Annotated in this window: 34 protein-coding genes and 1 pseudogene; 10 read left to right on the top strand and 25 right to left on the bottom strand. The window is 59.6% G+C overall.

Annotated elements, in window-relative coordinates:
• Together J7359_RS17100 and J7359_RS17095 are read right to left on the bottom strand one after the other, a co-directional pair.
• Positions 1–2,025: SMC family ATPase (locus J7359_RS17100; protein ID WP_209058344.1), on the bottom strand; the 2,025-nt coding region annotated here is incomplete at its 3' end.
• Positions 2,022–3,113: an exonuclease SbcCD subunit D gene (locus J7359_RS17095; protein ID WP_247740487.1), complete on the bottom strand. Its 1,092-nt coding sequence runs from the start codon at positions 3,111–3,113 to the stop codon at positions 2,022–2,024. The genes J7359_RS17100 and J7359_RS17095, both read right to left, overlap by 4 nt.
• On the opposite strand from J7359_RS17095, the gene J7359_RS17090 reads away from it, so the two are divergent.
• From J7359_RS17090 to J7359_RS17075, 4 genes are all read left to right on the top strand, one after another.
• Entirely contained in the window at positions 3,087–4,022 is a 936-nt protein-coding gene (locus J7359_RS17090) for a WYL domain-containing protein (RefSeq protein WP_162619162.1), read from the top strand. The genes J7359_RS17095 and J7359_RS17090 overlap by 27 nt on opposite strands.
• Before the next feature lie 329 nt (positions 4,023–4,351).
• Positions 4,352–5,596: an SIR2 family protein gene (locus J7359_RS17085; RefSeq protein WP_065331066.1), complete on the top strand. Its 1,245-nt coding sequence runs from the start codon at positions 4,352–4,354 to the stop codon at positions 5,594–5,596.
• The gene (locus J7359_RS17080) at positions 5,593–7,410 is read left to right on the top strand and encodes an ATP-binding protein (RefSeq protein ID WP_081285330.1); all 1,818 of its coding nucleotides are present in this window, start codon (positions 5,593–5,595) and stop codon (positions 7,408–7,410) included. Before J7359_RS17085 ends, J7359_RS17080 begins: the two co-directional genes overlap by 4 nt.
• The gene (locus J7359_RS17075) at positions 7,410–7,619 is read left to right on the top strand and encodes a KTSC domain-containing protein (RefSeq protein WP_065331067.1); all 210 of its coding nucleotides are present in this window, start codon (positions 7,410–7,412) and stop codon (positions 7,617–7,619) included. The genes J7359_RS17080 and J7359_RS17075 overlap by 1 nt, the downstream gene beginning before the upstream one ends.
• Positions 7,620–7,729: 110 nt before the next feature.
• On the opposite strand, the gene J7359_RS17070 is transcribed toward J7359_RS17075, so the two are convergent.
• The 11 genes from J7359_RS17070 to J7359_RS17020 form a co-directional block, all read right to left on the bottom strand.
• Entirely contained in the window at positions 7,730–9,643 is a 1,914-nt protein-coding gene (locus J7359_RS17070) for a type IV secretory system conjugative DNA transfer family protein (protein ID WP_120352558.1), read from the bottom strand.
• 16 nt (positions 9,644–9,659) lie between these two features.
• Entirely contained in the window at positions 9,660–11,588 is a 1,929-nt protein-coding gene (locus J7359_RS17065) for a relaxase/mobilization nuclease domain-containing protein (RefSeq protein ID WP_065331069.1), read from the bottom strand.
• On the bottom strand, positions 11,581–12,201 hold the full coding sequence (locus J7359_RS17060) for a helix-turn-helix domain-containing protein (protein WP_065331070.1): 621 nt from the start codon (positions 12,199–12,201) through the stop codon (positions 11,581–11,583). The genes J7359_RS17065 and J7359_RS17060 overlap by 8 nt, the downstream gene beginning before the upstream one ends.
• Before the next feature lie 413 nt (positions 12,202–12,614).
• Entirely contained in the window at positions 12,615–12,791 is a 177-nt protein-coding gene (locus J7359_RS17055; RefSeq protein WP_162931915.1) for a hypothetical protein, read from the bottom strand.
• A 637-nt stretch (positions 12,792–13,428) separates the two neighbouring features.
• Complete coding sequence (locus J7359_RS17050; RefSeq protein ID WP_017470241.1) at positions 13,429–13,767, bottom strand: DUF736 family protein; 339 nt, start codon at positions 13,765–13,767, stop codon at positions 13,429–13,431.
• 997 nt (positions 13,768–14,764) lie between these two features.
• Positions 14,765–18,103 carry a DEAD/DEAH box helicase family protein gene (locus J7359_RS17045; protein WP_120352554.1) on the bottom strand — a complete coding sequence of 1,113 codons (3,339 nt, stop codon included), beginning with the start codon at positions 18,101–18,103 and terminating at the stop codon, positions 14,765–14,767.
• 14 nt (positions 18,104–18,117) lie between these two features.
• Positions 18,118–21,510 (bottom strand): UvrD-helicase domain-containing protein, encoded by a 3,393-nt coding sequence (locus J7359_RS17040; protein WP_209058342.1) that lies wholly within the window; start codon positions 21,508–21,510, stop codon positions 18,118–18,120.
• Complete coding sequence (locus tag J7359_RS17035) at positions 21,510–24,062, bottom strand: PD-(D/E)XK nuclease family protein (protein WP_227511478.1); 2,553 nt, start codon at positions 24,060–24,062, stop codon at positions 21,510–21,512. Before J7359_RS17035 ends, J7359_RS17040 begins: the two co-directional genes overlap by 1 nt.
• 104 nt (positions 24,063–24,166) lie before the next feature.
• Positions 24,167–26,344 carry a DEAD/DEAH box helicase gene (locus J7359_RS17030; RefSeq protein ID WP_065331075.1) on the bottom strand — a complete coding sequence of 726 codons (2,178 nt, stop codon included), beginning with the start codon at positions 26,342–26,344 and terminating at the stop codon, positions 24,167–24,169.
• 5 nt (positions 26,345–26,349) lie between these two features.
• Positions 26,350–27,657, bottom strand: a complete 1,308-nt coding sequence (locus J7359_RS17025; protein WP_065331076.1) for an ATP-binding protein — start codon at positions 27,655–27,657, stop codon at positions 26,350–26,352.
• Entirely contained in the window at positions 27,635–30,178 is a 2,544-nt protein-coding gene (locus J7359_RS17020) for a TerB N-terminal domain-containing protein (RefSeq protein ID WP_081285331.1), read from the bottom strand. Before J7359_RS17020 ends, J7359_RS17025 begins: the two co-directional genes overlap by 23 nt.
• Positions 30,179–30,594: 416 nt before the next feature.
• On the opposite strand from J7359_RS17020, the gene J7359_RS17015 reads away from it, so the two are divergent.
• The 3 genes from J7359_RS17015 (at position 30,595) to J7359_RS17005 (ending at position 33,049) form a co-directional block, all read left to right on the top strand.
• Positions 30,595–31,176 carry a plasmid pRiA4b ORF-3 family protein gene (locus J7359_RS17015; RefSeq protein ID WP_227511479.1) on the top strand — a complete coding sequence of 194 codons (582 nt, stop codon included), beginning with the start codon at positions 30,595–30,597 and terminating at the stop codon, positions 31,174–31,176.
• Between the two features lie 246 nt (positions 31,177–31,422).
• Positions 31,423–32,253, top strand: a complete 831-nt coding sequence (locus J7359_RS17010) for a type IV toxin-antitoxin system AbiEi family antitoxin domain-containing protein (RefSeq protein ID WP_065331078.1) — start codon at positions 31,423–31,425, stop codon at positions 32,251–32,253.
• Positions 32,243–33,049 carry a nucleotidyl transferase AbiEii/AbiGii toxin family protein gene (locus J7359_RS17005; protein ID WP_227511480.1) on the top strand — a complete coding sequence of 269 codons (807 nt, stop codon included), beginning with the start codon at positions 32,243–32,245 and terminating at the stop codon, positions 33,047–33,049. The genes J7359_RS17010 and J7359_RS17005 overlap by 11 nt, the downstream gene beginning before the upstream one ends.
• 13 nt (positions 33,050–33,062) lie before the next feature.
• On the opposite strand, the gene J7359_RS17000 is transcribed toward J7359_RS17005, so the two are convergent.
• The 6 genes from J7359_RS17000 to J7359_RS16975 form a co-directional block, all read right to left on the bottom strand.
• Complete coding sequence (locus J7359_RS17000; protein ID WP_227511481.1) at positions 33,063–33,461, bottom strand: hypothetical protein; 399 nt, start codon at positions 33,459–33,461, stop codon at positions 33,063–33,065.
• On the bottom strand, positions 33,458–34,192 hold the full coding sequence (locus tag J7359_RS16995; RefSeq protein ID WP_007120582.1) for an ABC transporter ATP-binding protein: 735 nt from the start codon (positions 34,190–34,192) through the stop codon (positions 33,458–33,460). The genes J7359_RS17000 and J7359_RS16995 overlap by 4 nt, the downstream gene beginning before the upstream one ends.
• Complete coding sequence (locus J7359_RS16990; RefSeq protein ID WP_232272177.1) at positions 34,192–34,926, bottom strand: ABC transporter ATP-binding protein; 735 nt, start codon at positions 34,924–34,926, stop codon at positions 34,192–34,194. The genes J7359_RS16995 and J7359_RS16990 overlap by 1 nt, the downstream gene beginning before the upstream one ends.
• Before the next feature lie 89 nt (positions 34,927–35,015).
• Positions 35,016–36,971: a hydantoinase B/oxoprolinase family protein gene (locus J7359_RS16985; RefSeq protein ID WP_209058340.1), complete on the bottom strand. Its 1,956-nt coding sequence runs from the start codon at positions 36,969–36,971 to the stop codon at positions 35,016–35,018.
• A gap of 4 nt (positions 36,972–36,975) precedes the next feature.
• Positions 36,976–39,003, bottom strand: a complete 2,028-nt coding sequence (locus J7359_RS16980; protein WP_007120579.1) for a hydantoinase/oxoprolinase family protein — start codon at positions 39,001–39,003, stop codon at positions 36,976–36,978.
• 87 nt (positions 39,004–39,090) lie between these two features.
• The gene (locus J7359_RS16975; protein ID WP_065331080.1) at positions 39,091–40,053 is read right to left on the bottom strand and encodes a helix-turn-helix domain-containing protein; all 963 of its coding nucleotides are present in this window, start codon (positions 40,051–40,053) and stop codon (positions 39,091–39,093) included.
• 551 nt (positions 40,054–40,604) lie between these two features.
• Here J7359_RS16975 and J7359_RS16970 point away from each other — a divergent pair.
• Together J7359_RS16970 and J7359_RS16965 are read left to right on the top strand one after the other, a co-directional pair.
• Complete coding sequence (locus J7359_RS16970) at positions 40,605–41,978, top strand: aspartate aminotransferase family protein (protein ID WP_040701702.1); 1,374 nt, start codon at positions 40,605–40,607, stop codon at positions 41,976–41,978.
• Between the two features lie 402 nt (positions 41,979–42,380).
• A complete protein-coding gene (locus tag J7359_RS16965) occupies positions 42,381–42,722 on the top strand; it encodes a hypothetical protein (protein ID WP_065331081.1) in 342 nt (113 codons plus the stop codon).
• Between the two features lie 59 nt (positions 42,723–42,781).
• Here J7359_RS16965 and sugE read toward each other — a convergent pair whose 3' ends face one another.
• From sugE to J7359_RS16945, 4 genes are all read right to left on the bottom strand, one after another.
• Positions 42,782–43,111: a quaternary ammonium compound efflux SMR transporter SugE gene (gene sugE / locus J7359_RS16960; RefSeq protein ID WP_017467358.1), complete on the bottom strand. Its 330-nt coding sequence runs from the start codon at positions 43,109–43,111 to the stop codon at positions 42,782–42,784.
• Between the two features lie 32 nt (positions 43,112–43,143).
• The gene (locus tag J7359_RS16955; RefSeq protein WP_065331082.1) at positions 43,144–44,847 is read right to left on the bottom strand and encodes an IS66 family transposase; all 1,704 of its coding nucleotides are present in this window, start codon (positions 44,845–44,847) and stop codon (positions 43,144–43,146) included.
• 69 nt (positions 44,848–44,916) lie between these two features.
• Positions 44,917–45,264: an IS66 family insertion sequence element accessory protein TnpB gene (tnpB, locus tag J7359_RS16950; RefSeq protein ID WP_017467473.1), complete on the bottom strand. Its 348-nt coding sequence runs from the start codon at positions 45,262–45,264 to the stop codon at positions 44,917–44,919.
• On the bottom strand, positions 45,261–45,626 hold the full coding sequence (locus tag J7359_RS16945) for a transposase (protein ID WP_065331083.1): 366 nt from the start codon (positions 45,624–45,626) through the stop codon (positions 45,261–45,263). Before J7359_RS16945 ends, tnpB begins: the two co-directional genes overlap by 4 nt.
• Positions 45,627–45,723: 97 nt before the next feature.
• Between J7359_RS16945 and J7359_RS20050 the strand changes: the two are divergent.
• A pseudogene (locus tag J7359_RS20050) lies at positions 45,724–45,879 on the top strand (nucleotidyl transferase AbiEii/AbiGii toxin family protein); the annotation flags it as partial.
• 119 nt (positions 45,880–45,998) lie between these two features.
• Here the strand turns inward: J7359_RS20050 and J7359_RS16940 are convergent.
• Positions 45,999–46,574: a PIN domain-containing protein gene (locus J7359_RS16940; RefSeq protein WP_065331084.1), complete on the bottom strand. Its 576-nt coding sequence runs from the start codon at positions 46,572–46,574 to the stop codon at positions 45,999–46,001.
• Positions 46,571–47,035: a helix-turn-helix domain-containing protein gene (locus J7359_RS16935; RefSeq protein WP_065331085.1), complete on the bottom strand. Its 465-nt coding sequence runs from the start codon at positions 47,033–47,035 to the stop codon at positions 46,571–46,573. Before J7359_RS16935 ends, J7359_RS16940 begins: the two co-directional genes overlap by 4 nt.
• Between the last annotated feature and the right edge of the window lie 276 nt (positions 47,036–47,311).

The following is a 47,311-nucleotide window of genomic DNA, read 5'->3' as shown; positions in this document are numbered from 1 at the left end:
AGCCTCCCGTCGAGCGACAACCGCCTCGGGCGTGCGCAGACCTTTCGGCAGGGCCTCAATCACTGTGTCCAGCTTGGCGCGCGCGCCGGCAAGAGCGGTCTCGGCTTTCCCCGCAGCGGTGCGCGCCGAAGCCTCGCCGGTTTCTGCCTCAGTCACCTTGCGCTTGAGCTCGGCCAACTGCTCCGCCATCGCGTCCAGATCAACCGCCTCTCCAAGCGTGGCGACGGTGCCTTCAATCCGCGCGATTTCGGCTTCGAGTTGCGCCAACGTGCGCTCAGGGCGCTCCTGTTCCTCCAGCGCCCGCTTCTTTTCGTCGAGCCGCATTCGGAAATTGCCGAGGTCGCTTTCGGCCCGAACTCTGGCTTCGGAGGCGATTCTAGCCTGAACCTGAGCGCTCCGAAACGCTTCTGTCAAACCAGATTGTTCAGGCGCACCATGGGCAGGCGCAGGATGATCATGGGAACCACAGACAGGGCAGGGCGCCCCTTCGGTCAACTTTTCCGCGAGAATGATCGCTTGCGTGCGCGAAAGCCGTGCCTCGGCATCTACCAAGGTCGCATCAGCGGCTTGCGCCGCGTCGGTTCTTGTCGCCAGTTCACTCGATGCCGCTTCAACATTTCGTTGAGCATCCGCGACAGCTTCTTGCGCCCTAGCATACGCCGCTGCCTTGACCCTTTCTCGGTTGAACTCGGCCAGCTCACCGGTCAGCTGGCCTCGCTCCGTTTCGGTCTTTCGCGCTTGATCAAGCGCCAGATCGGTCGCATCGCGCTGAGACTTGAGCTTCTCTCGGGCATCAATGGCCTCGGTCAGAGCCTTCTTCGCTGAAGCTTCGTCCTTCACAGCGTCGTCAAACGCGCTTCTAAGATCCGCTGCCTGCCCGACCTGCTTCTCGATCGCCTCCAACCTTGTCAGGTCAGCCTGAACTTGTTGCCGTCGGTCCTCGCCAGACTGTGCCTCAGCAAGTTTCTTTTCCGCCAACTCCTTCGCGCCAGTGGCGATGTTGAGTTCCGCCTCGGCCTTCGTGACAGCCTCCACCGCTTTCAGGCTATCCTGCTCCGCATCGCACCAAGCCGTCTCAAGATCACGGGCCTGCAAGGCATTCCGGACAGCCTCAATGCGCTTGGCCAGCTCTTCGACCTCGATCGTTCTCTTTTCTAGATCATCGACAGCCTGCTGTGCCGTGTCGGCAGAAGAAAATGCCTTTTCGATTTGCTCGCCTTCGGTCAGAGCTTTGCGCGCAGCTTCGTTTGCCATCTCCGCACCACGCTGAACGCCCTGCTTTTCTTCGACTTCGGCTGCGGCTGCAGCAATCCCAAGTTCAAGCGCTTCGGCGCTCTCGAACCCGCGTTCCTCGAGGCGAGCCAGGTAGAGCGCGCGCTGGTCGCGCAACGCTCGTTCTGCCGCTGAGGCTTCTTCCTTCAGCCTTGCGGCGAGATCGCGATAGACCTTCACGTCGAAAAGATCCCGCAATATCTCGACCCGCTCATCCGTTTTTGCGGCCAGGAACGTCTCGAACTTGCCTTGCGGTAAGAGCACGATCTGTCGAAACTGATCTGCCCCGTAGCCAAGCAGCGCCTCGACCTGCTGCCCTACTAGCGAGACCTTCTTTTCCGCAATGACACGGCCGGACTGACTCGGACCAAGAGTGTCCACCGGAATCCCGGTGACGTCGAATAAAGAAGCTTCCGCCGCGTCCTCAGTGGTCCCTTCACCGCGTGCCTTCGGACGTTCCTGCGCCGGACGACGACGGATCAGGTAGGCCTTGGTGCCCAGCTCAAAGACAAATTCGACTTCGGTAGGTAGATCCGAAGCGGCGTGATCCGAGCGTAGTGAACGTGGTTCCTGATCAGTCCTAGTCGGCGCCCCGAATAGCGCGAAGGACATCGCCGAAAACAGCGTCGACTTTCCCGCGCCGGTCTGACCATAAATTCCAAACAGACCCGTCTCCAGCGCGGACCGGAAATCGACTACCTCGGTTGTGGCAAATGGCCCGAAGGCTTGAAGCGATAGGCGAATGGGTCTCATGTCTGCTCCTCCCCGGAGGCTACTGCGTGGAGCTTTTCCGCGACGATCGCGACTTCGGTGGCGTTTGGTTCCCGGCCGCGCACAACCTTCACGAAGTCGCCAATCATCTCGATCGGCGTCACAGTGGCCCGCCCGCTGCCGAGCGCCTCGGTCTCCGCCGCGCGCTCCTGCCGGGCATAGGCCAGATGGCAAGCATTGGGATAGGTCGCGCGCAACCGCTTCATCGGATCGATCAGAGGGTTCTCATCCGTCAGGATGGCCTGGATGAAATCATCAGACGGCGTTCCCTCCAGAAGTTCCGAGAATTCCCCGGTAAGCGAGCGCACTTGCCGGATCGGTCGGAACGGCACGGTGCGGATCTCGGCCCCTTCAGCCTGCAGATCGACGACAGTCATTGATTTTTCGTTTCCTGCCTCGTCGAACCCGAAAGCGAGCGGTGCGCCGGAGTAACGAATATGGCTCGCGCCCACTTCCTGCGGCTTGTGCAAATGTCCTAGTGCAACATAGTCCGCCCCGTCGAAGACATCGGAGGGAACAGTTTCGATACCCCCGACTCGCGTCAAGGCCCGCTCGGTCTCGCCAACCGCACCCCCCGCGACGAAAGCATGGGCCACGACGACCCAACGCGCCCCATCAGGCACCTGCCTCCTCGCCGCAGCGATCTGAGCGGCAACGACTTCCGCTGGCGCATTAATGCTTTCATCCCCGAACACCTCGCGTGCGGCGTATTCATAGGAAAAGGGCAGTGCGGAAAAGGCGATCTCGCCTTGCGCGTCACGCAGCACCAGTGGCGCCTCTACCGCGTCGGCAATCCCGCGCACCAGCACACGAGACGCGGTGGAAAAGACAGACATTGCCTCGATCCGGTCGCCAGAATCGTGATTTCCAGAGATCATCACCACAGCGGCTTCGGTCTCCTCCGCCACGCGCTTGAGAAAACGATTGAACTGCCGGATCGACGAATTGGGCGGCGAGGCACGGTCAAAAACGTCCCCCGCAATGACAAGAACATCGGCCCGTTCGGCCACAAGCGCTTCAAGGATCTGACCCAGGATAACCTCATGATCATCCTCGAGGCTCAACCCCATGAACTGCCGCCCCAGGTGCAGATCTGCTGTATGAAGTATTCGCATCCGATCAATCCATTTTCTATACGTATAGTAAATGTATGGACCTTGCGCGCCGAGTCAAGTACTGCTTCGTGCATGAGCCTAGAAGACCTCAAACACGCGCAACGCGAGCGAATTTTGTTCCTCGATCAATGCCTGACCTGGAGAGGTCAGGCGAACCGTCGTGACTTGATGGAACGATTCAATATCTCGATGGCACAGGCTGCCGTTGACTTTCGAACCTATCTCTCTCTGACGAACACGCCGCCAGTCTATGACGCCGGGGAGAAGGCCTACTTCTCGACCGGCGACCACTGCGCATTGACTGAGGCTGGCCCGGAACAAGTTTTCGAATTGCTCGATGGCAAGGCGGCATCGCTTGGCGCGAGCATCCCGCTTCCCACTCGCGTGATGGATTCCACCGTCGTCGCACAGCTCTACCGCGCGATGAAGGGCGAACGAGACATCCAGATCACCTACACCTCGATGTCAAGCGGCCTCTCCGACCCTCAGTGGATCAGTCCAGTTCAGTTTCATTTTGACGGAGAGGCAATCTATCTCCGCGCATGGAGCTATAAGCACAGTGCGTACCGCGATTACCTCCCAATACGAATAGCGAAACAAACTGAGATGAAAACGCGGGAGCGGCCTGCTCCCCTGCCTTTTGACACGGACTGGAATAGCTTAGTGCGCTTGTGGATACGCCCGCGTTCAGATCTATCCGATGCGCAAGCTCGAGCCGTCCGGCTAGAGTATGGCTTTGACGACAAAACGCATTTGCTGATCGAAACGCGTAAGGCGCTCGCATTTTATGTCGTAAGACGATGGCGCCTCGATGACGAAAAAGCTCGGCTAGAATTAGATAGGATGGAAGAATTGGGTGCGTAAAGTACGCCCTGCGCGAAAAAACTGCAAATTCAATGCCGAACAGGATGATATAAAACAGTGGCCCTGTCTGCATCTGTACGCCAACATGAGCCTAATGAAACTGACATAGTAAGCTGACATCTTAATTTCCGCATGACGGAGGCAAGGCATTTCGGCCAAGTGGGATACAGAACGCACGACAGACACGCCCCCTGCGCACACTATCCAAACTGCGCTGCTAACAAGCGCAACAAGCTTCAATGCGGTTGGAAAGCCGGAGCCTTTTCAGACGGCCGCCGTAGACGGGCGAGATCGAGCGTGGAATATTGAACCAAGTGCTAGATGCGAGGATGCAGAAGCAAGTGTTGAGGGAGCGTAAGTTGACTGTCAGTGTTCATAATCCCGATCAGTATATGGCGGCGCTTAGGACGATCGTCGCGCAGGGCCGGAAGCGGATCGGGCTGTTGGTTGGCGCTGGAGCTTCTGCCGGAATGGCAAAACCCGATGGCACCTATCCGCTCATCCCGGCAGTTGCGGGGCTCACGGACCAAGTTCTCACGACACTTGCCCCAACCTATCAAAAACAGATTGATGGCCTGAAAGCCGAACTCGCGCAGCATGACATCGAGACGATCCTTTCGAGGATTCGCTCTCTGAGCCAAGTGATTGGTTCGTCGAAAGTCCACGATCTCGACGGCCCAGGCTTTGCGACCTTCGGAGAAGCGATCTGCTCCGAGATAGGCAAGATCGTGGACGTCCGATTGCCCGAGACTGGATCAGCATATGCAGATCTCGTGAATTGGATCACGGGCACAACGCGTGACTATCCCGTTGAAATTTTCACCACGAACTACGACTTGTTGTTCGAAGAAGCGTTCGAATCCGTACGAGCGCCGTACTTCGATGGCTTCACGGGTGGTCGCGAACCATTCTTCGACCCCGTCTCAGTGTCGCGCAGTGATCTTCCCGCGCGCTGGACGCGGCTATGGAAGCTCCATGGATCGCTCGGCTGGCGCGCTAGCTCTAAGGGCGAAGTAATTCGCACGGGCCAAAGCTCAGCAAGTCACCTCGTCTTCCCCGAACACCTGAAATACGATCAAACACAGAAAGCGCCCTACGCAGCGTTGCTCGATCGCCTTCGTACGTTCCTGCTCACCCCCGACACGCTACTCATTTCTATCGGATTTTCTTTTGCCGATGCACACATCGCGGCCCGGATAGATGAAGCGCTCGCAGCCAATCCATCCTCCAGCGTATTCGCATTCCAGTACAAGATTCTAGATGAAGAGGGTCCGGCGTGCGACCTCGCGCGCCGTCTGCCTAACTTTAGCGTCTATGCACGTGACCAGGCCAAGGTGAACGGCACGCGCGGCGCATGGAAAGCTCCGGCCGAACTTCCGAGCAAGGATTGGGGGCCGATAAGGTCAACCTACATGGACGACAAAGGAAACTTCACGCTCGGTGCAATAGAACCCTTTGCTCGCTTCTTCGCGGCATCACGATCGGTTCAAGCATTTCCGACACAACCGGATCTTGCAGCATTGGCAGCGGAGGCGCCACCACCGACAGCCGCCACCGCGTCGGAGGCCAAATGAACGCCCCTACTCTTCTCGGCCATGTCGGCTCTGTCGCCGGTTCGACCGTAAGTGTGCGTCAATTCGAGGGCGTTGCTTCGGGCATTGCGATCATCGGAGGACGAAGCTACCGGGTAGGTCAGGTCGGCAGCTTTGTGCGGATACCACAGGGGTATCATGATCTTTATGCTATCATATCAGAGGTCGGGGCAAGTGCGACACCGGTGACGCTAGTCGATGCGCTAGACCGCGGCGAACGATGGCTAACCGTTCAGCTCATTGGCGAGATTGTCGAGGCCTCGTTTGAGCGAGGCATCAGCCAGTATCCGAACCTGAACGATGAAGTGCATCTGGTCACAGAAGAGGATCTGGCCAAAATCTACGGTGCAGAGTTTTCCGGACAAGTGATAGTCGGGCGACTTGCTAACGCCGAGAGCATTCCGGTCCGCCTGGACCTCGACAAGCTAGTCACGCGCCATAGCGCAGTGCTCGGCTCTACCGGGTCGGGCAAGTCCACGACTGTCTCTAGCTTGTTGCGGTCAATCTCGGCGCCTGACGGAGCAGGCTTTCCGAGCGCGCGGATCCTCCTACTCGATATCCACGGCGAATATGCCAGCGCGCTCGCCGACAACGCTGAGATTTTTCGGATTACACCCGGAGTCGGCGAGAAGCAGCTGGTCATTCCGTACTGGGCACTACGGCCGGCCGAAATACTCAACTTTCTGTGCGGGAAGTTGGATGATCGCGCAACGACCGCAATACTCGACAAGATCTTCGCAGCCAAAAGCGCGATTGCTCAAGCAGACAATTTGCCTGGTGTCGATCTGAATTCAATGACCGTCGACAGCCCTATTCCGTACAGCTTGCGAAACCTGTGGCTCGAGCTGATCGAACCAGAAGTCAAAACCTGGCTCGATCAGGCCAAGACACAACCGGCGATCATTCAGCCCGGCGACGCGACCACGCTTCGTCAACCAGCCTACCAGCCGCACACAACAACGAATTCAGCACCTTACCAGAACAACGTCGGTGTGCTCGGAATCCGCAAGCAGCTCGACCGAATGCGATCACGTATGCTCGATCGTCAGTTCGAGTTCCTGCTCAAGCCCGGTGAATGGGAGCCTGACCTGACGGGCCACGTAACGAACGACCTTCCATCCCTCCTCGAAAGCTGGATTGGCCACGAGAAAGCGATAACGGTGCTTGATCTGTCGGGTATTCCTAGCGCGGTTCTTCTAGATTTGATCGGGGCGATTCTGTCGATTATCTATGAAGCGCTCTTCTGGGGTCGCGAGCGCGATGAGGGCGGCCGAAAGCGGCCTCAACTCGTCGTTATGGAGGAAGCTCACCGGTATCTTGGTCGAGAATCCGACAACCCTGCGCGCGAAATGGTTCAGAGAATCGCGAAAGAGGGACGCAAGTTCGGTATTGGTGCAATGATCGTCAGCCAGCGTCCTTCGGAAATTGACGACACCATTCTCTCCCAGTGTGGGACTTTTGTCGCGTTGCGCCTCACCAATTCCACTGACCGCAGCAAGGTACAAGCCGCTTTGCCCGATAACCTGAGCGGTATCGCCGATAGCCTCTCGGTTCTAAGGACCGGCGAAGCAATAATAACCGGCGAGGCTGCACGGCTTCCAGTGCGCTGCCGCGTCACTCTCCCACCCAAAGACCGTCGTCCAAACAGCGAAGATCCGCTTGTAGCGGACAGCTGGAAGCGCCCCAGGGGCCCTGAAAACTATGATGAGCTTGTCGCGGTATGGCGTGCGCAGGATCCAAAGTGGAAGCCACCAGAAGTGGGCGAGAACGAAGACGAGAACGAGGGAGAAATTTGATGGAACGACAGCCAGTAACTTCCAGCAACTTGGCTGAGGTCGGGTATGACCCGGAATTAGAAACGCTCGAGGTCCAATTCAGGCATGGCGGCGTTTATCAGTATTTCAACGTGCCTGCCTTCATGTACGAGCGTCTCATGTCCGCTGACTCACTAGGTCGTTTTTTCAACGCGGAAATAAAGGGGCACTACCCCGAGGCGAAGATCTAGCGCGCTGCGTTGAAATGACTTTGAAGTTTTCAAGCCGCATTGAGATGCATCTCAAGCGCGCTTGTCTCCAATCAGTCCCAAGGGCAAAGCTGCCTACAAGATTGTCGCGCTCACCCACCCAACAATTCCTCGATGAAATCCTCCTGCCGGTCGAGTGCCGCCTCCCATTCCTTCGGCACGGCGGCTTCCCGATCGAGCGTCCCGGGCTCAGGCTGCCCGCGCCCAGCCTCCATCGTCCTCACGCTCATAGCGCGCGCTTCGCGACGCTGCGAGCGATCCCGGACAGGCGCGCGTTCGGCTGGTTTCGCCTGCTCGTCTGCGCCGGCCTCGTCTTCACCGTCGCTGCCCCATGGCCCCACGCCCTGCACATTCGGCGGATAGGGGAAGGGCTTGCCCTCCTGCCGGGCCAACATCTCTTTGAAGAAGGGATCGTCGTAATACTTGATCCGGCTCGCCTTGATCGGATGCTGGGGCGAGGCGAGGATGATGACCTCGTCGGGATCCATCAGGCGCGCTTCGGTCTCGGAAAGCAGCGGCCGCTCTTCCAGCCGCGCCGAGGTCGAGGTCGCGCCAAGGAACCCCTTGTTGCGACCATACATCCGGGTCACGGCCTCGCGGGTGGTACTGCCGACGGCGGCCGAAACCTCCTTTACAGTGCGCTGGTCACGCGGGGTGATGTAGAGCTTAAGCCCGGCCCCGTTCTCGAGGCTTTCGCGGCCCTCGGGCCCGTAGATCCTGTCAAGCGAAGCCAGTGACTGCGCAATCATCGCAACCCGGCCGCCGTAGCTCGCCAGCGAATGGATCGCGCGCTCGAGATAGGGCATCGCCCCCATCTGCTGGAATTCGTCGATCATCATCATGACCGGCCAGGGCTCATCCGGGCCCGGCTCGTTCAGGCGGATCGACGCGATGAGATCGGCGAACATCAGGCGCAGGAGCGGCGCCAGGGTCGCGATGTGATCCTCGGACACCGCGATGTAGAGCGACTGCGGGGTCTTCCGAAAGGTCGAGAAATCGAAGTCACTCGCCTCGGTCGCGGAGCGGACCGCCGGGTTGTCCCATTGCTTGAGACCGGCGGTCATCAGCGCCTGGATGTTCGAGGTTAGCAGCCGCGACGAGGCCGAGGCCGCATTGGTCCAGAGCTCGCGCAGGATGTCTTCCTCGGCCTCGTCTGCATAGGTCTTGTACTGGGCGTTCTTGTATTCGCCCCCGGCGACGATCTTGTTTACCTCGCCGAGGTTCGGCGTGCCACGCTGGATCGCCAGCAGGCAGGCCGCGACAAAGATCGACTTGCCAGCCTCGGAGAAGGTGTCGAGCGTCTTGTTGTCCTTGTCGAGGAAGAGGTCGGCGAGGATCGAGACCTCGGTGAAGCGCTGTGCGAAGCTCGGGGCCTTTGCGATCCGCGCGAGCGGGTTGTAGCGATGCGTGGCATTGGCCCAATCAAACGGGCTGAAGCGATAGACCTCGTCACCGTTCAGCGCCCTGAGCCGCGCGGTCTTCTCAAAGTTCTCGCCCTTCACGTCGAGCACTACGACCGAACCCGCGAAGCTCAGAAGGTTCGGGATCACGAAACCCACACCCTTACCGGCACGGGTCGGCGCCACCATCATCACATGCGGGATTATCGTCGAGGAAATGAACTCCGCCTTCGAGGTCGGCGCGCCAAGCTTGCCGCAGACAAAGCCCTTGCCGGGGGCCTGGAGCATGTCGTTCTTCTTCAGCTCCGCCTTGGTCTGCCAGTGAGCCGAGCCGTAGTCGTCGCGCTCCTTCTTCCAGGTCCAGGCCAGCGCCAAGACGCCGAGACCAATTGCGCCAAAGCCGACGGCGCCGAAGCCAACCTTGAAGGCTTCGGGATGTGCCGCGCGGGTGCCGGCGCTCGCCTTCCAGAGCGCCAACATGTCGAAGCTCTGAAACCCGGTTTTCAGGGCCAGGGTCAGGTAGAAGGCGGCAACGATGGTGCCGATGACGGCGCCGCAGATCACACCAAAGAGGAGCGCGGCCCAGAGGGGGAGTGTCTTGGTCATGGTGGTCATCTCCCCCTTAGAATTCCATATCGTCATCGAGACCGCGGTCCCGACCGAGATTACGTCCCAGCTCCTGGGCCTCCTGCTGGCCGCGCAGCCGCGCCACTTCGGTCGCCTTGTCCTGCTGCAACCCGGCGGCACGGTCGGTGAAGACCTGGTCGCCCGTTTCCTCAAACGTCATTTCGAGGAATTCCTGCGTGACGGTGATCTGGTCAAGCTTGCTCGGCAGGGCCGCATCCAGCACCTCGTAGTTGCCACGGCGTAGCTCGGCCAAGCCTTCTTCTCCCAACTCCTTGAAGAGTTCGGATTGCAGGGTCCGCTCGACGGTCTCTTCCTGTTCCTCGGTGAGCTTGCCGTCCCGCAGCATGTCGGCGAGGTCCTGCAGGTAGGGATTGGGCGTCCGGTCATCCTCGTCGATGAGGGGCAACGTCGCCTCCTCCTCGTCCGCGAGGGTTCGGCCGATCTCGACGCCCATCTCCTTCGCCCGCTCCATCAGCGCATCCATTACGCCGTCGACCTTTTCCAGCGCGACGTCGAGCTGGTCGTCACTCGCGGTCTCCACGCTGAGGCCATCCTTCGCGAGCACCGCGTTCATGTCCCGCTCAACCCAGTCCTGCGCCATGCCGTAGTTGCGCGTGCCACCCGCCGCGATCCGGGCCAACAATTCCTCGCTGTCCATGCCCACCTCCTCGGCGCGCTCGAGTACCTCGCGCAGCCCGTCGTCATTGCCGGACCGCAGCGCGGCGATCAGCACCTCGCTGCCCGCCCCCGGCGGATAGGGTTCTTCGAGCTGCTTGCCAAAGCGCGCGCGCAGGTCCGGGTCCGGCACCATCTGCGAGAGGTCCGCGATGATCGGCGCGGCCTTGGCTTCAAAAGCGGCCCGCTCGGCCGGGTCCAGTTCCTCGGCCTTGAGCCTCAACGCCTCGATCGTGCGCTCGGAATAGTCGATCGCGTCACCGACGGTCTTGATGTCCTTCATGTCTATCTCTCCTTCGGTGAAGTTCCACGGCGTGCCGGAGCCAAGCCCGTCCGCCATGCCGCGGACCGCACGTGCCATGTGGCGCTGGTCCATCCGGTCCAGCAGGTCGGCGAGGTTCTTGTAGTCCTTGGCGAAGCCCACCACCTGCGCCTGCGCGATGGCGGATTCCTGGGCCGTCATGACGATCTCGCGCGGCAGCCTTGCCTCTTCCTTCGCGCGGTAGATCTCCTCGATGCCGGCGGGCTTCTCGAAGATGCCACGCTCGAGCCGGGTGGTGGCGTCGAGCATGACACCATAGCGCTCCGCGATCTCAGCCTGCTTCTCGCGCATGAGCTGCGGCGACATCACGCCCTCCGCCCAGCAGGAGAACCAGGTGCCCTTCTCGACGCCGCGGTTGTTCAGGATGATATGGGCGTGCTTGTGCGCCCGGTCGTCATGGACCGCGAGAACATAGTCCCACTGATCGCCATATTCGCCGCTCTCAAAGAAATGCTCCGTCCAGTCCATCGCGATGTCGCGCACCTGGTCGATGGATACGTCGGTCGGGAAGGACAAAAGCATGTGTGAGGTGAACCCGAGCTTTGTCGAGCCGCGCCAGGTCCCGGCCCAGTCCTCGATGATGTCCTCTTTCTGCTCGTCGGAAAGCACCGCCGCATCGGTCAGCGCATTGGTCATCGTCGAGTAGGTATAGACCGCCTTGTCGTTGATGTAGGAAATCTGCGCCCCGAGCGAAGCACGCGTCTTGCAGCCTCCGGCTCGGATCCGTTTGAAGACCGCCGCCCGGCTCTGACCCGACGCTGCCTTCAGCGCGTTGCGCGCCGACATGGATCCGACGCGCGCGAAACTCCGTCCCTGGCGTCGTCCCGCCAGCCGGGCGTCGATCCGCGCCGCGGCCTGACCTCGGATGCGCTCATCCTCCCAGAGCCGCCCCATGACCGAGGTGTAGAGGGCGAGGGGATCAGCCATTTCTGACGAGCCTCAATCCGCGTTCGATCGCGCGCGGGCCATCCTCCAGAACCGCGCTCTCCGTCCCCTGCCCTTCTTCCTTTAGCGGCCACTCCTGATGACGCAGCACCTGCGCCGCATCCTTCATCCGACCCATCTCACGGCTCATCGACTGCGCCAGATCAAGCAACTCGATCAGCATCGCGCGGTCGGCGTCCGAGACCTCCAGCCGACCGCGATGGACCACCTTGGCAAGCACCAATCCGGCGTCGCTCACATCCTTCGCTTGACGCCATGCGGCGCAGAACTCCGCAATCAGGTCACGGGGCACATCGAGAAATCCGCACCGTCCGCGCAGCACCGCATTCAGCGCCTGGGATCGGTTGGCAAAGCCCCGTTCGCGCCAGTCCGCGTCGAAGGCATCGAGCTCGGATCGACTGGCCCGGAAGGCCACCGTCTCGCTCGGATCGCGCACCGCGAGCCCCTCGCCCGCCTCCTCTTTCGCGAGCCGGTTCACGTGGCGCGGAGAGATGCCGAACGCCGCCGCCAGATCCTTGGCACTCTCGCCCGCCGCGAAGCGCCGCGCGACTTCGATGCGCTCTTCAAGCTTCAGGTTTTTCGCTGGCCTCGGCACGGGTCAGACCCCCTCGGACAAAATGTGCAAACATTGGCCATATCCTGCCAACGTCTTCCTTCTCTCCTTCGCTTATACTTCAATACATCACATTGCGCAATATTACGTTTTGCATGTTGTGTCTTTTTGCGGGCATTGGACGCCGTCAAGACCCCGCGTCGCGGCGCGACCTGGAACGGGTCCCGCCCTCATCGATGCAGGACAACCAGGTCGAAAAAGCTTCCGAAACTTGTGTTCAAGACGCACGCGACGACAGACAAACCGAACGCTCGAGCCGGTCACGGATCGGGCGCCAGAAACACGAAAATGGCCCGCGCTGGATGGCGCGGGTCGCACCCTCTGAGGGCGTCGCGAAGCTTCTTAGAGACGGCGTCAGAGCCCTGTGGATCCGAAGACCCGCAGGGGTGTCTGGGTCAGTGACCCAGTCCCTGATTGCGTAGGTCGTCGTAGCGGCTGCGGGCGATCAGAGCCTCGGTCTCGAGGCTGTCGAGTAACTCGGGATGGGCGTCTTCATCAAAGGCGGCGAGGTAGGCATCGAAGGCAATGTCGGCTTGCAGTTCGGCGAGGTCGATGGATTGTTCGAGTGTCATGGTGTGATCCTTTCCGTTGATCGTCGTTGGACGGATCGTGGAAAAGACCGGGGGCATGAGAGCGGGCTGCACCCGGCACGGGGCGGAATGAAATGGAGCACGCCGAGGGCAGGTTTGTTGTGAGCGGTGCCTCGCAGCGCTCAAGGCGCAGCCGTCCAGAAACCTGTCCCCGGCGTTGCCGACCGCTCGACCCCGGGCTAGCGATCTGAAAGGCCAACAGGTCGACGGAAAGGCGCGCGGCGGTGGCCCTGAAGTGAGACGCTGCCCCCCGGGATGCACGACGATGATTTGCGATTTCGTTGCCTGCGGCAAAGGGTGAGTTTGCCGCCCCTTGGCGCTTCGCCTAGACGACCGTGGCGCGGGTTGCTCAACTGAGAGAAGGGGTGCGCTTGGCCTCTCTCAGCGGGCTGCCAGCTCTCCCTGCGGACATTCGGTTCCGACTTGGGTTCGCGCGATGCACGTTGTAGCTGAACAAAAGGATCGGAGCCGCGTCAGCGACCTATCCAATCTGACTATCCGCCTCGGCGTCCGCGTCCGAAATATGCGGCGTCTTTCGGACACCAATCTTGCGCCCGCCCGGGACAAGTTCCCCCGGAACGAGAAAGTGCCAGACCGCCGAGGCGGTCTGGCCCCTGGCTCAGGCTGCGTCTTTCGGACCCCAGGGGATGACGGCCTGCAGGGACAGATCGTCCTGGTTCGCGGCCTTGCCGAGGTTGGCGTTGAAGCCGTGGTCGCGGATGGTCAGCGTGTAGTAGTCGGCGCCGGTCTCCTTGTTTTGCTTCTTCCAGATGCCGCCGCACTCGACCAGCTTGCCGCGCGGGGAGCGGCCGAGGACGCGGTGCGTGGGGGCCATCGGGTTCGTGCTTGCGACGGGCTCGACCGTGATGTCGAGGTCGAAGGTCAGGGTCGAGATGGAGCCGACGCCCTTGGCGGTTTCGATGTCGGCGCTGGTGAATTTGATGCAGTTCGTGGTCATTGCTCTTCTCCTTGTTTGCGTTGCAATGATGGTCACCTTGCAGCTGGCCAAGGCCCGGCCACACCGAAGGCGAAGCACAGCGGAGAGGGGCAGGCGCCGATCTTTTTGCTCCGCGCGGAATGGCCCGCAGGGGCAGGGGAAAAAGATCGGCGACAACCTTTGTGGACGGGACGACAGCTGCGACCAGCATGTCATGCAACTCAGACAAAGGGAGAAGTGCGGGGCCGCGAAGGAAACTGGGTGAACAGCCGAGGGAGAGAAATGCCTGTGGTGGCGATATTTCTGTCCTCTCGCTCCGAGCCGCATCCCGACCAGTCGGAGCTTTGCTGACCCTGCCTCACGTGCCGCGACGGCTGGTTTCCGTGGCAACGCGATGTGTTTTCTGGACGAACAGCATGGAGACCGTCGAAGCTTCGACAACGTGTCCGGATCACTCGAATTTCGAACGGACCCTCTACGGCAGCCCGATAGCCTGCGATCCGCGCATCACGACCATCACCGACCTTCTGCCAGCTGCGGCCAATGCAATCCGGCGGTCGCCGGAAATCGTTTGCGACCCATGATGACAGGGCGGCACAGCATGTCCGGCAAAGCACGGAACAACAGCGGCCGAGACGCGACGTACGAGATCACTGATGTCACGCGCCCGCCCCAGCGACCGTAACCGAATGGCCGAGATGAAGCGTTGCCACGACCATGCGACGGCTGGTCGAGCTGGCTCCGGAGGAGACGGCACGGCCAGCGGCACGTCGCAGGGAGAGGCGGCGTTTCAGCTCGGGGAGGGCGGCTGCGTGCAGCCGACCGAGTAGGGCGCGGTCCTGACCAAAGGGCAGGAGGGGCCAAGATCATCAAATCCGGACGACTGTTGCACACAAAGTATCCGGAGCCTCTCCGCACCAAAAGATGGAAAGCTAGGACAACTCTCAACGAGAAAGACGCCGAACATTTCGTTCGCTCCACTGCAATTGGGTTGGGCCATTATCTGGAGGTTGGCTTTCTAGCTGCTTGCGATAACCTTCAGCCGCATGGCGCGCGTTTCAAGGAGATAAGTCTCCACGCTGGCCAGTAGATGCAGTCCCTCCTCTGTGACAGCCGATCGCGACAGGCCAGGCTGAACGATGCGCACATCGAATTCGTAGCGATAGTCCTGCCAATTCGCTTTCAGCTTTTTGAGGAATGCGGCTGTTCCCTGTTCGAAGCGGGAAGTCTGGCCCTTCTCCAGCCGTATCTTCTCCCGCTTCAACATATGTATGAGCATTCTGTTGGGCCGATCACGCCAGCGTGCGGATTTCTGCGCTTGCCCGCAAACTTCATAGAGATCCTTCACTCGCGCGCCGGGCGTGTCGGAACTGGAGTATTTGCAATGGTGAAGCGTCACTTGGACGAGACCTTCAGTCACTCGAAGGGTGACGACGTCCGCGATCTCTCCAGCCCCATCATCGTCGAAGATGATGTCAAAGGCGTCGCCTTCTGCGAGCAATGTCTCGATTACGCGCCGTTGCACTGAGTCAGTCCGCTTTTCAGGACCCTGCGCCTCGGCACGTATATTGGTCTCCGACCAATCCCAAACCTCGATCCGATCAGCGGAATACGGTTCCACCAAGACGCCTTCAGGCAGAGCATAAAGGTGACTGTAGATCAGCAGTGAACCATCCCCAAAGTCGATCTGTGGGGAATCCTCGCCGAAGGATTCCGAGAGCGACTTCGTCTTGCCGCTGACCTTGACGGTTGTTTTCGGCCCATAGCGCTGCGGATAGCTGGCACCCCCTTCAGCAAAAACGATTTCGAATTCGGCGATGTGGTTATCGCTGCGCACCGTGAAGCGCAATGGACCCGTGCGTTCATGATCCAGAAGCTCGATGTCGCATTCAGCGAAGGCTACGGGTTTGTCGCCGAAACTGATTTCGATCCGGTCCTCGATTTGCGTCAACAGCGATTCCGGCCAGTGGATCGCGACCGGAGGCACCTGCGGGCGTTCGCTGATCTGGCGAGGTCGCATCGCACTCTTGAAGACGCCATCGGTGGTGATCCCTGGATCTTTGACGGCTTTGCCGATATCCGCGCACCAATCGACCCAATCAGTCAGATCGCGAACCCGCGAAATCGACCAGAACTTGCCTTTGGCCGAACAGCCACGAGAGGCGGGAACACCGTCGAGGAAACCGGTTGCGAACACGTTGTTCTTGATGCGCGACTGGGACTTCGCAGTGTCGAGTCCGTCGGCGACATCGACACCCATATACATGGAATAGCGGACACCGCGTCCCTGATGGTGCGTCAGGCCAAGATTGCGCAGGATCAGGCGATTGAACCCATGCAGGCTGCGGAAGACCTCCTCGCCCTCGACCCGGCGCGCTGCCTCACCGCAGACCGCCTTGGCCAATCGGTCATACGGTCCCTTGATCGAGCTGCTGATATATAGGAGCTGACTATCGGGATCCCAATGCATCATGTGCAGGTCCCAGGTGACATTGGTCGCGTGCTGGGCCGTGGTCCAGCCGGCCTGCTCTTCGGAGCGGGTGACGAAGATGGCGACACGCTGGTGTGGGTTGACCTTCATGCCGAGATATACGCCGGGACTATATAAGTCCTCGGCCCGCAAAGGCTCCCAACCGTCGCAGTTGGTGCGATAGACGACGGCGTTCATCTTCGGTTCGAGCGTCTGCAGGGGAATGTCGCTCAAGTCGCCGACAAAGCCCTTGAACATCTCGGCACGGCGGACTTGCCGGTCGATCTTCGCGGTGCTGAGTGCCTCGACCAGCGCATTCCAGTCGGCATCCTCCGCATAGAGCTTGGCCAGCGAACGATCAATGTCGTCAATGCCGGTGTTGGCGATGACCGTGGCGTCGCCGAGGCGTGGATCCTGGCGGGTGAAGCGGCCGACAAACTGGATGGTAACGGCGATGCTCTTGTGCGGGTCGTGCAGGGCGGCGATCTTCAGTTCCGGCAGATCGAAACCTTCGCCGAGCATGTCCACGCAGACAATGATCCGGCTCTCGAAGCGCCGCAGAGCGGCAAGGTTTGCACGGCGTTCACGGATCGACTGCTGGCTATGGACGATGACCGGACGAAGTTCTGGGTACATCTCGCTGTAAAGCTGGTGGAGGGCTCTGGCGCGGTCGATAGTTTGGCAACGCGCCATGGCGAGATGGTTGAGGCTGACGTCCAGATCACCCTGGAGGACTTCGCCGAGCTTTCCCGCGATCGCGAGATCGGCGTCTGCCTGATCGAGCCCGAAGACCGCCTCGAAGCGAATCGGCTTGAAATAGCCTTCGGCCTGCGCCTTCTTGAGCGGATAGGTGTAGATGAACTCGCCGTCGACGCGCCGGCCGTCCTCACGGAATGGTGTGGCGGTGAACTGGACGATCGGGAGCGGTGGCTCACGGTCCGCGAATAGGCCCCGAAAGCGCGCCCATGTCGGGGCGCCGATGTGATGAGCCTCGTCGATAAACAGCGCCGAGGCGCGTGCCGCCATCCGCTCCTGGACCGCCGCTTCGGCGCGACCGGCGATCTGCATCGTTGTGACGATGACATTGGCACTGTCGAAGATCTCATCCACGTCGGCTAGCCTCGTCGGAATGTGCGAAAGGCGCATCACCACTGGAAATGCTGCCTTGTCTTCCAGGCATTGCTGTTGCCTCAGCACGCCGAAGGTCTCGAACTTGCCCGCGATCTGCTCTCGAAGGGCGTCCGTCGGCACTACGACCAGTAGCCTCTCGAAGCGCTGGTGGACGTTGAGCGCGAGCATGGTTTCCGTCTTGCCGGTGCCCGTCGGCATGACGATGGTGGCCGGATCGATCGATCGCGTCGCATGGGCCAAAGCCGCGTGCAGTGCGCCGATTTGAGGACGTCGCAGACCGAGCTGGGCTGGCCGCTCGTTTTCGGCTGCTCGTCCCTCGCGGAGATGAAAGGCGCCCGACCAAGATGCCGAAACCGCGGCCAGCCGTTCGACCCGCGCTTGGCGACTCAACGTGTCGATGCGGATGGGCAACGGGGCCATCCACCGGCCTTCGCCGGCGTCGAGTGCTTCTACGATCTGCGCCGGCTCACTCGCGCCGGGGACCAGAAGAATGAGCTCCGCCTCCAGCGACGTAGCGGTCTTCGCGTTGATGATCTTCAGTATCTCGCCAGACGGCAGCGTGGTTTCATGACCAGTCACACGGCGGATTGAAAAGGGACGCAGACGGCACCGTACGCGCTGCGGCGGAGCCGCCAATTGGCGTATAGGGCTTCCCAGGGCCTTGCCCTCTATCGCAAGCCGAGCAGGCAGCAGCAGTTCGACTTCGGGATTGAAGAGATCATCTTGGACGGGCTCGGTGCGCTTGCGGGAGGCCATGGTCGCGTCCTCGGCTATGCCGCAATCGTCTGGGGAGAAGGCGGGACGGTGATCACCGTCCCGTTCGTCATCAGAACGATCAGGCCCCGTTCGGCTCCGGTCATATCGAGATAGGCACGCACCTGAGCCCGATAGTGATCAAGCGTCTCCTGGGCGGGATTCACGTCGCTCTTCCAGTCGATCACGACGGCTGGCCGACCTTCCGGATTAACCGAAATCGCGTCCGCGATGCCCGCCGTCGCAACCAGTTCGGCCTCCTCTTGCTGAAAGGCATAGACCGGAAACTCAGCGAGCAATGAGGGACGCAATGCCGCCACCTCCGACAAGGCCAGCGTTCGCGTCACGCAACCGGCCAGTTCCTCAGGCGAAAGCCCGTCCGCCGGATCGGAGGAAGGCTCCTTGCCGAGCGCAGAAATGAGGTCTCCAGCACGCGCGGTGAGCGCCTCGTCGGCCTCGTTGCATTCCCCTGTCAGGACTTCTTCCATGAGCTTGTGAAGGATCAAGCCACGTTCGCGTCCGCCCCGGATGGAGGCGAGCGCGTCGGCGTCCGGCACCTGAGCATCAGCCGAACCGGCCCAGATGTCCGGTTCTTCTTCCTGAAGCACTGAACCTGTTGTCGTCTCGTCGCGGCTCGGCGCAAGCCAGGTCAGATGCATCTGCCTTTCGACAATCGCACCAGCCTCAGTGGCGAAACTCTCCCGTGTCTGACCGTTTTCTGTAGCGGCTGTCGCCGCGATCGTGTCGAGCGGCAGATGCGACACGTCAAGGTGAGGGAGATCTGTCAGGGACAGGTCCACCAGGCCGATCCAGGCTGATTTCGAAGGCGTTACGTCGAGCCGCGGCAAGACCAAGAGTTCCCGGGCGCGGGTTGCTGCGACATACCAGAGCCGGACCCGCTCGCAGTCCAGTTCATCCTTCTCTGCCTGCCGCGCCGCGTCATAGCCGGACGGAGGGACACCCAGAACCGGGCAGTAGAAGGTATCAGTCTGGCGATCGGTCACAGCGCTGTCGGGCGCCATTACCCCTGTCATAGTGTTGATGGGGATGACGACCGGCCATTCAAGACCTTTCGCGGCATGCATCGTGTAGAGGGCGACGGCTTCTTCCTGCGCATCGGGCCGGCCTTCCACCGCGCGGGCCTCATCCGCCCATGCCGCCGTCATTGCCTCGGAAAAGGCCCGCAGACCCCGTACCGCATAGCTGACGGCGAGGCTGAGATAGAGATCGACATTGGCAAGTGCTCGTTCTGCCTGACCGCGATGCCGCTCCAGAAGAACCGGGCGTACCCGAAGGACGTCGACGGCCTGCGAAAGAAGATCGTGTGGTGTCGTGCTTTTGGCGCGTTTCTGGAGCCCTTGCAGCCGCTCGATCACATCGCGCGCCAGCGGATGCACTATTGCCGCGAGGTCGACGCCGAGGTCGAGCCGTGGGATCCGGACGGGTTCTTCTTCCGAACGCGGAAGCGCCCAGACGATGTCCAGAAGCTCCTCTTCGCTGAGCCCGACAAGCGGGCCGCGCAGCAATGCGCCGAGCGCCAGCGTATCACGACGATCGGCGAGAACTCGCGTGATCGCGATAAGGTCCTGCACTTCCTGCCGGCGAAACAGACCTTTGCCGGCCTGGGTTGCGACCGGGATGCCCCGGAGCTCAAGGGCTTCTTCATAGCGCCAGAGTTCCGCGCCGGTCGGGGCGAGCAAGGCGATGTCGCCCGGCTGGCAGGGGCGTTGTGCACCGGCTTTGCGATCCTGGACCGGATGGCTGCCGATCAAGCGTGCGCAAAGTTCAGCCACCGCTTCGGCTTCGGCGTCGCGTCGTTGCTCGGCACTGGCCTTGCCGTTCTCGTCAGCGACCGCGATATCGATCGCCGAGACGCAGACGCCGTCTTCCGGATCGTCGTGGAAGGGATCAAGCGCTGTGAAGCCGGGCTGGCCATCAGCCGACAGGACAGTCTCGAACCGTTCGTTGACGAAGGTGAGGATCGAGGCACAGGAACGGAAATTGGTCGAGATCGAGACGAGGCCGTCCGCGTCGTGTGTCGAGAAGGCCGTGCGAGCCTGGACGTAAGCGCCGACATCCGCGCCGCGGAAGCGATAGATTGCCTGCTTGGGGTCGCCAACCAAGAAGAGTGCGCCCGGCCGAATCCGGAAACGCGTCCAGTCCTGCGGATCATCACCGGGATCACCGCATAGACGCCAGAAGATTTCGGCCTGAAGCGGGTCGGTGTCCTGAAACTCGTCGACCAAGACCTTTGAATACCTCTGGCCGAGCGCCTGTCGCACAGTTTCATGGTCGCGCAACAGGTCGCGCGCGGCGTAGATGAGATCGTCAAAATCGAGCTGGGCGCTGGCGCGCTTGTGCTCACGATAGCGCGCAAGGATTGTGCCTGCTTCGTCGATCAATGTCGTGAGGACCTGGCCGGAAACCACCTGGAGTAGTGCGGCCCATGCGGCACAGCACGCTTCGTACAAACCGCTGGCCGTATCGTTCAGCCTGTCGCCGTCTGCCTTGGACAGCCCTGCCTGCTTTGCCGCTGCCGCCCATTTGCCCTTCTTGCGGTAGGCGTAAAAGCTGCCCGTCCCGGTCGTAAGGTCGGGATGCGGGCGTGCAACCAGCAACCCGACGAGCCCGGCGGGCGTGGAACCATCTGTAACCGATGGAAGGGCGGCCGCCATTTCAGAAAAGCGCACGGCGAAGACCTCCGTTTCCGGCTCATCAACGCCGGCGCCTTGCACAAAGGCCGAAAGTTCGTCGGCCGCCTGCTGGAAGGCTTGCAGGTGACCTGCAAAGGGCATCGCCTGCGGTGCGACCAGTTTCCTCGACCGCCGGAGGGCTTCGGCGATCTTGTGCATCAGAGCGACGGTCTCTCCCGGGTTATGCAGCACCATCTCGGCGAGGACGCCGCCCTGATCGCCAGACAATCGCTCGCGCAGCCAGCCTTCGACGATTTCGAGGAAGTTGAGATCGGCCTGGTTGCGGTCGATGACCGCTGCGCCCGGATCGATATCCGCTTCCGCCGGGTAGGGCTTGATCAATCGCTGGCAGAAGCCGTGGATGGTCGAGCAGGTGATTTCGTCGATCGCCGTGCTGGCCGACATCAGATTCTCGCGCTGTGCCGCAGACAGTCCCTCCGGCAAGCCGGCGCGGAGCTCCGGTGCGATATGGCCGGCGGCGAGATCTTCGACGAAATCCCGAACCCGCAGGAGGAGCTCGCTGGCCGCCAGTTCGGTAAACGTGACTGCCGCGATGGAACTTGGCGCGACACCCTGCGCCAGCATGACAGCGATCCTGCCGGCCATCACGGCGGTCTTGCCCGATCCCGCGCCGGCCTCAACCAGAATGGATCGGTCATGACGGCTGATCGCGTCATGCCGGGCGCCATCATCATTCAGAACTTTCACGCTGCTCATCATTCCGCCTCCCAGATCGGCGCGACCTCACTGAGCCGCTCGGTCGAGGCGGCTTGTTTGCGTTTGCAGTAGGTGGCGCCTGCGTTTGCCGGCAGGGCAAAAGCGAGATCGTCGTAGTCGCCTCCGGTATCCGGCCCGGGCAGTGCCGCGCCGCTGGCCAATGCGGTTCTCGCCGCCCGCAGATATGCCTTGATCTCCGCCAGGACGATGTCCGGCTCGTCGAGCTGGAGATCGAGCGGTTCACGCGGATAGAGCAGCGAGGCGCTGATCGCGATGTGGTCGCCCAGGAGCGCCTTGACGGCGAAGGCATAAAGGCAACGCTGAAGCTCGCGGCCGCCGTTTACACGGATGTCGCCTTTGGGCGGCTTGCCGGTCTTGTAGTCGCGCACGAGTGCCCGGCTGCCGTCATCAGCGATGTCGAGCCGGTCGATATAGCCGGCAATGTGAAATCCGGTGTCGGGGATGATCACCGGCACACTGGCGTCCCAGGGCAATGCCGCCTCCGACTTGGGCTCGGACCCGCCGAACGGGACCTCGCCAAAGGATCGGCTGCCCGGCAAATGATCATTGCCATAGGCAAGCGCCTGTCCGGCAAGAGCGCGCGCATCCCCGAGCGTGCGGCCCCAGATAACAGCGGGTGGAACGGGCCGCTCGCTTTCCCACTCGGCCGCCACCGCACCAGCGGCTTGGTCCACCGCAGCCTGAATGGCAGCCACGTCGGCCGACGCCAGGCCGCCCGTCGCTTCGAGGTTTCGCAGGGCGCGGTCGAGCACCAGATGGATGAGGTCGCCGGTTTGCAGGGCGTCAAGCACGAGCGGCTCGGCACTGCTTTGCGGGGATTTCCAACCGAGAGCATAGCGCCAGAGGAAATTGAGGGGGCTGCGCAGCAGTGTTTTGAGCGAGCTAGCCGACTGAGTCCGCCCGAGGATCGCGAGAACCAAAGGATGATCGGACCTGACCAGGCCATCATGAGCTGTCACATCGGCCATGCGCCAATCGCGCCAGCAGGAACGCGCACTCAATGCCTGGGGATCGGCAGCGAATTCCTGCGGCCGCGCCATCAGCCGGTCGGTTTCACTGAAGGCATGGGCGGGAACGGCGTTGCGCCGCAGATAGGCATCCTCGTCATAGGTGGCGAGGACGGGGCTGCGACCCAGCAATCTGCCGTCGCTGTCGCGTCGGGCGCGGGAGAGGACGACGTCGTTGCCCGTAGTGGCGAGGATCGTATCAAAGTCACGGCGATCTGCCAGATTGACGGGAAGCGGGTCGAGCTCGCCCGTTGGAATAATGTGGTCCGGGATCAGCCGATCTTCGGCGATCCCGCGTGGCCAGCGGGAGGAATTGAGACCGATCAGCCGAGCGAAGCGTCGCGGCGACGCGGCGAGCGCGCTGGCCGGCATCCAGGCCACGGAGACGGAGGCCTCGAGCCCGTCATCCTGTTTCAGTGTTTCCAGCGTGCTGTCGATCGCGCCGGCGGGCCCTGCCAGAAGGGCTTTGCGCCAGATGGACAATGCCCGGCCCTTGAGGAAGGCTTCGCCGATTTCCTGTGCCGCGTCCGGTCCCTTTGCCAGCAGATCGACCGCAGCACGCAGCACCGGGGCGTGATCCATGCCGTCGGGCCAGTCGTCTGGCGCGAGGCGCGCCAGCAGTTGGTTCCAGGCGGACGGTGTTGACAAGGGTGCATCGCTTGGAAGGACGCGCATCCAGTCATCGGGAAGGGAAGCCATAGGTGCAGAATCGCCGCACAGGGCGGCGAGACGGCGCAAGCGCGACTGCGAAAGGCCGCGCACGATGATGTCGGCGAGTGCCGCTGCCGCTTGTCCGTCACGTGTGGTGACGGCCGGGACGCCATGAACGAAATGCAGATCGATATTGGCATCGGCGCGCAACGCGAGAAAATGATCGTCGTAGTCGGCCGGCGACGCGGTGGCGATGGCAATGTCGGCGGGCGGTACGCCCGACGCGAGCAGCGACCGGACCCAACGCAGTGTCTCGACTGCCTCATGGTAAGCGGTCGCGGCACTGACGGATCGAATGGCCGGCGCCTCAGCATCGCCTCGAGCGACAGGAACGCCGCTTTCCTTGAGCCAGGCCGGGACAGGGCGGGGACCTGACGTCCATTGCATGGGGGTGTGCTCGGCGAGCGCCTTCAGTAGAGGCCGCCAGCAGGGAGACAGTTCGGTCAGTCCGGCGATTTCCATCGAGCCGAATATGGCGGGCGCATAGGTGATCCGGCTGATGGCTGCGGCGACAATATCGACCGGCCGCATCATTCCGCCCGGAAGTTCGGCAAGGACAGCGGCCTCCAGGCGAGCGATGGCTTCAAGCCTTGGATGATCACCTAAACGGGAAGCGAGATCGATACCGGCCCGCCACGCCTTGTGCAGTGTGTCGGCGGCCGCACCGATCATGCCCGGCAGCATCTTGATATCTTCCAATTCGCCCATCGGTGTTTCAGGGAGGACCGTCTGGATCGCCGCGCGCAGGCTTTCTTCGTCGATTGCGCGGGCGAAACCGCCCGCGAGCCGCACCGCGGCTTGTTCGAACGACATGATCTGGAGGCCATGTTGACCGCTGCGGGCTGCCACAAGGCGGGCCTCCCGCATTGCGTGTTGTCCATAGACAATAAGCGTGGACCGGCACGTCGTGGACATATTCAAGTTCCTTTTTGAAGAATAGCTTTGACCAAATCGGGAAGTGCTTGTGTCGAAAGCTTTGAGGATTCAGCGTCCCGAACCAAAAGTTCGATAGTAAGAAATTGATGGAACTTATCTGATATCAGATTGCCTGCGCCTGCGAACAAATCGACGGGTGCGCCAGATCGAATATCTTCCAGCGCCGATCGAAGATCGGGCGTTTCGTCCCCGGCCTCTACAATCAGAAACCCGTCATGCTGTTCGACCGAAAACCCTTGACTTCTGAGTGCGAGCGCGAGGGTTGATGTCTTCACCGTACCGACCCGCGTCGCAATGACTGATGTATGCTCGCCGATGCTGTGCATGTTATTGGCCCTAAACCCCAGCTGTTCATAGTGAGCACGCGCTTCCTCGAGCATCATCAAAGAGACTGTGTCCATGTAAGCTGGGCTGGATTCCCCCTCGAGCACGGCGAACATTCGGTCGATCACCTTGTCATGAATGTCCCCCGCATCGCCGCCGAAGACTGGAGGCACACCAGCCTTAGCGGGTTTCACGACGATGACCTTTTCCCGATCATGGATTTCTTGAACTATCCAACGCCGCCCAGAAAAAATCAGCAGCATCCCAGGAGCAAGAACATTGTCGATCGGCAGGGTTCCAAGATCCCGCCCCTCTGCGACCAACCGGAACTCCTCAGGCGTCTGGAACACCGCATAGAAGCTGTAATGCTCAACCAGCTTTTCGCCCGCGGGTCCCAAAAGTAGCAGCCCGCTGCCGGCCTGTTCGATCAAGCCGGTTACTGGGTGGCCGATTGCACGCAACACATCTGCGAAGACTTCGGTTGTGACCTTCCGAAAGGGGCCTTCGCGGCAGAGCACGTTGTAGACCACGCTTGCAGACGCACCGCCGCGCTGCGCTATGACTGACAGTATCTGATGGACGAGTGTCGAGAGATGAAGCGCCTGAGGTTTTGGCGGTTCGCACCAGCCTTCAAGCAGGAGGTCTATCATCGCGATGGACCTGATCAGGCCGAGCCGAAGGCGATCCACGAAACTGCTCTCCGGCGTCAACTTGGCTTCGATAGCGTACTGCCTCAGAATGGCCGGCTGTCCTTCACGGCGGCCTGATCGGCCAAGCCGTTGTCGCAACGCCGCGACGCTGAATGGCGCACCGATTTGAGCCACGCAGGTCACGTCACCGATGTCGATTCCAAGCTCGAGCGTCGACGTGCAAACGGCGGTCGTCGGTTTCGCAGGGTCCTTCAAGCGCCGCTCAACGAAGTCACGGTGTTCTCGGGAAAGGCTCGCGTGGTGGGGATAGAATTCCTGCGGCAGGTGCTCCCGTTCGCAAAGCTCCCGCAACCGATCTGCGTAAATCTCGACCCGTTGGCGCGCTCCGGCGAAGACCAGGTTTTCGCTGCCTCGAAGATGCTTGAACAGATGGGCTGATATCGCTTCGGTTGCGGATGGGCTGTTTTCATCTTCATCGCCTGAGAGGTAACCACGAAGCTGAAGCCTCAATTCAGCCTCGCCGCCATCTGCTTCGATCAGCTGGACAGCGTTTGCGGCGTCAGGGCGAAGATAGGCCTTGGCGAGGTCCATGTCGCCTAGCGTAGCTGACAGACCTATCCGACGGATTGGGCGCTTTATCGCGAGCTCTAGCCGTGTGAGCAGTGAACGGAGCTGGACACCGCGTTCGCTATCCAAAACCGTGTGCAGCTCGTCGATCACGACTGCCCGCGTGGCCCCAAACAGGCGTGCAATTTCCAAACCGCGACGAATGAAAAGCGCCTCAAGGGACTCTGGGGTTATCAGCAGGATCCCTTTTGGGGATTTCAACGCGCGCGTCTTGATCGATTGCGAGACATCCCCGTGCCAGGGAACAACCGGAATCTCTGCTTCCTGGCAGATGCCCTCCAGCCGCATGGCCTGGTCCGTGATCAAGGCTTTCAGCGGACCGATGTAGAGCAGGTCGAAACCGGTGCCGCCCGACGGCTCGTCAAGCACCTGTGAAATCAACGGCAGGAACGCCGCCTCGGTCTTTCCGCCCGCCGTAGTAGCTGCAATGATTAAATCGTCATTGGTTTCGCAGATCGTCCGGATGGATCGCGCCTGGATGTCGCGAAGCTCGCGCCATCCTTGCTGACGTATCCATTTCTGCACAGGCCTCGCCAGTTTGTCGAACGCACTGCTCATCGGCGTCAGAGCTTGAAGCTGATCAGATCATCGTCACCAAGGTCTTGGGCACCAGTCGACTCGTCTACCTCGGTCATGTCTTCGCCGAGGTCTTCGGAGACTTCGATCTTTTCGATCAGATCGCTCCACTCGACACCGGGGTTTTGCTCGAGTACGGAAAGCAGGTTCACGAAGGCCGTCACCGTATTGCGCGGGGTGCGGAAGTAAGCTTCACCGATCCGGTCCGAACAATGCGCCATGAAGGCCTCGAGCGCGTCGTCCGGCAGAGCACCGGCATCGTCCTGCATGATCCGCCGCACATTGGCCAGAAGAACGAAGAGATCTTCAGGGGTCAGGCTGGCCAGCCGGACAACCGGTCCTGAAAGGTCGACCAATCCGTCTCGCGCGAAGGTGTTCTCGGCCAAACGCGATTGAAGGGCTTCGTAGCTATAGAGCCCTCGACGGGTGTTCATCAGAAACTCCGGGGTTCCACCCATAAGGAATCCGAGGTTCTCGGCGCTACCCTGCAGCACATCGTTCAGGATCCGGAGGATCTGTTCGTAGTTTGCATTGCGGGCCTGCGACGAAGTGAGCTTGTAGAGGTTCACCATCTCGTCGAGGCCGACCAGCAATCCTTTATACCCGGCCTCGCACACGAATGCCGACATCAGCTTCAGATGGTCATAGACACTGGCGTCGTCGATGATCGTTCGCACACCAAGCGCCTTGCGCGCGTCGGTGCGTGTGGCGAATTCACCACGCAGCCATCTCAAGGCAGCGGATTTCAACTCGTCGTCGCCGGTCTCATGGCCTTCCCAATATCGCCGGATCACCTCTGCGAATTCAAAACCCCCGGTGAGCTCTTCGAAGTGACCAAGGCGTTCACGAATGACAGACCCCGTGGGCGCATCGCGTTCCTCAGCATCGCGGTGTGCCTGGCTGACGAAACGCTCCACCACGCTGGCCAAGGCCCCGCCATCTGGCTTTGTCCGTGTCGACAGGTTTCGGGCCATCTCTGCATAGAGGCCTCGAGCTTGACCACCGGTCGCGTGAATGCGCCGGTCGGGCGCCAGGTCCGCGAACATCACCACCAGACCCTTTTCAAGCGCGACAAGACGGATCAGATTCATGAAGAACGTCTTTCCCGATCCGTATTCTCCAATGATGAACCGGATCGCCGATCCGCCGTCGGATATCCGGTCCATGTCCTTGACGAGCTCTTCAATCTCGCGGACGCGGCCGACCTGGATGTGACGCAGGCCGAGCTTGGGCACGACCCCGGCCCGAAGCGCCTGTACGATTGCATCGCGTTCACGTGGTTTCAACTTCGACATCCCTGCCCTCCGCACTCATCTTTTCTTTTACTGCCTCCGCAATCTCCGGAGACACGTCATATCCATCATACTCGTCGAGCAGCGCTTCATCGTAGGTCTCAAAAGCCCATTCATTCACGACTTCCAAAGCCCCGGATACCATCAAACCATGCGAGGCGCAGATCTTCTCGAACTCGGTCTCAGACCAATGCCCCCGGGTAAGTACTTCGAGGACAAGTGCGCCGTGTTTCGGGTCAAGCCCTGCCACCTGGCTTTGGTAGTCAGGCGTGGAGGCACCGCTTTCTTCCTCTTCGACATCGAAAATCTGACCGAGGACGGACGACACGCGCTCGGTGTCCGAACGGATTGCTGCGATCCGCGTAGCGTCGAGCTTGGGTCCGCTGGCTTTCTCAAGATCGGGTATCGCTTCGCCCGGACGACCCGGTTTCGAGGCACGAACAGTGCGAGGACCATCCGCAACTTCGCCAGCATGCAGGTCTGAGTAGGCAAGCGCAGGATCTAGACCCAAAGCCTTGTAGATTTTCTCGATGCTTGCAACTTCGTCGGAGTGAATAATGCCATCAGCATGTGCTGCACCAACCAGCGCTGCCCGCATAGCGGCCTGGCTGTCTTGGCCCACCTCCTTCAGTTTCCGCCGCAGAAGTGCCATGTCCGGTGGCACGGCCAGGAACCATTCAAGGTTTGCACGCAGCCTGCGGCGTTCCTGATCGCTGAGGGACGCGGCAGAAACCTGATCCTCCAGTGCCCTGCGTTCAGGATCCGCGATGCGACCATCCGCATGAGCAACGAACGACCCAAGTGCCAATTCAATCAGAGCGCTTCGATAGCTGTCGGAAACTTCCTCCAGTCTTTCGATGGGTTCGCCCAGGCTGAACAGGACAACAGGCTCCTCCGCCTTGGGCGACCGGAGCGCAAACCGAGGGTCGGGCGCCAGACCGAAACCGAGGCGGGCGAGCGCATCGGCCGCTCCTGTCATCTGCCGTTTCCCGATTTTCTCGCTCGTTTCTCCCTCCAGACGTCCGATCACCTCCTCAAGCGGCACCAATCCCCCCCGATCGACGATAGTGCTTGCCCAAGATTTCAAGCGGTCCATTTCCTCGGATGGGAAGGCATCCCACAGTTCAGAAGGCAGCAATGCATGAGCTTCAACGCTTCCGCGGCCATCAGGGTTTCGGCCCAGGAAGCGACTGAGCTTGTCGAGGTCGGTCATCACCTCGTCAGCCAACTCCTGGGCAATCTCAACCGGCTTGCGCAGGCCGGAAATATCGGGAACCGGCTTGCCGTCGACGGTTGGGTTGGCGGACCCCTGAAACTCGCTGGAGGCGGCCCGATAGGATGCCGTGAGAGATTTCCGGGGCTTTGTAACTTTGAGCCCATCAGGAAAACGCCGATCAAACCGCATACGGAAAAGAGCGACGAACTCGTCACGACACCGCGTCGCGGGAGTTCTCAGGTTTGTTTCCGGATGGCAGATGAACCAACTCAGCAACCAGTCAGCTGTCAGGTTCTCGCCTTTGTCGATCCGAGCTCCGATTGCGTATTTGAGTGAGAACGGAAGTTCCCAGCTCTGCCTCTCGAAAATCGGCTCGATAGCGTCGAGGTCGGTTTCGGCAAGCATCGCAATGTCGAGGAACTCGCCCAAATAGCGCCTGACGGAGTGGTTGTCAGGGTAAAGTGACTGCAGCCGCCGGACTTCCTGGACGATATCCTTGGCATCTTCGTTGGACTGATCGACGAAGAAGCGACGCTCCAGCCCGTAGAAGTACAGGAACATGTAGCCGGGGTTGTAGGAGGCGTCGTTGCGCCCGCTGGCCAACCAATCGAGGTAGGTCGCCCGGCACTGAGGTGAGATATCCGAGTATCCGGGCCAGTAGGGCATACCTTCACCAGCTTTGTCGGCTCCAGAGCGCGCGACAGACAGGGATGGATCGATATAGGCTCGGCACTTGTCACGATACCCGTAGGTGTTCAGCAAGGGAGGCGTGCCAACATAGACCATCCCTCCGATGGCGCGGCCGGCCACGCTAGCTGTTTCATTAGACGGGACCCACTCGCTTTTCGATGATCGGGCCGATGCGCTCGATGCCACTCGCGAGGGCTGGTTTCGTTCTGCGGCCGCGGCAAGTGCCGGCGCCGCAGACTTTCCAGCCCGAACGATTTCAGCGTAGTCCTGCTTTGGTGGGGAGTAAGCCTGCACGGCAGCCGGCTGTTTGGACGCGTTGGCTTCGCGGGTTCGTTCGCGCTCACGCTCGATACGCTTGTCGTAGGCACTTGGGCGCGGCACCGGCTCAGGTCGGGAGGGTAGGTTTGCGGAACTCCCCTCAGCTTGCGCCTTTGCAGCGACTTTCCGCGATCTCCGTTTTTCTTGCCACCAGACCAGAATGACGGGAACACCAAATGCAAACAACATCTGGCCGCCAATCGGCCAAGCCTGAAGCATTGTGGTCACCACGACCATGCATAAGAAAAAATATAGGACGAGAAAGAATGTAATTCGGAAAAACTTGATTATTGAAGACATTATCGGAACCCTCTTCGAACCACACTATTTTGCACAGCCATCTTTGCAACGACTAACGTCATGGTTGAAGCATTTCCCATGCTTTATGCTTGATTGGGCCGATGGCCACATACATCTGTTCGCACCGTTAAGGGCACACCCCCGCCCCAGTGACCGTAACCGGAACGGCCGAGATCGAGCCTTGCCACGACCATGCGACGGCTGGTTGGGCCGGCTCCGGAGGAGACTGCACTGCCAGCGGCACGTCGCAGGGAGAGGCGGCGTTTCAGCTCGGGGAGGGCGGCTGCGTGCAGCCGACCGAGTAGGGCGCGGTCCTGACCAAAGGGCAGGAGGGGCCAATGTTCCCCTTGAATGCTTCAGCTTAAGAATCAAAAATTACTTGAACGGCAGGGCCATTGAGACAGGCGGAACACACTTTGATTGAGCTGAAAATCGAACTTATTGGCATCAAACCACCGATCTGGCGCCGGATCCTCGTGCCGAATGACATCAGCTTGGACATCCTGCATTCCGTTCTCCAGGGCGCTATGCCTTGGCAAGACTATCATCTGCATGAGTTCGAGATTGGCGAAGACAGGTTCGAGGCCCGCGACGAAAGTGACGACAGCTGGGACCCAAACGATGGCCGGAAGGACGAAAAGAAGTTTGCTCTTGGAGAGCTGGTCAAGAAAGGCAGTCAGTTCACATATACTTATGATTTCGGCGATGGTTGGCGGCATCTCGTCACCGTTGAGAAGATTAGCAAACCAACCGGAAGACCAGATCTGGACTTCCCCGCCTGTGTTGCCGGAGAGCGAGCGTGCCCGCCAGAGGATAGTGGCGGGCCCTATTCTTACGAAGAATTTCTCGACGCGCTGACCGACAAACACCACCCGGAACATCGCGATACAAAGCAATGGGCGGGCGCGTTCGAACCGGAAGTGTTCAGCGTGCAGCAAGCCAATGCTGCCGTCGGTGCGATGTTTGTATGGGCAAAAGAACGCCACAATCGAAAGTGAAACCTGACTCTGGTTTGGCGCAGCGGCTTCGACAGGGGCACATAGCTTCGACTGTTCGATCCGAATGGCCGGATGTCTTCTCAGCCCTCCGAGGGCATCCACGCCCTGCTTTGCTGGTGAGCTTCAGAGTTGACAACCACCAGTCTCTTTGAAAATTCCAGAATTTGTCGATCCTTGACGGACTATCTCACAGGTTTTCACAGAAACATGTGGCCTCCTCTTTAAAAATATATCATTGTGTCGCGCATGAGTGGACAAGAACACGAAAAACTAAAGAGCCTTCTTGAGGCTGTTCCCACGGGGTTCCTCGTGGACTCCGCCTGGCTTGAGCACCACGGGATAGGCCGGCGTTCGTCCTACGCCTATGTCCAACGCGGCTGGCTAGAACGCCTTGGCCGCGGCGTCTTCCGCCGCCCGGCACCAGGCAACGCCACCACGAACACGCTCGACTGGAAGACCTGCCTGCTCTCGCTCCAGCACATCATGCACTACCCTGTCCATATCGGCGGGGTGACGGCATTGGGCCTGCAAGGCTATGCGCACTATCTCTCCCTCGGCGACAAGAGCACAGTCTGGCTCTACGGCTCAAAAATCCCCAACTGGCTCGAAAAACTGCCGCTCAACGCCGAACTCCGCACACGCAGCGTATCACTGTTCTCCGATCTTGAATTGGGTGTCGATGGCGCACGAAGGAATCCCGACGAGACAGCATCGTCCCTGCCCTGGGACTGGAAACTGGTGATGTCTTCGCCGGAACGCGCGGTGTTTGAGGCGCTGGACGAGTTGCCGGATCAAGAGAGTTTTCACAACCTCGACATGGCGTTCGAAAGCCTGACGACGTTGCGCCCGAGAACCCTCTCGGCACTGCTCAGCAGTTGCAAGAAGATCAAGGTCAAACGCCTGTTCTTCGTGTTCGCCGACCGCCACGACCATGCCTGGCGCAAGCGACTCGATCCGGAAGAGTTCGACCTCGGCAGCGGGGATCGCGCATTGGTCAAAGGCGGCAAGATACATCCGCGCTACAGGATCATGGTGCCCGAAGAGTTTGTAGGAAAGGAACGTGGTCATGGCGCATGAGGACTATGTCGCCCAAGTGGCGCTGCTCGTGCGGATACTGCCGTATGTCGCAAAGGAGAAAATATTTGCGCTCAAGGGTGGGACGGCCATCAACCTCTTCTATCGCGATCTTCCGCGCCTCTCGGTCGACATCGATCTGACCTATCTGCCTGTCAAGGACCGCGCCGAAAGCCTCGTCGAGATCAACGACGCGATGGACCGGATTGCCGCCGCCATCGAAAGCGGAATCACCGGCGCCAAAGCGCAGCGCATTTCCGGGGGTGGCGGCGGCGCCACGCGTGCGCTCGCCCGCCTCGGCACAGCCGAAATCAAAATCGAAACCTCCCCCGTTACCCGGGGCGTCGTGCATGATCCGGAACAACGCGAAGTCTCCGAAGCCGTCGAGGAGGCGTTCGGATATGCGACGATGAACATCGTTTCCTTCGAGGATTTGTTCGGCGGCAAGCTCCATGCGGCCCTTGATCGCCAGCATCCGCGAGACCTTTACGACGTCAAGCTGCTCTACGAGAATGAAGGCTTCACGGACGAGTTGTTCCGCACTTTTCTGATCTACGTCGCGAGTTCACCACGCCCGCCGCACGAATTGCTGAACCCAAACCTGATCGATCTGGATCAGCCCTATGTCAGGGAATTCGAGGGCATGACGAAGGAATCCGTCGACCTTGCGGAATTGATCTCAACGCGCGACCGCCTGATCGCGGACATCCAATCCCGCATGGATGAAGACGCGAAGAGGTTTCTGAGAACCCTGCATAAAGGGAAAACAAGCGCCGCAACAGCGACGAAACGCTTCTGAACATCCGCCTCGACTACCCGGTTGGCGTCACCGATCTGGTTGCCTTCCCGTAGACCAACAGCAGTGTATTCTGGATCACGAACCCCAAGGCAAAAGATGAAATCATCATCGCCACAGGCGTGGCATTGCGCATGTGCCTGAAGACAAAGAACTCGGAGGCGACGGCGATTGCAGCGCCGATCAGCAGCAGCAGCGGGATCAGCAAAATCGCCGGCGCTTTGCCCAAGAACATGACGGCAACTGCGTCCGTCGAGGGCACAATCAATGCAAAAACGCAAAAGGCGATGTATTCGCCGTGGGCGAAATTCACCAGTTTCATCACCCCGAAGATCAGAGCAATCCCAAGTGCGGCCATGGCATAGATGCCCCCAAGGCTCAGCGCATCAAAGAGCAGCTGTGGAACGGCGTTCATGTCGCATCCTCCGACTGGTTTTGCCCAAAGTAGGCTTCCTTAAGCAGATCGCTTTCCGCAAAGCCTGCCGCATCGCCATCGCCGGCAACATGACCCCCGCGCAGCAACACCATGCGCCCGCCAACCCGGGCCGCGCGGGCCGAGCTCTGTTCAACGATGATCAGGGTCAAGCCGCGTTCGGCCTGCAGATTGACGAGCGTTTCATAGACCTGATCGACAATATTCGGAGCCAACCCAAGCGAAGGTTCATCCACCATCATCAGTTTGGGATTGGTCATCAAACCGCGCCCGATCGCCAACATCTGTTGCTGTCCGCCGGACAGTGCTCCGGCATTGGCATGCCGCCGCTCACCCAGGATAGGAAAGCTCTGGTAGATCCCGTCGATATCCGTTTCAATCGCCGCCTTGTCCTTCCGGATGCCCGTGCCCACACGCAGGTTTTCCTCGACTGTCAGCGTTCCGAAAACCTCGCGGCCTTCCGGAACCATAGTCAGACCCAAACGCGCTATCGCTTCGGGCGAGCGGCCATTCAGCACATCGCCGTCCACCTCAATGCGGCCATGGGTCGTGGCAACGGCTCCGCAAATCGCCTTGAGCAGAGAGGACTTGCCCGCCCCATTCGGCCCGGAGATGAACAGCCTCTCACCCTCTTGAACAGTAAAGGAAACATCCGACAGTGCAGGCACTTTGCCATACCGAACCGCGACATCGAAAACACCCAGCTTTGACATCACGCGTGCTCCATGTTTTCTGGCGCATGCTCTGCGCCCAGATAGGCTTCGCGTACCGCCTGGCTGGCCAGGATCTCGGTCTTGTCGCCCTCTTCGATGATCTTGCCCGCGTCCAGAACATAGACGTGGTTTGACAATGACAGGACAAGCCCGACGTTATGCTCGATCAACAGGACACCGCAGTTCAGCTCATCCGCGATCCGCCTGATGATTTGTGCCAGATCATCCGCTTCGGTTTCGGACATGCCTGCGGCGGGTTCGTCCAGCAGCAGGTAATCGGGGGCAAACATCAGCGCACGCGCAATGCCGACCCTGCGCTCGTCCGTATAGGGCAGCCCGGCTGCGGGCAGTTCGGCAAGATGCCCGGCCCCCATCCAGGACAACACGCGCAGCGCTTCGTCTTCGGAGGCGCGCCGCGAATGGCCAAGGCCCACCCCGGTCACTGCAAGATTGTCCAGTACATCCAGCCCGGAAAACAAGCGCCCGGCCTGGAACGTGCGCGCAAGACCCCGGCGGCGAATGTCATAGGGCGCTTTGGCGTTGATGTCCTGCCCATCCAGCATGACCGTGCCTGACGTGGGGTCCTGAAAGCCTGTGATGATGTTGACGCAGGTGGTTTTGCCTGCTCCGTTGGGGCCGATCAACCCGACAATTTCCGCCTTCTTTAGCGAAATCGTCACGTCATCCAGAGCCTTGAAGCCACCAAACGCAACGCTGATTGATTCCAGTTCCAATGACAAAATCTTATCCTTCGCGTTCCTGTTCCGACCGTTGTGCGCCACAGCCGCCAACCGATGGCGGCTGTGGGTCCTGGTGATGCTCACTAGGTCCAGTGCGCCACGCTGCGCCGCTCGAAACTCTCGCGGAACTGTTCGATCGTCTTGGGCAGCGGCTCGCCGGTTTCCCAATCCAGGATCACCGCATAGCGTCTCACGGCGTCCATCGCGTCGATCTCGCCTTTGCGATACATCTCGGCAACCTTTTCAGGATCAATGCGGGCCCAAGCCACGCGGTTTTCACGAATATGCGCCCGCAGTTTCTCGGTCTCGGCCTCATCGACCTCATATTCACACAAGTCCGCATCAATCTCTTTGATCACAACGCCATAGTCCAACGCGGCTCGTTTGATAGAGACATAGTCATCCACCACATCCGTCAGAACAGCCTCTGTCTTGCGTTCAAGTGGGTCGCCAAAGCCGCCGCCCCCCGCGGTCGGGCGCGCAAACTCATCTCCCGAATACATCGGGAAGTCAGAGAAGACAGACCCAAGCCATTCGTGCGTGTCCGAGCCGGCGCGTTTGATGGTCAGACCATGCGGCATGGAGGGCAAACCGCCATCAACACCCCAGACGACGGCGCGTTCGCGGTCGCAGACATAGGACATGACGGATTTTTCACTTTCCAGAAGCAGGGAGGTTTTCTGCACCCCTGTCCCTCCGCGCCATTTGCCCGGGCCTGCGCTGTCTTTTTTGATCTGAAATTCAAGCGTCCGGGTCGGGTTGACCCGCTCGTTGCCTTCGTTGGGCTGAGACATGAGCCCGGTTCCGAAGCAGGCTGTGTTGACGTCGCTGCCATCCTTACCGCGCCGTCCGCCCCAACCGCCGGGGAGCCATTCGTAGAACAAGAATGTAGAGTCCTCCTCGCGCCGCTTGTCCGTGCCCCCCGCCAACAGGTATTCAAGGTTGAATGCACAGGCGATGGCGCGCTCCGGCATGATCTCCGACCACATCTCGAAAACCGAGTTCATGATCTTTTCAAACGGCATCAGGAAGCCGGTGACCGCCGTGGGCCACTGGGCACTGACCACCGAATTTTCCGGCGCAGCGACAGAGAGCATCCGATAGAAGCCGGAGTTCAACGGCAGGTCAGGAAAGAAGGTCTTCATCCCCGCGACGACAGCCGAGAATGTGGCTCCCGGCGCGGAATTGTACATCGAACCAATCGTCGGGTGGCTGCCTTCGAAATCGTAGTGAATCTGATCACCCTTGATTGTCATCTTGATGTGGATCGGGATCATCCCCTCGCCACCTGACGGGTCCCGGTCGATGTAGTCGACGGATTTCCATGTGCCGTCGGGCAGCGCCGCAATACGCTGGCGCACGGCGCGTTCAACGTAGTCCTGCACCTCGTTCATGCCCTGCTTGACCTGCTCGCGCCCGTACTTTCGCACCAGCCGCAGGATTTCACGTTCGGCCACCTGCGTGGCCTGTGCCTGGCTGTGGATGTCACCGATAATCGACGCGGGGTCGCGTGTGTTGTTTGCGATCAGGTTGGCAACGTCGGAACAAAAATCGCCGGCACGGAATAGCCGGACAGGTGTGATCCGAACCGCCTCGCGGAACATGTCTTTCGCCGTCACATCAAACGAACCGGGCACAGAGCCACCCAGATCAGACCAGTGCCCGTTTGACTGCGAAAACCCGATCAGCTCGTCTTCATCAAAGATCGGCCGCACCAGACGGACATCGCTGAAGTGCGTGCCACCTGCGTAAGGATCGTTGATCGCGTAGACATCGCCGGGCATCATGTCGCCCTTGAAGACGCGAATAACGTCTTTGCAGGTAAAGTGCAGCGTGCCGACGTGCACCGCGATGTCATCGTTGCCCTGCGCAACCGAATTGCCTTCGGCATCATGCAGCGCGTTAGAAAAGTCTCGGTTGTAGATCACAAAGGAGTAACAGGTGCGCAGCATCTGCTCGGCCATCTGGTCAACGGATGTGATGAAGGAGTTCTTGAGAACTTCAAACGTGACGGGATCTAGGGCTTTTGAATCACTCATAGTATTACTCCTGCACTCGGATGAGAATGTTCATGTATTGATCGACTTCAGCAGTCGTGTTCGGCGGAATTACGGTGGTTGAATCGAACTGCTCGACAATGGCGGGGCCATCAAAGGTCGCACCGGCGGTCAGGTTTTCACGCTCGAAAATCATCGCCGTGTGGGCCTTGCCGTCAAACCAGACATCGCGTGTCTTGTCGGTCTTGGGCTTGTTCTTCCTCACCTCGTGCTTTTGCAGCTCGGCCTTGGGAACCATACCCGTCGCCGTCAGCCCCACACGGAAGATCGACACCGGTGCGTCATCCCGGCGGAAGTTGAATTCGCGCTGGTGTTCGCTGTGGAACCCGTCGATCAAGGCCTCAATATCGGTGACCTTGGACGGCGCAGATACTGCCAAGGCACGCCATTGGCCCTGATACATCATCTCGACCGTGCGCTGCATGACAATGTCCTTGGGCGCTACGCCTTCGTGCTTCAAACGATCAGCGGCCATGGCCTCCAGCCGCTCGAAGGCGGCCTCCAAATCCTCCGGCTTGGTATCAGCCGCAGCAGCCATGAAGCTGTCTGAGAAGTCGTGCTGGATATCGACCAGCAGGCAACCCAGAGCCGATGTCACACCCGGATTGGGCGGGATAATGACAGTCGGGATCGACAACTCCTTGGCAATTGCCGCACCATGCAACGCCCCGGCTCCGCCAAACGCCACAAGCGCGAAGTCCCGTGGGTCATAACCTCGGCTAATCGACAGCAAACGCACCGCATTGGCCATATTTGCGTTTGCAACCGCAACCACGGCTTCGGCGGCTTCGTGCAGCTCCATTCCGAAAGGCTCGGCCACAGTCTCTCTGACCGACGCTTCGGCCAGGGCGGGATCAAGGGTAATCTTGCCCCCCGCGAGCGATGTGCCAAGGCGGCCCAGCACAACATTGGCGTCCGTGTTTGTGGCCACTTCATTGCCGTTCTTGTAGCAGGCAGGCCCAGGGAAGGCGCCCGCAGATTGCGGTCCGTTGCGCAGTGACCCGCCTTCGTCTTTCCACGCCAGAGATCCGCCGCCCGCACCAATGGTCAGCACTTCGATCGACGGGAACCGGATCGGATAGCCATATTCGATATACCAGTCTTTGGTGACACGCGACTTGCCTTCATACACCAAGGATACGTCCGTGCTGGTCCCGCCCATGTCAAAACCGATAGAATTGTCAAACCCGCAAAGGTTGCCAATAAAGCGGCTGGCAATCGCGCCCGCGGCAATGCCCGACCCTGCCAGACGCGCGGCAAAGTCTTTAACGCTGGCCGGGGTCATCACGCCGCCGCCCGTGTGCAGCAACAGCAGATCGCGTTCGTAGCCGCCGTCAGCCAGCTTACCCTCAAGGCGCGCTACATAATCAACGACCGAAGGCGACACGACCGCGTTTGCCATCGTTGTCGAGAAACGCTCGTGCTCAAAAATCTCCGGCAGGACCTGTGAAGAGATCGACACCGGCACATCCGGCATCACACTCAGCAGAATGTCTCGCATCCGCTCTTCATTGGCCCCATTGGTGTAAGAGTTCATAAAGCAGACAGCAACAGAGGCGACTTTGCGCTTCTTCAAAACATGCGCGATGCGCAGCGCTTCTTTTTCGTCCAGCTTTTCCAGAACCGTGCCGTTCGCGTCGACGCATTCACGGACGGTCAGACGGTCCCGACGCGGGATGTAGGGCTTGGCCACATCTTTGTAGGTGTCCCACAGATCCTCCTTGTTGGCCCGGCGGATTTCGACCACGTCGCGGAACCCTTCGGTGCAGATCATCGCAGAGCGCGCCAAATTACGTGTGATCAGCGCGTTTGTTGCCACGGTTGTCCCGTGCGAAAACATCGACACCTCGCTGAGGTCGATGCCGCCCTGATCAATCCCGTTGAGAATGGCAACCATCGGGTCATCCGGTGTCGATGACGTCTTTTCGATGCGGATCGCACCCGTTGTTTCGTCCATAATGACGACGTCGGTAAACGTCCCACCCACATCTACGGCAACTCTTGTGTTCTTCATGTCTACATCCTTCAAAAGACAACAGGGCATCAGGAAGGCGCCGGCGAAAGCCGACCCTACTTGGGGGTTTTCGGTTTTAGCTAAGGGTTACGGAGGGGCCGTCTTCTGGCCTTGCTGCGCGGCTTTGCGCGTTTCGGTCGGTGTGCAGCCGAACTGCGCACGATAGGCTTTGTTAAACTGGGATTGATCCGAAAACCCCCACCGATGGGCTATCTCGGCAATTGTGATGGGCCCTACGACGCTCAGGTCCTCGCGCGCGCGCACCAGACGCTTTTCGCGGATGAACCCGGAAACCGACCTGCCCGACTCCGAGAACAGTTGTTGCAGATAGCGCTGCGACACATTGCAGGCCTCTGCCACAAGACTTGAGGAGAGATTCTCATTGAAGAGGTTGTTGCGGATAAACTGTTCTGCGCGGTGCAGATGTGCTGCGCGGATTGTCGAGGTTTCGCTGTCCAGCACACGGTCATCTTTGCGGATTGAGAGGCACAGCAGATCAAGGATGTGCTTGCCAGCGGCCGCGCGCGCCTGCTCATCAAGCAAATCGACGTGCAGCGCCGTTGTCTTGACGGTATCCAGAAAATAACTGGCCACGCCGGCTGTGCCATCAAAACTCAGCGCGCCCAAACGGTCTGTTGGGCCGATGCGGGCCCGCACGCTTTCGGAAGACACCTTCAGCACCAACAGCTCGTTCGTCTGTTCATGCCAGAACTCGTAGGGCAAATCGCCCCGTTCTACCAGAAACTCGCCCGGTGAACATTTCGCCTGGCGGGCATTCTGGTCAAAGCCGACCGTCCCCAATCTTGGAATGGTAATCAGCAGACTGCTTTCAACTTCGTCCAGAAAGTGCCGCTTGTGCCTTTTGTAGAGAATGCCATCGCAACGCATCTGCGACAGACCGACGATACCGAGGTTCCAAGTATTGAGATCACCTGAAAAGGACTGGTCATCCGCCATCGTGGTCTCTAGGGGAAAGAACGTATCTGAGACAGCCGCCTGCCACTGGGTGGCAGTCATGAGCTTGTTTGCAGTTTTGTCCTTCTGATTCATCTAACGTCCCCAAAACACAAATGGCGAAAACACAACTGTCTCATGTGTTAAAATGATCGTAGCACCGTTCCGGCCAACCACTTTGGCAAAAAACGCACAAACTCTTGTGTCACGTGTCAATTCGCGCACTTGCGATTCTTTCATCGGGCCCAGAAAGGCCCTGGAAAATCCTAAATATCTAACTAAAACATATTTTTACCAACCATTTGCAGCGCGAGAACACCGCCAAATCGGGTCTTGGTTTTGTGAAACGGAAAGCTGCGAAGGCAACAACCTGAGCGGGATTGGGCCGCATTTTCCCCAAGATTCACGGCCGCTGCGCTTCAAAAAAACGAAGCATCCAAACAGAATCACAGGATGGAAGTGTCCTCAAACCACGACCGAAATCCCGGCGGGCGTTTCTGCTTCAAATGGGCGGCCTCGCTGGCCCGCAGACAGGATGCTCGGAACAAAACTGCTTGCTAAAAGCAAGAAAGCGGCGATAGCACTGAGGGCAAATCGCGGCCCCCTGCCGCGTGAAAAACGCCAACTTACAAGAAGTGATGCCTGCCATGGATGTGCGACCAAATTCAGACGAAGCCCGTGATATCGCTTATCATTTTCACAGCTATACCAATGCCGAAGCGCATGAAAAAATTGGTCCGCTGATCATTGAATCAGGCGAGGGAATCCACGTCACCGACTCAAACGGCAACCGCTATATCGAGGGCATGTCCGGCCTTTGGAGCGTGGCAGTCGGGTTCAACGAACAACGCCTTGTGGATGTCGCCAGCCGGCAAATGCAAAAGCTGCCTTACTACCACAACTTCTCGCACCGCTCGCATGGTCCGGCGATTGATCTTGCTGAAAAGCTGATCGAAATAGCCCCCGTGCCAATGAGCAAGGTTTTCTATACCAACTCGGGCTCCGAGGCGAACGATACGATCGTCAAGATGGTCTGGTATCGCTCGAACGCGCTCGGCAAGCCCGAGAAAAAGAAGATCATCTCGCGCCTGCGCGGCTATCACGGCGTGACAGTCGCAGCCGCGTCGATGACGGGTCTGCCCTATAACCACAAGTCCTTCGATCTGCCGATGGAGGGCATCTTGCACACCACTTGCCCGCACTACTGGCGCGAAGGTCAGGACGGCGAAAGCGAAGAAGCTTTTGCGTCACGCTGTGCCCAAGATCTTGATGATATGATCCAATCAGAGGGCCCCGAAACTGTAGCCGCATTCATCGCCGAGCCTGTCATGGGCGCGGGCGGTGTTGTTGTTCCTCCGGCGACCTACTGGGAGAAAATCCAAGCGGTTCTGGCGAAATACGATATCCTTCTTATCGCAGATGAAGTGATTTGCGGTTTTGGCCGCACGGGCAACATGTTTGGCTCTACAACCTTTGACATAAAGCCCGACATTCTCACCATGTCCAAGCAGATCACCTCCAGCTATTTCCCCTTTTCGGCTTTCATGATCAACGATCGGGTCTATCAGCCAATCGCCGACGAAAGCGGGCGCATCGGTGTTCTGGGGCATGGCTATACGGGCGGTGGCCACCCCGTCGGCGCAGCCGTAGCGCTGGAAAACATCAAGATTATCGAAGAGCGCGATCTTGTGGCCAATGCCGCCGAACGCGGTGCAGAATTGCAAGCTGGATTGACCGACCTGACGTCCCACCCTCTCGTTGGAGAGGCACGTGGCATTGGCCTCATAGGCGCACTTGAATTGATCGCCCCAGAGGGTAAATCAGGCGATTTTGCCCCTGGAAAACTCGGCGCCCAAATGAACGCAATCATGCTGCGCAACGGCCTCATCTCACGTAATATGACAGACGCGATGGCATTTTGTCCGCCATTGATAGTGGGCGCGAATGACGTGCGAGAAATCATCCAGATCACAAAAAAGAGTCTGGAGGAACTGGCCGCAGACATAAACGGGGCCGCCTAGTCAGGGGAACGACAAGCCAGAACTCTTACCCTTTCCCATCCGGGAAAAACTTGGGTCGGCCTGTCTACACATTTTCCGGGTGGCGCCTGTCACGCGAGCTGATCTTTACAAATCTCGTTCAACCAAGAGCTTCTTCGGGTGAACCTTTGCTGAGCGGCTTTCAGACCGGCGAGACTCCGTTCTTGTTGACGGCCTCTTCGTTGCTTTGGTGCGTTGCGGCGGCGCGGGCCGAGCTGTGACGCGCAGGACGCGGACGACATGCGCGACGCGCTTCTGCATGAGGCGGCAGAGGCGCGCCGCTTGCCCTCTGATCCTGACTGGGACGTCATCGAAAACTCCGGCCTCACCTGGGGCGGGCCGATCAGGGAGCAGGGTGGACCGTGGTAGGATCACCTGGAACGATTGGGCGGTTTGGGAGAGCGCACGCCCGACAACTTCAAGACGTTCGATTTCTTCGACGAAGATCGAGGCCTTGCCACAAGCGCAAAGACGCTCGAAACCCGCGCGCCGGGATATGCGGACCGGCCCAGCCGTATCTTTGGTGCATTGAAGCGCTATATTGATCAGATCGACAAGTTTGGAGGGGGTGTCGTAGGAGAAACAGTAATACTGCAAGCTCTCTGGGATTTCACCGTAAAGCCCTTCATCTACAAACTTCTCGGCCAGCTCCCGCAATGTCTCGACATGGTAGATGTCAATGTCATGCTGACCGAGCATTTCCTCGAAAGTGTATCCGCATTGTAAGCATCCAGGGAAGCCCCTCTGCACTGTGATCATAGCAGCTCGTTGATTGTCATTCGGCGCTAATGATTGGCCGTGGTTCCGACCAGTTTCAGCCCAACAATCCCAGCAACAATCAAGAGAAGACAGGCGACACGAGCCAAGTCTTTTTGCTCTCCCAAGATGGTCATTCCAATAATAGCAACGCCCACAGCCCCAATACCTGCCCAAACGGCATATGCAGTACCTACGGGAATGTCTTTCATTGCTTCAGCCAAGAGCCAGAAGCTTGCGATCATTGCGAGCACGGTCAGGACAGATGGCTGAAGTTTCGTGAAGCCTTGAGTGTATTTCAGACCAATTACCCACCCACATTCAAGAAGACCCGCAAAGAACAAGTAAACCCAAGCCATTTTACCTCCATAGGCGTCAATGAAAAGTTTGATCAGGCGGCGTGTTGATCCCCGACCTCAGCATTCTGCGCGTTGATCATGCCCTGAGATGCCCAAGGTAGCAACAGGGGGATGCGATTGACGGGATGATCCTGGATGCGTTCGAGCACCCAAGCGAGCCAGGCTTCGGGATTGACGTTGTTCATCTTTGCGGTCTCGATGAGAGTATAGGCGATTGCTGCGGATTTGCCGCCTGCCTCTGACCCCATGAAGAGGTAGTTCTTTCTTCCAACGGCCACAGGACGCACTGCCCGCTCGGCTGTGTTATTGTCGATTTCCAAGAAGCCGTTGTCGAGATAAGGCCGTGCCTTTGGCAGGCGCGCGAGGGCATATCGGATGGCCTTAGCCAGTGGCGTCTTGCCGGAGATTTTACCCAACTGCTCCTTGAGCCAGATCTCCAGATCATCAAAGATGGGCTTGGCGAGTTCCTGACGCAGGGCCACGCGCTCATGGGGTGGTAGGAACCGTGCCTGTGTTTCAACGTCATAGAGCTTTCGAATGCGCAAGACCGCTTCGCCCGCCACAGGCAGCTTCAGGCTTTCATACAGGGCATAAAACTCCCGTCGCACATGGGCCATACAGGCCATCTCCTTGATGCGCCCCGTGCGGTAGGCATCGTTATAGCCTGCATAGGCGTCCGCATGGGCGTAGCCCGTGTAGGATTTGAGATGTTCGCTCGGGTGTTCCGCACCTCGGTTGGTGGAGAACTGATACCACACGGCGGGTGGCGCGGCCCCGGACCAGGCGCTCTCATCTCGGGCATAGACCCATAGCCGTGCGGTTTTGCTCTTGTTTTTGCCACGCCCTTTGCCCTTCTGGAGCAGCTTGACCGTGGTATCATCCATGAAGATGGCTTGTGCCTCAAACACATGGTCACGGATGGCATCTGCCACGCGTTCAAGCAGCTTGGTGCATTTGCCCACCCAGAGGGCCATGAGCGATCCGCTCAGGTCGATGCCTTCGTTCTCAAACATCTGGCTTTGGCGATAGAGCGGCAGGTGATAGCCGTATTTGCAGCACAGGATATGCGCCATCAGCGCGGGACCCACAAAGCTCTTGGGGATGGGGCGGCTTGGCATCTCCGCCTGAACCACCTTGTCACAGCAGCTACAGGCCAAACGCGGGCGGTTGATCTGATTGACGATGTAATGGCCTGGAACATATTCCAACTCTTCCAGAACATCTGTTCCCAGCTCCCTGAAGCGGCCACCACAGTCTTCACAGGTCTCACCGGGGGTGATGGTCTTCTTGACCCGCTTAAGCCCCTTTGGGAAAGGCTTGCGTTTGCGCGGGGTGCGCGGCGGCTTTGGGACGTCTGCCTCGGAAGACGTCTGGCCCTCACCATCACCTTCAGTCTCTGCGGCTTGCTCGATCTCCAACTCTTCGAGGATCAGTTCCAGCGCCAGTTGCGCGCTGCTTTCCGACTTTGACCCAAAGCGGTGCTTTTTGTGACCATGCAATTGCAAGCGCAGATCAGCAATGAGGGTATCTCGGCTCTGGATGGCCCGCGCATGGGCGGTGCGCTCGGCAGCAAGGGCGGCTTCCATCTCATCCTTGAGGCGTTTTTGGGCGGAGGCATGGCTCAACGATTGGCCCAACAACTCCGCATCCTTACGGGCCAGTTCCGCCGCTTGTGCGGCTACAAAGGCCTGCACGTCAGGTGGCAGATCAGCCAGATTTGGAGGGGTCTTACGCATGCCATTCCATAGCAAAATCGGACATCAGGGGGAATCCCAAAACAGCAAGAAAGCCCATAAAACATTGCCTCAGCCCACCATCGCGGGCCGCCATGTCTTCTGCGGCATGCGCCAGTCTATGCCTTCCATCAGCATGGCCAACTGCGCGCGGCTCAGGTTGATTTTACCCTCGCTGGCCGTGGGCCAGACAAACCGACCCCGCTCCAAGCGCTTGGTGAACAAGCATGCACCCTGACCGTCCCACCAGATCATCTTGATCTGATCACCTCGCCGTCCCCGGAACAAAAACAGATGGCCGGAATAGGGATCGCCCGCCAGAACCTGCGCGGTCTGTGCCGCCAGACCGTTGAACCCACGCCGCATGTCCGTCACACCCGCCGCCAGCCAGATCTTCGCATCCGCCAGAACAGGGATCATGCCGCCAGCCCCCGCGCCAGTTCCAGCACAAAGCCAGCATCAACCCCGTCGCTAACGCTCAGCTTGCGCCCATTCTCCAGCGTGATCTCTATCCGGGAGCTGGCTGTAGGCCGCGCTTCCGGCAGCATCGGTACTGCATCGTGATCGCCGCCTGAAATCTCAACAGGCATGAACCCGGCATCATCAGACCCATCGGGTTGAAACCTGTCATCGCTGCGCCACGAATAAATCCGGCTTGTCGGCACGCCATGACGGCGAGAAACCATCGGCACACTGACACCATCGGCTTGGCTCTCTGCCACCAACCGCCGCTTGAACTCATCCGAGTATTTGGAACCCCGCCCAACCCGCCGTTTACTCATCTCAAAACCCTCATATTGCGCCAGTCAAATCGCCAGCCTCGCGCAATAATCGCACCTCAAATCAGCCCAAAATAGAGGGGGTTCCCTTGATGCTTACCATAAAGGCGATCCCGACTTCGACGCGATCGGTCGCCCTCAAGCGGCGGAGCTTCCAGCGGTCAGATGGAAGCTCATCAACGTGAACAAGCTGAAAGCAGAGAACCCCGAGAAGCACACCGCCCAAGGCGAAGAGTTAGAGAAAATCCTCGGCTGAAGATCGATCAGTGGTGACAGATTACCACGGACCGCTTAGCACGTCCGGCGGGAAATAAAGTAAACTACCATCGCCGACAGTACCGTATGCCTTTGCGATAACACCCACCGGTCTTCTCCTCACAAGAACGACTGGTACTCGTCCATGAAGGTTGCGACCTGCAACAAGCCCTGCGCTTCGGACTTGTGGATCAATGTCGCGACATCGAGCGCCGGATTCTTGAAGCGCTCCCTCATCCGGCGCAGGGCCATTATGGCCTCGGAGGGATCCAACTCGATTGTATCGGCGATGAAGTCGTCGGCGGAAATCGCCTGGATGGAGTGCGGGTCCAGAACCGCGGAAGGAAAGTCGGCAAGATTGTCCGTCACGATGACTGAAGCAGACGTCGCGATGGCCGCTGCCAGCACGTGGTTGTCGTTGGGGTCGGGTAACGCGAGCTTGTCTTCGAAGATCTCATAACCAGTCACCAGAGCTTCAGGGAATGCTGCCTCGATTGCCGCCCTTTGCCGGGACCCATCGGTTTCGCCCTTGGTGATCTGGGTGATCGCTTTCTGAGTCTCGTCAAGGATGCGACTGCTCCACCGAGGCCGGAACAAACCAGCCTCGGCCAGGCTCAGGAGCATGTTTCTGCGAAGCGCTCCGCCCAGGACGCAGGCATCGAGGAGCGCCGTGAACCGATCAGCGTGTCGGCTCATACAAGACCTTCTTCCGCATCCATTGCAGCAAGGTCACTCAAAGCATCAGAGCGAGACGCGTCACGCTTCTCCTTGTAGGCAAAGAGGTCGTCGGCACGAACCCGGCGATGACGGCCGGTCTTCGCAAAGGGAATCTCGCCTTCCTCGAGAAGCTTCACTAGGAACGGCCGGGACACATTGAGAAGGTCCGCCGCCTGCTGCGTGGTCAGCTCTGACTCGACGGGGATCATCCGAAACCCGCGACCGCTCGAGACAAGCCGCAGCACTTCGAGTAGCGAAGCCGTCAAGGCCGGCGCAAGCGTCACGGTGCGAACTTCGCCGTCTTCCAGGGCGAGCGACAGCTTTGTCGGTTCGCCTTCCTTGATCTGGGAGGCCACAATCGTTCTGAGTTGTTCGGCGTTCTTGATCTCTACCTCGTCGGGCAAACGATCAAAGAACGCCTCTTTTCTGAGGGCGTTCATCTTCTCTCTCCGGTTCTATCGTCTCGTGTTGGATATAGGCTATCCGTCCTTCGAAACAATCGCAACACTCGAAATATTCGAAATTCGTTTAGATCGTGTAAACGGGTCACAGCATGCGAACACCGCATCGCTCTCACGACGAAGCGACCACCACGGCCTTCGCCAGTTGCTCCCGGTCGCAAAGGTCTTCCAGCCCAAAACAGACGAAGAACTGCTCGCGAGCGTACGCGACAACATCCTCTCGACCAGAATAGAGCAAGTGGACGTCTTCACAGG

This window comes from Paracoccus sp. R12_2, assembly GCF_017744015.1.
Classification (GTDB): Bacteria; Pseudomonadota; Alphaproteobacteria; order Rhodobacterales; family Rhodobacteraceae; genus Paracoccus.
This window is presented reverse-complemented; position numbering and strand designations above follow the sequence as displayed.

What these genes read in the sequence shown, in the direction of transcription:
- J7359_RS17030 (WP_065331075.1), bottom strand. Translation starts at nt 26,344, where the DNA reads ATGAGCAGTGCGTTCGACAAACTGGCGAGGCCTGTGCAGAAATGGATA.
- J7359_RS17090 (WP_162619162.1), top strand. Translation starts at nt 3,087, where the DNA reads ATGATCATCCTCGAGGCTCAACCCCATGAACTGCCGCCCCAGGTGCAG.
- J7359_RS17085 (WP_065331066.1), top strand. Translation starts at nt 4,352, where the DNA reads ATGCAGAAGCAAGTGTTGAGGGAGCGTAAGTTGACTGTCAGTGTTCAT.
- J7359_RS17075 (WP_065331067.1), top strand. Translation starts at nt 7,410, where the DNA reads ATGGAACGACAGCCAGTAACTTCCAGCAACTTGGCTGAGGTCGGGTAT.
- J7359_RS17005 (WP_227511480.1), top strand. Translation starts at nt 32,243, where the DNA reads ATGGCGCATGAGGACTATGTCGCCCAAGTGGCGCTGCTCGTGCGGATA.
- J7359_RS17020 (WP_081285331.1), bottom strand. Translation starts at nt 30,178, where the DNA reads ATGTCTTCAATAATCAAGTTTTTCCGAATTACATTCTTTCTCGTCCTA.
- J7359_RS17040 (WP_209058342.1), bottom strand. Translation starts at nt 21,510, where the DNA reads ATGAGCAGCGTGAAAGTTCTGAATGATGATGGCGCCCGGCATGACGCG.
- J7359_RS17035 (WP_227511478.1), bottom strand. Translation starts at nt 24,062, where the DNA reads ATGTCGTTCGAACAAGCCGCGGTGCGGCTCGCGGGCGGTTTCGCCCGC.
- J7359_RS17050 (WP_017470241.1), bottom strand. Translation starts at nt 13,767, where the DNA reads ATGACCACGAACTGCATCAAATTCACCAGCGCCGACATCGAAACCGCC.
- J7359_RS17025 (WP_065331076.1), bottom strand. Translation starts at nt 27,657, where the DNA reads ATGTCGAAGTTGAAACCACGTGAACGCGATGCAATCGTACAGGCGCTT.
- J7359_RS17095 (WP_247740487.1), bottom strand. Translation starts at nt 3,113, where the DNA reads ATGGGGTTGAGCCTCGAGGATGATCATGAGGTTATCCTGGGTCAGATC.
- sugE (WP_017467358.1), bottom strand. Translation starts at nt 43,111, where the DNA reads ATGGCTTGGGTTTACTTGTTCTTTGCGGGTCTTCTTGAATGTGGGTGG.
- J7359_RS17000 (WP_227511481.1), bottom strand. Translation starts at nt 33,461, where the DNA reads ATGAACGCCGTTCCACAGCTGCTCTTTGATGCGCTGAGCCTTGGGGGC.
- tnpB (WP_017467473.1), bottom strand. Translation starts at nt 45,264, where the DNA reads ATGATCCCTGTTCTGGCGGATGCGAAGATCTGGCTGGCGGCGGGTGTG.
- J7359_RS16975 (WP_065331080.1), bottom strand. Translation starts at nt 40,053, where the DNA reads ATGAATCAGAAGGACAAAACTGCAAACAAGCTCATGACTGCCACCCAG.
- J7359_RS17070 (WP_120352558.1), bottom strand. Translation starts at nt 9,643, where the DNA reads ATGACCAAGACACTCCCCCTCTGGGCCGCGCTCCTCTTTGGTGTGATC.
- J7359_RS16980 (WP_007120579.1), bottom strand. Translation starts at nt 39,003, where the DNA reads ATGAAGAACACAAGAGTTGCCGTAGATGTGGGTGGGACGTTTACCGAC.
- J7359_RS17010 (WP_065331078.1), top strand. Translation starts at nt 31,423, where the DNA reads ATGAGTGGACAAGAACACGAAAAACTAAAGAGCCTTCTTGAGGCTGTT.
- J7359_RS17065 (WP_065331069.1), bottom strand. Translation starts at nt 11,588, where the DNA reads ATGGCTGATCCCCTCGCCCTCTACACCTCGGTCATGGGGCGGCTCTGG.
- J7359_RS16940 (WP_065331084.1), bottom strand. Translation starts at nt 46,574, where the DNA reads ATGAGCCGACACGCTGATCGGTTCACGGCGCTCCTCGATGCCTGCGTC.
- J7359_RS16985 (WP_209058340.1), bottom strand. Translation starts at nt 36,971, where the DNA reads ATGAGTGATTCAAAAGCCCTAGATCCCGTCACGTTTGAAGTTCTCAAG.
- J7359_RS16955 (WP_065331082.1), bottom strand. Translation starts at nt 44,847, where the DNA reads ATGCGTAAGACCCCTCCAAATCTGGCTGATCTGCCACCTGACGTGCAG.
- J7359_RS16935 (WP_065331085.1), bottom strand. Translation starts at nt 47,035, where the DNA reads ATGAACGCCCTCAGAAAAGAGGCGTTCTTTGATCGTTTGCCCGACGAG.
- J7359_RS17055 (WP_162931915.1), bottom strand. Translation starts at nt 12,791, where the DNA reads ATGACACTCGAACAATCCATCGACCTCGCCGAACTGCAAGCCGACATT.
- J7359_RS16970 (WP_040701702.1), top strand. Translation starts at nt 40,605, where the DNA reads ATGGATGTGCGACCAAATTCAGACGAAGCCCGTGATATCGCTTATCAT.
- J7359_RS16945 (WP_065331083.1), bottom strand. Translation starts at nt 45,626, where the DNA reads ATGAGTAAACGGCGGGTTGGGCGGGGTTCCAAATACTCGGATGAGTTC.
- J7359_RS17045 (WP_120352554.1), bottom strand. Translation starts at nt 18,103, where the DNA reads ATGGCCTCCCGCAAGCGCACCGAGCCCGTCCAAGATGATCTCTTCAAT.
- J7359_RS17080 (WP_081285330.1), top strand. Translation starts at nt 5,593, where the DNA reads ATGAACGCCCCTACTCTTCTCGGCCATGTCGGCTCTGTCGCCGGTTCG.
- J7359_RS16995 (WP_007120582.1), bottom strand. Translation starts at nt 34,192, where the DNA reads ATGTCAAAGCTGGGTGTTTTCGATGTCGCGGTTCGGTATGGCAAAGTG.